This window comes from Streptomyces sp. AA4 (assembly GCF_000158875.1).
Taxonomy (GTDB): Bacteria; Actinomycetota; Actinomycetes; order Mycobacteriales; family Pseudonocardiaceae; genus Amycolatopsis.
This window is the reverse complement of record NZ_GG657746.1, coordinates 1,758,073-1,813,212: the sequence shown is the minus strand read 5'-3', so window position 1 is coordinate 1,813,212 and position 55,140 is coordinate 1,758,073. Positions and strand designations below refer to the sequence as shown.

The window sequence follows — 55,140 nt, the reverse complement described above, 5'->3', positions numbered from 1 at the left end:
CTTGCGCTTCGTCCCTGGCGAAAGAGGTTTACAACCCGAAGGCCGTCATCCCTCACGCGGCGTCGCTGCATCAGGCTTGCGCCCAATAGAAACAATATTCCCCACTGCTGCACCCCGTAGGAAAAATGGGCCGTGTCTCAGTCCCAGTGTGGCCGGTCACCCTCTCAGGCCGGCTACCCGTCGTCGCCTTGGTAGGCCATTACCCCACCAACAAGCTGATAGGCCGCGGGTTCATCCCATACCGCCGGAACTTTCCACCACCACAGATGCCTGTAGTGGTCGTATCCGGTATTAGACCCAGTTTCCCAGGCTTATCCCAGAGTACAGGGCAGATTACCCACGTGTTACTCACCCGTTCGCCACTCATCCCCGGCCGAAACCGGTTCAGCGTTCGACTTGCATGTGTTAAGCACGCCGCCAGCGTTCGTCCTGAGCCAGGATCAAACTCTCCAACAATGTCTTCAAGTTCGATCGAGACTACTCTCAATCAATCATTCTCAAAGGAAACCCCGACGAGGGGGTTTCATATAAGCTCTACTGGCTTAGTTCACTAGCACACTGTTGAGTTCTCAAGCAACACACCCCGAACCAGCCCCGGAATCAACCAGGCCAAGCTCGATGCGTTATTTCAAGCTTTTGTTTTTCCGGAGTCCAACTCTACACCCTCTGAAGCTCAAGGCTTCGTCGGGGGCTGGTTCAGCTCCGGAGGTTTTGGGACCACCCACTCTACCACTACTGTGGGAGCTTGGTTCGTGGCCCCGGCGGCCGCCCGGTCTCCCTGGCGACGAAGAGAACATTACACGCCCCGAAACAGCCCTCGAACAGGGGGGTCCCTTTTTTCGCGCCAAGCCCCTGACCTGCGTCGATCCGGCGGCTCGGCACGAACGGCGGTCAGCCCGGCTCCCGCTCCCCGTGCGTCGCGATCACCGTGACCCCCACGAGGATCGCCGCGAGGACGGCCGTCACGTGGATCGGCGCCGGGCCGAACGACGCGGCGAGCACGAGCACCGCGGCCGCCGGGAAGCCGATCGCGATCGGGCGGCATTCGTTCGTCGGGCCGATGTGCAGCAGCCACACGCTCAGCAGGAAGAGCGCGACCGGGATCGTCACGGCCAGCGCGGTCACAACGCCGCTGACGTGCACCTGCCCGGCGTCGAAGCCGACCGCCAGCTCCAGCCCGGCGCCGACGGCCGCCGCGGAAGCGAAAATCAGGTAGTGCCCGTATCCCCAGCTCAGCGCGGTCCGCAGCGAGTTGCCGCGTTCGAGCCGGACGTGCCCGGGCTGGTCGAAGTACAGCCACCACATCGAGAACACCAGGACCAGGCCCGCGGCGGCGAGCGACACCAGCTCCCCGGTGTGCTCGCCCTCCGCGATCCCCTCCTTCACCGCGTTGGTGGCGCTGAGCACGGTCTCGCCGAGCACGATCAGCGTGAAAAGCCCGTACCGCTCGGCGATGTGGTGCGGGTGCCACGCGGTGCCCGACTGCCGCTCCGCCAGCACCGGCACCGCGAGTTCCAGGACGACCAGCACGAAGAACCCGATCAGCCCCGAGGCGCCGGGCAGCGCGAGCCGGACGATCCACAGGATCTGGCAGACCGTGATGCCGGCCGCGTAGAAGTACGCGGTCGTGCGAGTTTCCGGTGCTTGCCGTGCCGCGCGGAGCCACTGCGTGACCGCGGCCAGGCGCATCAGGACGTATCCGACGACCACGATCGCGAAGTCGCCCTCGAAGGCTTTGTCCACTCCGGCCGCGACGGTCAGGCCGCCGGCGATCTGGACGAGGGTGGCCAGCCGGTAGGGCACGTCGTCGGTGTCGAACGCCGACGCGAACCAGCTGAAGTTCAGCCAGCCCCACCAGATCGCGAAGAACACCATCGCGAAGCTGAGCACCCCGTGCCCGACGTGGCCTTCGGACAGCGCGTGGTGCAGCTGGGCGGCGGCCTGGCCGACGGCGACCACGAAACACAGGTCGAACAGCAGCTCCAGCGGCGTCGAGACGCGATGTCCTTCGCCGCTGTCGCGTGGTCGCATCGGCCGGTACCACACCCGGATCCGGTTGCCCGGCAACGACTCGTGAGCCATGTGCGCTCCCCTTTCCGCGGAACGCGGCCATCCCAACATGATCGACGGCATCGCGCGAGCGCGACATCCCGAGCGCCCGGAACCGGGTGAACCGGACGTCTCAGCGCAGCCGGACCGCCAGTTCGAAGACCGGATCGTCGAGGTCGGCCTGCCCGGGATCGCACAGGAAGATCTGCCGGGGCTGCCACTCCGCGTGCAGGTCGCGATCGGTGAGCCAGCGGTGCAGCGATTCGGCGCCGAGCGCGGTCAGCATGTTCGCCTTCGGCACGGTGACGTAAGCCTCGCGTCCGGCGTCGTCGGCGACACGCGTCATCTCCGGGAACGCGATTTCGCCGCTTTCGGGGTCGATCGGACAGCAGAATTCGACCAGGCCGTCGCTGTCGTTGCTGATTTCGCCGTGGTAGCGCAGGAACGGCCGGCCGGCGGCGCCTTCCGGGCGCGGGACTGCCGGTCCGCCGAAGAACGCGAACAGCGGGGCGGCGAACTCGCCGATCCGGTCGGCGGTCAGGTGCTCGGAGACGGCGAGCAGCGTGCGGGCGGGCATTTCGCGAACGGACACGTCGTACATCGGGGTTTCCTTCCCGGCCAGCTGGTCGAGGAAGAACCCGGCGAGTTCCCGCTTCGCACGCCACTCCCGCTCCTGCTCGTCCCAGTACGCGCGGACCTCGGCCGCCGCGGCTTCCGGCGGCAGGTCGAGGACGGTCCGGATCCGCGGCAGCGGCATTTCGATCCGGCGCAGCTGGACGACGCGGCGCGCCCGGTCGAGCTGGTCCGGCGAGTACCAGCGCTAGCCGGTGTCCGGGTCGACGCGGGCGGGCGGCAGCAGGTTCATCTCGTCGTACAGCCGCAGCGCTTTGGGCGAAAGGCGGGCCAGGCGCGCGAACGCGCCGATGGTCAGCAGGTCCGTCATGGGTTCTCCCTCGTTCGGAACAACTCCGAGCGTGGGGCCGGTCCCGAGGGGAAGGTCAAGCGGCGCGGACCAGACGGGCGCGTCGGCCGGGAAGGAGAAGGGCGGGCGGGCCCGGTTCCCCCTCGCCCGGGCCCGCCCCGTTGCCTTCGCGCGCACTCGGCCGGCCACTCCGGGCAGTGTCCCGGCGATTCGCCGTACGGTCCCCCGCGGACGCCGACGAATTTCGTACCGGGAAGCGACTCCGGGTGTCCATTCCCCGGAACTTCGGACTCCCAGGCCGCTCGGCCGATCGACCCATCCCCGGTCGATCGAACGAATTGCCACTGTAGGTAGCCAAAGTGTCGTTCTGAAGGCTCCATAAGGTCTACTCGGTTGCTCTGAGTAGCACTAGGGCCGAAGGTCACCTGTCACTCGGATGGAGTATCACCTGGTGGCGGTAAGTAGCTCACCGAATAGGGAGGATCAGCGTTGCGTGGTCACGTTCGGTGAATATTCGCGGCCGACTGCGCGGCTTCCTGGTCCTCCGACAGGATGGCACGCCGTCGGCGGGCGCGAAGTTCGAGGGTCGCGAAAGCCAGCGCGACCAGCGTGAGCCCTGCCGCGCAGCACATCGCGGCGGTGAGCGCGGTCTGGTGCCCGGACGTCGCGACCACCGATTCGAAGACCGAAGCCAGCACGGCCGTGCCGATCGCGGTGCCGATCCGCTGGCCGGTCTGCAGCGCTCCCCCGGCGACGCCGGCCAGCCGGTTCGGCACGCATTCGAGCGTGAGCGTCGTGTTCGGCGAGATCACCATCCCGCCGCCGATTCCTCCGATCAGCAACGGACCGGCCACCGCGAATCCCGCGGCCGACGGCGGCGCCCATTGCACGACCAACCCCACCGACAGCAGCGAGACCGCGACGATGCTCAGGCCCATGACGGTCAGCTTGCGGCCGAATCGGGCCACCAGACGTCCGGCGACAGCCGCCGTCACCGCCGAACTCAGCGCGAACGGCGTGACCGCCAGCCCCGACTGCAGCGGCGTGTATCCGAGGCCCTGCTGGAAGAACAGCGCGAACACCAGCCAGATCCCGGCGAACCCGCAGAAGTACAGCGCCCCGACCGCCGCGCCGCTCGCGTAGCCCGGCGTGCCGGTGAAGAGCCGGATGTCCAGCAGCGGCGGCCGGTTCCTTCGCGTGACCCGCCGTTCCCACCACACGAAGGCCGCGCCGAAGACGATCGCGACCCCGAACAGCCACCAGTACCGGCCGAGCCCGCCCCGTTCCGATTGCACGAGCGGCAGCAGCACGCCGAGCACCGCGACGGCGAGCAGCACGATCCCGGCGAAGTCGATTTCCGTGCGCAGCCGGAGTTTCCGCCCGTCCGCGCGGGGCAGCAGCTTCAGCGCGAGGCCGAACGCGATCGCGCCGATCGGCACGTTCACGTAGAACACCCACCGCCAGCCGTCCGGGTCGCCGAACAGCGCGAGGATCACGCCGCCGAGCACCGGCCCGACCGCGGTGGAGACGCCGACGACCGCGCCGAACATGCCGAACGCCCGGCCGCGTTCGGCACCGCGGAACAGGTCCTGGATCAGGCCGCTGTTCTGCGGCGTCAGCATGCCCGCGGCACAGCCCTGGGCGAGCCGGGCGGCGACAAGCGTCGCCGGGTCGGGGGCCGCGCCGGCGAGCGCGCTCGTCGCCACGAACGCGGCCAGCGCGATCAGGAACATCCGCCGGCGGCCCAGCGCGTCGCCGAGCCTGCCGCCGGTGACCAGGACCAGGCCGAACGCGAGCGCGTAGCCCGAGACCACCCACTGGATGGTGCCCGCGCCGGTCTTCAGGTCGCGCTGGATCGAGGGCAGAGCCGTGTTGACGATGCTGACGTCCAGCAGCGTCATGAACCCGGCGGTGAGGGTGACCGCGAGCGCCCGCCACCGGCGGGGATCCGGCTCCGCCCCGGTCATCAGGTGTTGGCGGTGATCCCAGGGATGCCCTTGAGCTCACCGATGAGCATCGAACTGACCTTCACCGGGTAATCGTAAAGCGCGAAGACCGTCTGGTTCTTGCCGACGAGCTTGAGGTGCACCGGCGTATCGCCCTTGTGCGCCAGCAGCGTCGACTTCAGCTCGCTGACCACGGCCTGGTCGATCTTCTCGGCGGCGGCCAGCAGCACCAGCGGCGGTTCCTCGTCGCCGTTGCCGATCTCGGAGAGGTCCAGCGGCACGAGCCCGCCGCCGAACACCGACATCTTGTCCTCGCGCCAGTTGACCCGGCCCTTCACCAGCACCGCGTTGTCCTCGACCAGGTCCGCGGCGAACATCGAGTACGCCTTGGCGAAGAACAGCACCTCGATCGCGGCGTCCATGTCCTCGACCGTGCAGATCGCCCACGGCTCGCCCTTTTTGTTGACCCGGCGTTCGAGCGAGGTGAGCAGGCCGGAAATGACGACCTCGCCCTCCTTCGGCGGGTCGGCGAGCAGCGCGGCGATCGGCTTCGGCGCGTGTTTGCGCAGGATGCGCTCAGCCCCGTCGAGCGGATGCGCCGACACGTACAGGCCCAGCATCTCGCGTTCGTAGGCGAGGAGCTGCTTGCGCGGGTACTCCTCCTCGCCGAACTTGAGGTGCGCGAGCGGCGAGGAGGACGGTGCCGCCTCGGCCGCGTCGTCGCCGCCGCCGAACGACCCGAAGAGGTCGAACTGGCCCATCGCTTCCTGGCGCTTGAGCGGCACGACGGCTTCCACCGCGTCCTCGTGCACCTGGATCATCGACAGCCGGGTGTGGCCCATGGAGTCGAACGCGCCCGCCTTGATCAGCGATTCGATCACCCGCTTGTTGCAGGCCACCAGCTCCGATTTGTCCAGGAAATCGGTGAACGAGGAGTACTTGCCCTTCTCCTCGCGCGTCTTGATGATCGACTCCACCACGTTCGCGCCCACGTTGCGCACCGCGCCCAGACCGAAGCGGATGTCGTTCCCGACGGCCGCGAACCGCAGCGCCGACTCGTTCACGTCCGGCGGCAGCACCTTGATCCCCAGCCGGCGGCACTCCGACAGATAGATCGCCGACTTGTCCTTGTTGTCGCCGACCGACGTGAGCAGCGCGGCCATGTACTCCGCGGTGTAGTTCGCCTTGAGGTAGGCGGTCCAGTACGCGATCAGGCCGTACGCGGCGGCGTGCGACTTGTTGAACGCGTACCCGGCGAACGGGAGAATCGTGTCCCACAGCGCCTTGACCGCTTCGGGCGAGAAACCGCCCTCGACCAGCGGGCTGGACTTCATGCCCTCTTCGAAGCCCTCGTACTCCTTCTCAAGGACTTCCTTCTTCTTCTTGCCCATCGCGCGGCGGAGCGTGTCCGCTCGGCCCATCGTGTAGCCCGCGACCTTCTGGGCGATCTGCATGATCTGCTCTTGGTAGACGATCAGGCCGTAGGTCTCGGACAGGATCTCCCGCAGCGGTTCCTCCAGCTGCGGGTGGATCGGCTTGATCTGCTGCCGGTTGTTCTTGCGGTCGGCGTAGTCGTTGTGCGCGTTCATGCCCATCGGGCCGGGCCGGTACAGCGCGAGCACCGCGATGATGTCCTCGAACCCGGTCGGCAGCATGCGCCGCAGCAGGTCGCGCATCGCGCCGCCGTCGAGCTGGAACACGCCGAGCGTGTCGCCCCGGCCGAGGAGCTTGTACGCCTCGGGGTCGTCGAAGCCGAGCCGGTCGAGGTCGATCTCCTCGCCGCGGTTGGCCTTGATGTTCTCCAGCGCGTCGCCGATGACGGTCAGGTTCCGCAGGCCGAGGAAGTCCATCTTCAGCAGGCCGATGGCCTCGCACGACGGATAGTCCCAGCCGGTGATGATCGAACCGTCGTCGCGCTGCCACACCGGGATCGCGTCGGTGAGCGGCTCGCTCGACATGATCACCGCGCAGGCGTGCACGCCGGCGTTGCGGATCAGGCCTTCGAGGCCGCGGGCGGTCTCGAAGATCGTCTTGCACTCCTCGTCGGTCTCGACCAGCGTGCGCACCTCGGCCGCTTCGGCGTAGCGCTCGTGCTTCGAGTCGACGATGCCCGACAGCGGGATGTCCTTGGCCATGATCGGCGGCGGCAGCGCCTTCGAGATCTTGTCCGCGATCGAGTAGCCCGGCTGGCCGAAGTGCACGCGGGCGGAGTCCTTGATCGCCGCCTTGGTCTTGATCGTGCCGAAGGTGATCACCTGCGCGACCCGGTCCGCGCCGTACTTGTCGGTGGCGTACCGGATCATCTCGCCGCGGCGGCGGTCGTCGAAGTCGATGTCGATATCGGGCATCGACATGCGCTCCGGGTTCAGGAACCGCTCGAACAGCAGCTTCTGCGGGATCGGGTCGAGGTTCGTGATGCCGAGCGCGTACGCGACGAGCGCGCCCGCCGCGGAACCTCGGCCGGGGCCGACCAGGATGCCGACCTCCCGCGCGTGCTGGATCAGGTCGGCGACGATGAGGAAGTAGGCCGGGAAGCCCTTCCCCTCGATGACGTTGAGTTCGTAGTCGCAGCGTTCCTCGTAGCCGTCCGGGATGCCGTCGGGGAACCGCCATTTGAGGCCCTCGGCGACCTGGTGCCGCAGCCAGGTGGCTTCGGTGTGGCCCTCGGGGACGTCGAAGACCGGCATCCGGTCCTTGTGCGCGTACACGTCCTCATACGACTCGACCCGCTCGGCGATCAGCAGCGTGTTGTCCGCCGCGCCCGGGACCTCCTTGTCCCAGTACTCCCGCATCTCCTGCGCCGACTTCAGGAAATAACCGTCCCCGTCGAACTTGAACCGGGTCGGGTCGTTCAGCGTCTTCCCCGCCTGCACGCACAGCAGCGCCGAGTGCGTGTCCGCCTGGTCCTTCGTCACGTAATGCGAATCGTTGGTGGCCAGCGGCGGCAGGTCCAGCAGCTTCCCGATCTCCAGCAGACCCTCCCGCACCGACCGCTCGATCGGCAGCCCGTGGTCCATCAGCTCCAGATAGAAATTCCCCGCGCCGAAAATGTCCTTGTAATCCGAGGCCGCCTGGATCGCCGCCTCCCGCTGCCCCAGCCGCAGGCGCGTCTGCACCTCGCCCGACGGACACCCCGTCGTCGCGATGATCCCCTCCGCGTTCTCCGCGATCAGCTCCCGGTCCATCCGCGGCTTCCGGTAATAGCCCTGGATCGACGCCAGCGACGACAGCTTGAACAGATTCCGCAACCCCGTCGCGTTCCCCGCGACCATCGTCATGTGCGTGTACGCACCGCCGCCCGAAACGTCCCCGCCCTCGCCGAACTCGTCCGACCCCCGCTGCGACGCCTGCCCCCAGAACACCGGCTTCTTGTGAAACCGGCTTTCCGGCGCGACGTACGCCTCGATCCCGATGATCGGCTTGATCCCGTGCTTCTTCGACGTCTGGAAAAACTCGTCCCCGCCGTACATGTTCCCGTGATCAGTCATCCCCACCGCGGGCATCCCCAACCGGGCCGCCTCCGCGAACAACGGGCCGATCTTCGCCGCACCGTCCAGCATGGAGTACTCGGTGTGGACGTGCAGGTGGACGAAAGAATCGTTCGACACCAGCGAAAACCTCCCCTAGGCAGACGGCTTCCCGGCTCCGGTCGACGCGGCGGGCCCGGGCAGTCCACCCTAGTCCGCCGCGGTCCGGCCGTTCCGTCTGGATCCTCTCTCTTCCGAAGGCCGAGCGCGCCCGCGACGCGCCGGGACGCGTTCGGCGTGGTGATCGCCGGTGCGCCCCTCAAGTACCCGGACACGGTCGCACCCGGCACCGACAAAACCGGGGCCGCCGGAAGCGGGGTCCGCGCGAAGTCACCCAGGAGCGTGAACCAGCCCACAACTGCCGAGCAAGGGGCCATGGCATCGCTTGACAGCGGCCGGGCCGGAACCGACGATCCGTCGCGTGAACCTGTCTGACAGCCGGGCAGCCGGACCGCTTCCCCGGCGCGTCAGCGCGATGGAAGCCGTCCTCGGCCACCTGCGGCAGGCGATCGAGCACGGCGAGTACGCGATCGGCGACCAGCTGCCGTCGGAGGCCGCGCTGAGCAGGGAGTTCGAGGTCAGCCGCTCGGTCGTGCGCGAGGCGCTGCGCGGGCTGCAGGCGCTCGGGCTGACCGTCTCGCGCACCGGCCGGGGCACGTTCGTCACCGCGAGCGGCCCGCCGGAGAACCCTACGTTCGGGGACTACTCGGCCCGCGACCTGGTCGAGGTGCGCCGGCACGTCGAGGTCCCGGTGGCCGCGTTCGCCGCGCGCCGCCGCGACGCGGACCAGCTCGCCCTGCTGCGCGATCTGGTCGACCGGATGGACGCCGAGACCGGGGACGCCGCGTGGGTGGCGCTCGACTCACAGTTTCACGTCACGATCGCACGGGCATCAGGCAATCCGGTGTTCGCGAAGGTGATCGAAGAGATCCGCGACGCGCTGGCCCGCCAGTCCGCCTTCCTGAACCAGCTCGGCGGACGGCGGACGCAGTCCAACGTCGAGCACCGGCGCATCGTCACGGCGATCGCCGAAGGCGAAGAAGACGCGGCGGCGGCCGCGATGACCGAGCATCTCGACCACGTCGAGAAGACCCTGACCACGATCGTACGGCCGGCGCGCGCCGGCGAAGCAGAAACAGGTACCACCGCGTGACTGAAGAAACCCTGCCCGCGCCTGCCGAGGCGGGCCCCGCCGACGCGGGCGACGCCGGATACCGCAAGGCACTGAAATCCCGGCACATCAACATGATCGCCATCGGCGGCGCGATCGGCACCGGACTGTTCCTCGGTGCCGGCGGACGGCTCGCGCAGGCAGGCCCGGCGCTCGCGATCGTGTACGCGGTGTGCGGGCTTTTCGCGTTCTTCGTGGTGCGCTCGCTCGGCGAACTGATCCTGCACCGCCCGTCGTCCGGCGCGTTCGTCTCCTACGCGCGCGAGTTCATGGGCGAGAAGGGCGCGTACGTCGCGGGCTGGATGCACTTCCTCAACTGGTCGACGACCGGTATCGCGGACATCACCGCGATCGCGCTGTACGCGCACTTCTGGTCGTTCTTCACGCCGATCCCGCAGTGGGTGCTGGCGCTGATCGCATTGGCGGTCGTGCTTTCGCTGAACCTCGTGTCGGTGAAGCTGTTCGGCGAGATGGAATTCTGGTTCTCGATCGTCAAGGTCGCCGCGCTGGTGCTGTTCCTGCTCGTCGGCATCTTCCTGCTGGTGACGCAGCATCCGATCGACGGCCACGTGCCCGGCCCGCAGCTGATCGCCGACCACGGCGGCGTGTTCCCGGCGGGCATCGTGCCGATGATCCTGATCGTGCAGGGCGTCGTGTTCGCCTACGCCTCGTGCGAGCTGGTCGGCGTCGCGGCGGGCGAAACCGAGAACCCGAAGAAGATCGTGCCCAAGGCGATCAACTCGATCATGTGGCGGATCGCGCTGTTCTACGTCGGTTCGGTCGTGCTGCTGGCGATGCTGCTGCCGTGGAACGCGTATTCCGCGGACCAAAGCCCGTTCGTCACGGTGCTGGCGAAACTGGGCGTGCCCTACGCGGACAGCATCATGAACCTGGTCGTGCTGACCGCCGCGCTGTCGAGCCTCAACTCGGGGCTGTACTCGACCGGGCGGATCCTGCGCTCGATGTCGCTGGCCGGGTCCGCGCCGAAGTTCACCGGCGTGATGAACCGCAACCAGGTGCCCTACGGCGGGATCCTGCTGACGTCGTCGGTGTGCGTGGTCGGCGTCGGGCTGAACTACGTGGTGCCGAAGGACGCGTTCGAGATCGTGCTGAACTTCGCCGCCGTCGGCATCCTCGGCACCTGGGCGATCATCGTGCTCAGCCACCTGCTCTTCGTGCGCAAGGCCAAGCGCGGCGAGGTGACCCGGCCCCATTTCCGCTTGCCGTTCTCGCCCTACACCGAAATCGCGACGCTCGCGTTCCTCGCCGCGGTCGTCGTGCTGATGGGCTTCGACAAGACCGGCCGGATCACCCTGCTGGCCCTGCCGGTGATCATCGTCGCACTGGTGGCCGGCTGGTTCGTCGTGCGCAAGCGGATCGACATGAGCGCGTTCGACAAGGCGGAAGCGTCGTGATCCCCCCGCAAGAACGCGAACCTCGGCACGTCCCGCTGGTCCACCTCCTGCGCGACGGAATGGTCGAAGGCGTCCACCACGGTTCGGTCGTCGTGCTCGCGGCCGACGGTTCGACCCTGTTCGAGGCAGGCGACCCCGATGTCGCGATGTACCCGCGCTCGACCGCGAAACCGTTGCAAGCCACCGCGATGGCCCGGTTAGGACTGCGCCTGGACCCGTCCGGTTTCGCCATCGCCGCCGCCAGCCACTCCGGCGAACCACGGCATCTCGAAGCAGCAGCCGCCGTCCTGGAAAGCCGCGGCTTCACCGAAGCCGACCTGGGCAACCCCGCCGACCTCCCGTACGACCCGGTCGAACGGGACGCCTGGATCGCCGAGGGACGAAAGCCGTCGAAGCTCGCCCACAACTGCTCCGGCAAGCACGCCGCGATGCTGGCCGTCTGCCGCGAACAGCAGTGGGACACCGACGGCTACCTAGATCCAGCACACCCGCTGCAGCGCGCGATCCGGGAAACCGTCGAGGATCTGACCGAACAACCGGTCCCGCGAGTAGCCACGGACGGCTGCGGCGCCCCCTTGTTCGCACTCTCCCTGCGGGGCTTGGCGAGGGCTGCTTCACGGATCGCGACCGCACCGGACGATTCGCCGGAATCGTTGGTAGCCAACGGAATCCGGCAGCACCCGGACCTGGTGGCCGGAACCCGACGCGACGTCACTCGGCTCATGCAAGCCGTGCCGGGACTGATCGCGAAGGACGGCTTCGAGGCAGTCCAGCTCGCCGCATTGCCGAACGGAACCGCAGTAGCGCTGAAGATCGCGGACGGCGGCGACCGGGCTCGGCCAGCGGTACTCGCGGCGGCGTTGGCACGAGCAGGCGTCGACAGGAACCTGCTGACCCAGTTCAGCAACCCCGCACTCCGAGTGACAGAACCACTAGCCGCCTGACCGCACCGACACACGCAACCAGCGAGGCACCCACCCCTCCCCCAACCCCGATACGAAGCCTCCCTGCGGGCGGCGGGTCCTTGTCAAGGGATCTTGCCCGCCTTGACAAGTAACCGCCGCCCGTCAGCACAATCAAACTTCGGGGTGCCCCACGCAACCCAAGGACGGCAATGTCGCCGCCAGGCGACGAGCCGCCCACCCAGCGTAAATTCGACCAGGTGCTGAACCGAATCGTCGACCGACTTCTCGGTCTCCCCGCCGCCGAAGCCCCCGCTCCCGCCGTCGCCAAGGGCCTGCGCGTCCCGATGCACGACGGCACCCACCTCCTGGCCGACCGCTACACCCCGCCCGGCCTGACCACCGGCCCGGTAGTCCTGATCCGCACCCCCTACGGGCGCACCGGCCCCCTCGCCAAGCTGTTCGGCGAAACGTTCGCAAGGCACGGCCTCCAAACCGTCCTCCAAAGCACCCGGGGCACCTTCGGCTCCGAAGGCGAATTCCGCCCGTTCCACACCGAACGCGAGGACGGCATCGCCACCGCCGAATGGCTCCGCGCCCAACCCTGGTGCGACGGCCGGATCGCGATGGCGGGCGCGAGCTACCTGGGCCACACCCAGTGGGCGGTCGGCCCGTACCTGGACCCGCCGCTGGAAGCCATGTGCCTCGCCATCACCGCGTCGGAATTCGTCAGCACGTTCTATCCGGGCGGGGTGCTCGCGGCGGACAACATGGTGTCCTGGTCGGCCCTGATCGGGAAGCAGGAGGAGCGGTTCGCCGCGCTGCCGAACCCGCTGCAGACGCGGCGCACGCGCAAGGCGATGGCGTATCTGCCGATCGCGGGCGCGGACGTGGCGGCGATCGGCAAGCCGGTGCGCTTCCTGAAGGACGTCACCGAGCACGCGGAGCCGGACGACGACTTCTGGCGGATGTCCGACCACAGCGCCGAGGTCGCGAAGCTCGAGGTGCCGGTCAGCATGGTCACCGGCTGGTACGACCTGTTCATCCGCGCGCAGCTGCGGGACTTCCGCACGCTGCAGGACGCCGGGCGGTCGCCGCGGATCACCGTCGGCCCGTGGTCGCACGGCGAACCGGCCAGCTTCCCCACGCTGATCCAGGACCAGCTCGGCTTCCTGCGCGCGCATCTCGCCGGCGACCGCACGCAGCTGCAGCGCTCCCCGGTGCGGATTTTCCTGCAGAAGGCGTCGACCTGGCTCGATTTCGACCACTGGCCGCCCGCTTCCGAGCCCACGCACGCGCACCTGCGGCCGGTCGGCGGCCTCGGCGAAACGGTGCCCGGCGAGGCCCGGCCCACGCCGTTCGCCTACGACCCGGCGGACCCGACCCCGGCCGTCGGCGGACCGTTGCTGATGGGGAAGAGCAAGCAGCGCGACAATTCCGCGGTCGAGGCGCGCGACGACGTGCTGGTGTTCACCGGCGAACCGCTGGTGAACGACGTCGACGTGATCGGCGACGTGTCCGCCACCGTGTTCGTGCGGACCGAACTGCCGCACGCCGACGTGTACGTGCGGCTGTGCGACGTCGACCCCAACGGCATCTCGCGCAACGTCACCGACGGCATCCTCCGGCTGCGTCCGGGCGCGCCGGAACCCGATGCCGACGGAGTGGTGCGGGCCGAGGTGGAACTCGACCCGACCGCGTACCGCTTCCGCCGCGGGCACCGGTTGCGCGTGCAGGTCGCGGGCGGAGCGTTTCCCCGGTTCGCGCGCAATCACGGTACGGGAGAACGGGTTTCGTCCGCGGTGCGCGGCACGCCGAACCGCTTCGAGGTGTTCCACGACGAGACGCGGCCGTCGCGGGTCACGCTGCCGGTTTTTACTCGGTGACCGCGCGCTGATGCGTCGTCAGCCTGCCGTCGTCGTGCAGCACGTGCAGCAGGAGCGACGGCGGGCTGACGAAGTCCAGCGGCCCGCCCTCGTCCCAGCCGCGGCCCGCGCCGGGTTCCACCGGCAGCAGTGAGCCGGACACGACCCCCGGCGCGATCCGTACTGGCACGCCCGCGAACTCCGTTGCCGCGCCGGTGTGCACGTGTCCGCACAGCAGCGCCGCCACGCCCGGATGCCGTTTCAGCACGGCGGCGAGCCGGTCTTCGCCGGTCTGGCGGATCGCGTCCACCAGCGGCACCCCGACATCGAGCGGCGGGTGGTGGAACGCGACGAACGAGGGACCGTCGTGTGCGGCGAGCGTTTCGTCCAGCCAGGCGAGCGTTTCGTCGGCGAGGTAGCCCGCGCCCTTGCCCGGGATCGTCGAATCGCACGACACGAGCAGCACCTCGGCCACCTTGGTCGCGGTGTTCACCGGCGCGTCGCTGGCCGGTTCTCCCAGCAGCGCCTCGCGAAACGGCGCGCGGACGTCGTGATTGCCGGGACAGACCACCACCGGTACCGGAAGGTCCAGCAGTTCGGCCGCGCGCCGGTATTCCCCGGGGAGGCCGTGATCGGCGAGGTCGCCGGTGGCGAACACGGCGTCGACCGGTTTTTCGAGGTTTCGCAGGTACCGCGTCACCGCCGCGGCCCGTGCGTCGGCGCGCTCGCTGCCGTCGAGGTGGATGTCGGACAAATGCGCGAAAACTCGCACCGGATCAGCTCCCCTTCAAGTACGTCAACGCTTTCACCCAGTTCCGGACGAGCAGCGCGGACGCGCCGGGCAGGTCGTTCGCCCGCAGGGCCGCCGCGATCTCGCGGTGTTCGGCCACGCTCTCCGCCACCCGGTCCCGCCCGCCGAAGTATGCCGTCTCGTAGCGTTTGAGCAACGGCTTTGTCTGCTCGATCAAGCGCAGCAGATGCGGGTTGTCGCAGCGGGACGTGAGCAGCGCGTGCCAACGGTCGTCCGCCGCGGGCAGGTCGGCGGAATCCGCGATCTCGTCGGAAATCCGGTCGAGCGCGTCCGGTAGCGAAGCGAGTTCGAGCGGCGACGTCCACCGCAGCGCGAGCGCTTCCAGCTCGGCGACCAGCGGGTACAGCCGGCGCGCCTCCTGCGGATCGAACGGCGCGACCAGGAATCCGCGACCCGGCGCGGCGACGAGCAGGCCGCGGTCGGCCAGCCCGATGAGCGCCTCGCGCAGCGGGGTCCGGGAGACGCCCAGCTCGTTGGCCAGGTGGACCTCGTTGACCCGGCTGTCCGCGGGAAGCCGTCCGTCGAGTACGCGCGCGGTGATCTCTTCGAGAAGTTCCCCGCGCATGAGCCTCTTGACCATGCGGCGAGTATTGCACACAGTTAGCCTGTACTGTATTCAGTTCATATGGCCAGCTCTTTCGATGTCGACCGCGCAAGGCATGAAACCCCCGGATGCGTCGGAGTCGCGCACTTCAACAACGCCGGCTCCGCCCTCCCTCCCGCCCGGGTCACCGACACCGTGATCGACTATCTGCGCACCGAATCCCTGCTCGGCGGCTACGAAGCGGCCGAACAGGCCAGAGGCCGCCTCGACGGCGTGTACGCCTCGGTCGCGCGGCTGCTCAACGCCGCTCCGGACGACATCGCGCTCAGCGACAACGCGACCCGCTCGTGGCAGGCGATCTTCTACGCGCTGCCGTTCGGACCGGGCGACCGGATCCTCACCGCGAGCGCCGAATACGCCAGCAACGCCATCGCCTACCTCCAGATCGCGCGCCGGACCGGAGCGACCGTGGAGGTCGTGGACGCCGACGAAACCGGCCAGCTCGACGTCGCCGACCTGCGCCGCCGGATCGGCTCCGACGTCAAGCTCATCGCGGTGACCCACGTCCCGACGCAGGGCGGTTTGGTGAACCCCGCCGAGGAAATCGGCGCCGTCGCGCGCGAGGCAGGCATCCCGTTCCTGCTCGACGCGTGCCAGTCGGCCGGGCAGCTCGACCTCGACGTCGAACGCATCGGCTGCGACGCCCTGACCTCCACCGGCCGCAAGTACCTGCGCGGCCCGCGCGGCACCGGCTTCCTGTACGTGCACCCGCGCCTGCGCGACCGCCTCGAACCGGCGATGCTCGACCTGCACTCGGCCACGTGGACCTCCCCGACCGAGTACGTCGTCGACCCGACCGCGAAGCGCTTCGAGGTATGGGAACGCGACTACGCCGCAGTACTCGGCCTCGGCGCGGCAGTGGACTACGCGCTGGAATGGGGCCTGCCCGCGATCGAGGAACGAGTCACCGCCCTGGCCGCGACCCTGCGCTCCCGCCTGGCCGAACTGAGCCGCGTCACCGTGCACGACGCGGGCGCGCGCAAGTGCGGCCTCGTGACCTTCAGCGTCGATGGAGTGCCCGCGGACGAGATCAAGGACCGCCTGAACGCGGCGAAGATCAACACGAGCGTCGCGCACGCGTCGTCGGCGCAGTACGACTTCACCGCCCGCCGCCTGCCGGACCTGGTCCGCGCGTCGGTGCACTACTACAACACCGAGGAGGAGATCGACCGGCTGACCGCGGAGGTCGCCGCGCTCGCGCGCTGAGCAGAGATCACCCGTTTGACGCAGTATCCAGCGCCGCCGAAGCCGCCTCTTGTCTCGCGTACACCCGCGGAGTGCGCCACGGCCGGGCTTGTCGAGGGGGCAGGCCCGACGGGGCAGGGGGAGGAAAGAGAAGGCCTCCTGGGCCGGGATTGATGGGGGAACCCGGCCCAGGGGCCTTCTCTCGCGCCTAGGTTTCGCCACGGCCCCTGGGCGGGCAGCAGTCCAAAGTAGACAGTGCCGACGAGCGCGATGCCGACCGCGAACGCCGGGTTGAGCGTGCCGCGGGCCGAACCGGCGTGGTCGGCAGGAGGGACGACCCGGTCCGGACGGCCGAGAATCCCAGCGCCGGCTGCTTGAACAGGCTGGGTTCGCCGAGCACCGTCTTGCCTGCCCGGCACCGCGCCGTCGGAAGCGATCCGCCGTTACGCCGATCGGTCGCCCTGCTGAGCCGGATGCTCGGGCTCGACGACGTCCCTCCGCCGTCCTCCTGAGAGCAGGGTTCCGGGCGAAAAGAAAACCCTGTCCGGTGGACAGAATCCACCGGACAGGGCGAAACCCGAAAGGCTGGTGGGCGCAGCAGGGATCGAACCTGCGACCGCTCGGGTGTAAACCGAGTGCTCTCCCGCTGAGCTATGCGCCCGCACGCCGGAGCAGGGAAATCCCCGCCCCGGCGGACGAAACCTGGTCAGGCGGCGGTCAGTTCCTCGACCGCCTTCTTCCACCCCGCCTGGTCGCGCGCCTCGCCCGGCGCGTTGACCTCGGCGAAGCGAACCACGCCTTCGGTGTCGATCAGGAAGGTGCCGCGGACGGCGAGCCCGGCCTGGTCGTTGAAGACGCCGTACTTCTGCGCCACCTCGCCGTGCGGCCAGAAGTCCGACAGCAGCGGGAACTGGTAGCCCTCCTGCTCGGCCCACGCCTTGAGCGAGAACGGCGTGTCGACCGAAACGCCCAGCACCTGGACGCCCTTGCCGTCGTAGTCGCCGAACTCGTCGCGCAGCTGGCACAGTTCGCCGGTGCAGATCCCGCTGAAAGCAAACGGGTAGAACACCAGCAGGACCGGCTTGTCGCCCTTGAACTGCGACAGCGTGACCGGCTGCTTGTTGTAGTCGTTGAGCGTGAAGTCAGGGGCCTGCGAACCGACCTCGACGGCCATACCGGCGATTCCTCTCCAGAGCGAACACGAGCGTGCCCGCCCACCCTATCGCGGCCTCAGCGCTGCTTGGCCTTCGAGGACTTCGGCGACACCAGCCGGGTGCCCAGCCAGCCCGGGCCCACGCTGATGTTCGCCGTCTGGGCGAGCCCGACCTGGGGCACCGCCTCGGCGATGTCGCTGGGCTCGACGTGCCCGGGCTGCCCGGTCTTCGGGGTCAGCACCCAGATCACGCCGTTCTCGTCCAGCGGACCGCGCGCGTCGACCAGCGCGTCCCCGAGGTCTCCGTCGTTGTCGCGCCACCACAGCAGCACAACGTCGATGACCTCCTGCGCGTCTTCGTCGAGGAGCTCACCGCCGATGGTTTCCTCGATCGCCGCGCGGACGTCGTCGTCGACGTCCTCGTCCCAGCCGATCTCCTGGACCACCATGTCCGGCTTGATGCCAAGGCTCTCGGCGACGCCGGCGTTGCCTGCGTCTCCCGCGGCGACCACTGCTTCCACTCCTCCAACTACGACGGAGCGCGGCGGTAGGTCCGCCGCACTCGGATACACGGTTGTCGAACAGCGAACACTGACGCGGCGCTGCGCGCAACCGTCCACACCGGATCTTTGGCAAGTCGTGTCTGCAGCGTAGGGGCTTGCCGCCGGATCGCCCGACTCCGGGTGGCACTCAGTACCCCACCACTGCGCGCCTCTCCCCGGGAGCCTCCTTTAGGGTGGAGGAGAGAAAACGCGCGCGCGATACACCGTGCGCGGGGAGTGGCGACACTCGGGCGGCCGATGTTACCGGGCAGTACAGGTGACGGGAACCCCAACCGGGACGACCATGGACGTCGGCGAGCACTCCCGCCCACCAGCTACAACGGCTACAACCAGCTACAAGGAGACCCCTTGGCCCCGCAGAACGACGGCGCCTCCGGCAAGGAGACCCCGGCTCGCGTACGCGTCATCCGTGACGGACTCGCGGCGCACCTTCCCGACATCGACCCGGAAGAGACCAGCGAATGGCTGGACTCCTTCGACGAGGCGCTGGCGCGAGGGGGCCAGCAGCGGGCCAGGTACCTGATGCTGCGCATCCTCGAGCGCGCCCGGGAGCGCAACGTCGGCGTCCCGGCGCTCACGTCCACCGACTACGTGAACACGATCCCCACCGAGAACGAACCGTGGTTCCCGGGCGACGAGGAGATCGAGCGCCGCTACCGCCGCTACATCCGCTGGAACGCGGCGATCATGGTGCACCGCGCGCAGCGGCCGGGCGTCGGCGTCGGCGGCCACATCTCGACCTACGCCTCGTCGGCGGCGCTCTACGAGGTGGGCTTCAACCACTTCTTCCGCGGCAAGGACCACTCCGGCGGCGGCGACCAGGTCTTCTTCCAGGGCCACGCCTCCCCCGGCATGTACGCGCGCGCGTTCCTCGAGGGCCGCCTCACCGAGCAGCAGCTCGACGGGTTCCGCCAGGAGTACAGCCACGCGGGCGAGGGCGGCGGCCTGCCGTCGTACCCGCACCCGCGGCTGATGCCGGAGTTCTGGGAGAACCCGACGGTGTCGATGGGCCTCGGCCCGATGAACGCGATCTACCAGGCGCGGTTCAACCGCTACCTGCACGACCGCGGGATCAAGGACACCTCCGACCAGCACGTGTGGGCGTTCCTCGGCGACGGCGAGATGGACGAGGCCGAATCGCGCGGCCTGATCCACGTGGCCGCGGGCGAGGGCCTGGACAACCTGACCTTCGTGATCAACTGCAACCTGCAGCGGCTCGACGGCCCGGTGCGCGGCAACGGCAAGATCATCCAGGAGCTCGAGGCGTACTTCCGCGGCGCGGGCTGGAACGTGATCAAGGTCATCTGGGGTCGCGAGTGGGACTCGCTGCTGCACGCGGACCGCGACGGCGCGCTGGTCAACCTGATGAACGTCACGCCGGACGGCGACTACCAGACGTACAAGGCCAACGACGGCGCCTTCGTCCGGGAGCACTTCTTCGGCCGCGACCCGCGCACGAAGGACCTGGTCAAGGACCTCACCGACCAGGAGATCTGGAACCTCAAGCGCGGCGGCCACGACTACCGCAAGGTGTACGCGGCGTACAAGGCGGCCATGGAGCACTCCGGCCAGCCGACGGTGATCCTGGCGCACACGATCAAGGGCTACGGCCTCGGCCCGGCGTTCGAGGGCCGCAACGCCACGCACCAGATGAAGAAGCTCACGCTCGACGACCTGAAGCTGTTCCGCGACACCCAGCGGATCCCGATCAGCGACGAGGAGCTCGAGCGCGACCCGAAGCTGCCGCCGTACTACCACCCGGGCCCGGACTCGCCGGAGATCGAGTACATGCGCGGCCGCCGCAAGGCGCTGGGCGGGTACCTGCCGGAGCGCCGCCCGAAGACCGCCAAGGCGCTCGTGCTGCCCGGCGACAAGGTCTACGAGGGCGTCCGCAAGGGCTCGGGCAAGCAGGAGGTCGCCACCACGATGGCGATCGTCCGGCTCATCCGCGAGCTGGCGAAGGACTCGGAGATCGGCAAGCGGATCGTCCCGATCATCCCGGACGAGGCCCGCACGTTCGGCCTCGACTCGATGTTCCCGACCGCCAAGATCTACAACCCGCACGGCCAGACCTACACCTCGGTCGACGCGAGCCTGATGCTGGCGTACAAGGAGTCCGAGAAGGGCCAGCTGCTGCACGAGGGCATCAACGAGGCGGGTTCCACCGCGTCGTTCACCGCCGTCGGCACGTCGTACGCGACGCACGGCGAGCCGATGATCCCGATCTACATCTTCTACTCGATGTTCGGGTTCCAGCGCACCGGCGACGGCCTGTACGCGGCGGCGGACCAGATGGCCCGCGGCTTCGTGCTCGGCGCCACCGCCGGCCGCACCACGCTGACCGGCGAGGGCCTGCAGCACGCGGACGGGCACTCGCTGCTGCTGGCGGCGACGAACCCGGCCGTGGTGGCCTACGACCCGGCCTACTCGTTCGAGATCGCCCACATCGTCAAGGACGGCCTGCGCCGGATGTACGGCGAGACCGGACCGGACGGCAACGGCGAGAACATCTTCTACTACATCACCATCTACAACGAGCCGTACCAGCAGCCGGCCGAGCCGGAGAGCCTGGACGTCGACGGCGTCCTGAAGGGCCTCTACCGGTACTCCGACGCGCCCGAGGGCGACGGCCCGGAGGTTCAGGTGCTGGTTTCCGGCGTCACGATGCCGGACGCGCTCAAGGCGCAGAAGATGCTGGCCGAGGAGTGGGGCGTGCGGGCCGCGGTGTGGTCGGCCACGTCGTGGGGCGAACTGCGCCGCGAAGCGGTCGAGATCGACCACGAGAACCTGCTGCACCCGGACCAGACGCCGCGGGTCCCGTACGTCACGCAGAAGCTGTCCGAGGTCTCCGGCCCGGTCGTGGCCGTGTCGGACTGGATGCGCGCGGTGCCGGACCTGATCCGCCCGTGGGTGCCCACCGACATGCTCACGCTCGGCACCGACGGGTTCGGCTTCTCCGACACCCGCCCGGCCGCGCGGCGCAAGTTCCTGGTGGACGCCGAGTCGATCACCGTCGGCGCGCTGTCCGCGCTCGCCAAGCGCGGCGAGTTCGACCAGGCGAAGGTCGCCGAGGCGGCGCGCCGCTACCGGCTCGACGACGTGGCGGCCGCCGGGCCGCAGACGTCCGACTCCGGCAACGCGTGACCGTTGCTCAATGCAGAGGCCCCTCCGGGACGGTGTCTTGGAGGGGCCTCTGCTTTAGGGTAGACATCGGATGTATCCGGATGCCTGACGAAAGGTGGTCGAGCGTGACCCAGCGTCGCCTGCCCCGGCCCAGCGAACTCAAAGAGATCCTGCGGCCGAAGCCGATCGTGCTCAACCCGACCGACCGGCGCCTGGCCGGCGCGCACACGATCGCCGACCTGCGGATGATCGCGCGCAAGCGGACCCCGCGCGCGGCGTTCGACTACACCGACGGCGCGGCCGAACTCGAGGACAGCCTGCGCCGCGCCCGGCAGGCTTACCGCCGCGTGGAATTCCAGCCCAACGTGCTGCGCGGAGTGTCCGATGTGGACACCAGCAGGGAGATCCTCGGCAAGCGCTCGGCACTGCCGTTCGCGTTCGCGCCCACCGGGTTCACGCGGATGATGCAGACCGAGGGCGAGAGCGCGGTGGCCAGGGTGGCGCAGCGCAACAACCTCCCGATGGCGCTCTCGACGATGGGCACCACGTCGATCGAGGACCTCGCCGCGGCCGCGCCGGACGCGCGCAAATGGTTCCAGCTGTACGTGTGGCGCGACCACGGCGCGGGCGAAGATCTGATGAATCGCGCGTGGGAGAGCGGATACGACACGCTCCTGCTGACCGTCGACACCCCGGTCGCGGGCCAGCGGCTGCGCGACGTCCGCAACGGTCTCACCATCCCGCCCGCGATCACGCTGAAGACGTTCGTGGACGGCGCGATGCACCCGGCGTGGTGGTTCAACCTGCTGACCACCGAACCGCTGAACTTCGCTTCGCTCAACCGGTTCGGCGGCACCGTCGCGGAACTGCTGGACAAGCTTTTCGACCCGACGCTGAACTTCGACGACCTCGACTGGGTGCGCCAGACCTGGCCGGGCAAGCTCGTGGTCAAGGGCGTGCAGAACGTCGACGACGCCCGTGACGTGGTGAAACACGGCGCGGACGCGGTCCTGCTGTCCAACCACGGCGGCCGCCAGCTCGACCGCGCGCCCACGCCGATCGAACTGCTGCCCGCGGCACTCGACGCGGTCGAGGGCGAGGCCGAGGTCTGGGTCGACACCGGCATCCTGTCCGGCGGCGACATCGTGGCCGCGCTGGCCCGCGGCGCGAACGCGGTGCTGATCGGCCGCGCGTTCCTGTACGGCCTGATGGCGGGCGGCGAACGCGGCGTGCAGCGCTGCGTGGACATCCTGCGCACCGAGATGGTCCGCACGATGCAGCTGCTCGGGGTCCGGCGGGTGGACGATCTGCGCCCCACCCACGCGACGCTCCGGTGAGCGTCAGTTCGGCATAATCCGGTATCCAGTGACGGGCATCACGTCTCCTCTCTTCGGAACGTCCGAGGGAGGGGACCATGTCCGTCACGCTGAACCGCCGCGCGCTGGCGATGCTGCGCGCGATCGCCGCCGGCCGAGCCGAACTCACCCGCAGCTGCGAACCGGACCTGAGAGTCGACGGCCTGCCCTGCTGCGACCAGACGACCGCGCACGACCTCGTCCGGGAAGGCCTGGTCCGCCCGGCGTCCGCGCTGGGCGGAGCGGTCGGGCAGTGGACGCCGGCCGAGCTGACCCCGGACGGTCAGCTCGCGCTCGGCGCCTGAGCGAGCGAGGTTGCCGTCAGCGCGCCGCGGCGACGGTCTTGCCGCCGGACACCGCGGTGCGCGCCGAGCGGTTCCAGGTGACCCAGCCGTGGATCACCAACGCGGCGAAGACCAGGTAGATCGCGGCCGAGAAGTACAGGCCGGAGCTGATCTGCAGCGGCACGCCGATCGCGTCGACCACCAGCCACACGCCCCAGAACTCCACGAGACCGACGCCCTGGGCGGCGAACGCGACCAGCGTCCCGACGAAGATCGCGGCGTCCGGCCACGGCGCCCACGAGGCGTCGAGCGCCTGGAGCGTCAGGGCCATCGCGACCGTGCCCAGCGCGAACGCGCCGAGCATCACGGCCCGCTCGGTCCAGCGGCCCTTGCGCACGACCACGCCGTACACCGGGTCGGTCCGGCGGTTCCAGGCCCACCAGCCGTAGAGCGAGATGAGCAGGATCGCGACCTGGCGTCCGGCGAGACCGCCGAGATGCGCGGAGGCGTAAACGGAGAAAAGCAGCACGGTCGCGCCGACCTGGACCGGCCAGGTCCACAGCGTCCGCCGCTGCGCGAGGAACACGACCGCGAGCGCGAACAGCTGCCCGGCCAGCTCGGCGATCGAGATCCACTGCCCGAACACGGTCACGCCGTGGTGCAACAGGAAGTCCACGTCGGCACCCCTTCCGATCTACGCCTCCCAACATGCAACACGGAGCGGCCATTCCCGTGCCGATGTGAGACTGCAGACAGTCCCGCTCAGCGGACGCCCGGACCGAACATGGCGAAGGCCCGGCGCCGAAGTGGCACCGGGCCTTCATCGCTCGAGCAAGCGCGCAGGGCCGCGCTGCCTCAGCAACGCGGCCCTGGCCCCCGATCCTCAGATCGGGAAGGACCGTCAGCGAAGCGGCCGACCGGGCTCGAATCCGGTCAGCAGCACGGCCCGGCGCCGGTGAAGGCCCCGCGGAGCACCTCGTCCGCGGAGCACCGGCCTCGCCTTTCCTTCCGGTACTGCCTCAGCGCTCCACGCGGCCGAACCCGGCGGGCGGGGTCGGCGGCTCCGGCGGGCGGCCGCCGTCCGCGGGCATCTGGCGGGTCTGCTCGCCGGGCTGCGGAAGGCTGCCCGACTGCGACTGCGGGTAGGCCTGCGGCCGGGTCTGCCCGGCGTGCGCGTGCTGTCCGCTCACCTGTCCCGGCTCCCGCGGGCCGGCGCCGCTGCCGGAACCCGAGCCGAGCTGGCCCTGCAGGTTGGCCAGCCAGCCGTCCCACCGCTGCTGGGCCGGTTTGATCAGGCCGCCGCCGAAGCCGACCACGATCACGCCGCCCGCGGTCGCGAGCACCGCGATCAGCAGCGGGCCGGTCACCGAGGTCGCGATGTTGACCTGGCCCAGCGCCGCGATGATGCCGAACGCCATCACCAGCCAGTACGCGATCGTGCTCAGCAGCCGTCCGGCCGGACGGCCCGACAGGGCGCCGGCGACGACGTCCCGCACGACCTTCGCGATCGCCGCGGCCACGATGATCAGCACCACCGCGACCAGGATCCTCGGCAGGAACGCGATGATGTCGTTCAGCAGCTGGCTCACCGGGTTCGACTGCCCGAACACCCCGAACGCCAGCTGCAGCGCGATCAGCAGAATGAAGTAGTAGACGAGTTTCACGAGCACCGTGGTGGCGTCGAGATTCGCGCCCTTCACCATTCCGGTCAGCCCGGTCTTCTCGACCAGGCGCGTGAAACCGAGTTTTCCGAGAACGAGCCCGAGGGCTTTGGACACGGCTTTCGCGATCAGCCAGCCGATCAAGAGGATGATCAGAAAACCCACGAGTTTCGGGACGAACGTGGCCACCAGATTCCAGGCCTGTCCGAGTCCGTCCTTGAGTTGTTCACCCACGCTGGCTCCCTTCGCCGCGGTTCGACGTGGATTCCGGCACCGTCCTGTCGCACCGGGTCGCAGGACAGGTACCCACTGGACCTGAGTGCTGTGCACCACGATCGAGTGAGACGACTGGCGCGGGAAGATCAATCGCCGCCATACTTGTCGTACCGGTGGGGACCGGGGAGACGAGGCCGCTCGGCGCAGCGAAAACCGCAAGCGCCGAGCGGCCTCGAACATTTCCCGCTCTTTCTCGCCGCGCGGCGGCGCTTCCGAGACGAATGCGGTTCGGGTTTTCTCCGCCGTTCATCTGGCCTTCATGTTCGGCCGATTGCCGGGTCCCCGCCGGATTTGCGCGCCGACCAGGGCGCGACCGCGCGGAGATCCGGACGGGAATCCCGGAGAGGCCCGGTCCGCGCGGTGCGAATTCGCGTTGCCGGACAGCCGCCGGCCGCGAATTGCGCGGATCTTCCGCCCGCCCGCCGGATAACCGCGAGGCGGCAATAGCGCGCGGAGCGAAGGTCGTTAATTGACGCGTGGCCAACGGTCGCGACGGCGCGCTCGCGAGGGGCGGCGTGCCCGCAACTCACCCGTTGCCGCTAACCCACGTGGGTTAGCGCCTCCGCCGCCCCCGTCCCTCACTGGGCCACCGCGTCCACCGAGAGTAGACAGAAACGGCGGGCCGCGGCATCCCGCCGCGACCCGCCGTCCGAAACCCCGCCGTCAGGCAGCGCGCAGCGCGTCCCGCAGCTTCACCTTCGCGCCGGTGCGCATCACCGCGTTGCGGTAGATCCGCGCGGCCAGCCAGATCAGCGCCGGGATGAGCGCCACGACTAGGCCGACCGACAGCACCGCCTCCCACACCGGCACGCCGCCCATCGCCAGCCGCATCGGCATCATCGTCGGCGCGAACACCGGGATCACCGACAGCACCTCGGCCAGCGGGCTCCCCGGATTCGACGGCAGGATCGAAATCCCCACCACGTACCCGGCGATCACGAACATCAGCGCGGGCATCGTCGCGCCCGCCACGTCCTCCTGCCGCGACACCAGCGCGCCCAGCGCGGCGAACACGATCGAATACATGAAGAACCCGAGCAGGTACCAGACGATCAGCCAGATCACCGTGCCGACCGCCGCGTTCACCGAGATCGTCAGCACCCCGAACCCGAGCCCGGCCGCGACGCCCGCCACGCCGATCGCCAGCATCTGGATCAGCCCGACGGTGCCGATGCCGAGCACCTTCCCGGCCATCAGCTGCCACGGTTTGATCGTCGACAGCAGCAGTTCGACCACCCGCGACGTCTTCTCCTCGACGACGCCCTGCGCCACGCCCTGCCCGTTGAGCATCAGCGAGAGGTAGATCAGGATGCCCGCGATGATGCCGAGCACCAGCTGCTGCCCGTTGTAGTCGTACGGCTTCTCGAGCGGCGGCAGTTCGTCGATCGTCGCCTCGGCGGTCGCCTGGCGCACCTTCGCCGGGTCGCCGCCGAGGGATTCGATCTGCTGGTTGAGCGCCAGCTGCCCCTCGAGCACGGTGAAGGTGTTCTTCAGCTTCCCGTCCAGGTCCTTCTTCACCTGGACGTGCACGCGCTTCGCGTCCTGCACCAGCAGCGCGTCGATGGAGCCGTCCCGCAGCTTGTCCTGGCCGGTCTTCTCGTCGGGCACCTGCTGCGTCGCGACGGTCTGGCCGATCGACTTGGCCGTCGCGGTCAGCGGCTCGGCCAGCTGCGCGGCGGCGGGCACGTAGCCGACCGTCGCGTCGGCGCTCCCGCCGCCGTTGAAGAATTTGAAGATCAGCGCCAGCCCGACGACGATCAGCACCATCACCAGCGTGGTGACGCGGTAGGCCTTGGAATTGACGCGCGTGGTGATTTCCCGCCCGGCCACGAGGCCGACCGCGGACAAGGGGCTCATCTGGACGTTCGACCCGGTCATGCCGCGGCCTCCTGCTGCTCGGACACGACGGAACGGAACAACTCGGTCAGGGAAGGCAGTTTGCGCGCGAATTCGCGCACCGGGCCGGTCGCCAGCGCGGCGCGCAGCACCGCCTGGTCGTCCGCGCCGTCGGCCAGTTCGAGTTCGGTCACCGCTCCCTCGCGGCCGATCACGGTCACCCCGGGCAGCCCGGCCGCCCAGTTCTCCGGCGCCTCCGGCGCGTCGACGAGCAGCCGGGTCGTCCCGCCCGCGCGCAGTTCCGCCACCGTGCCGGACGCTTCCATCCGTCCACTCCGGACAATCCCGATCCGGTCGCACAGCCGTTCCACCAAATCCAGCTGGTGGCTGGAAAACACGACTGGAACGCCCTCGGCCGCCTTTTCCTTCAGCACGTCGCTCATCACGTCGACGGCCACCGGGTCCAGTCCGGAAAACGGTTCGTCCAGCACGAGAATCCGCGGTTCGTGCACCAGTGCGGCGGCCAGCTGCACGCGCTGCTGGTTGCCGAGGCTGAGCTTCTGCACCTCGTCGTCGCGGCGCGCGGCCACGCCGAGGCGTTCGGTCCAGCGCTCGCTCGAGGCCTTCGCTTCCGCGGCGGGCATTCCGTGCAGCCGGGCCAGATACGTGAGCTGTTCTCCGACCTTCATTTTCGGGTACAGCCCGCGTTCCTCCGGCATGTAGCCGATCTGCCTGCGCGTTTCGTGCGTGATCGGTTCGCCCGCGTAGCGCACCTGTCCGGCGTCGGCGCTCAGCACGCCGAGCGCGATGCGCATCGTGGTCGTTTTTCCCGCCCCGTTGCTGCCGACGAATCCGAACAGCTCCCCCGGCCGCACGTCGAACGTCATGTTCTCGAGCGCCACCACGGCGCCGTACCGTTTGGAGATCCCGTCGATCTCCAGTCCGGGCTCTGGCATGGCCCGTCCCCCTGTTCTCTTTTCCCGGGGTGATCCCCTGCCACCCCACCCGGGATCCTAGGCACTTCGGCGGGCCGCCGCCCACCACCTCGGGTCGCTGCCGCGTCCGCCTGAAGTTGCGGGTCGCGGGCGGCACGTAGGATCGGCTCCGACATGGCCGACACCACGGGACGACCCGCGCGCAAGCACCACGGGCTGTCCGCGAAAACCCTGCGCAGCCTGGAGCACGCCTCCGGGCGGCTGGCGAGCGCCAGCGTCGCGGAAATGGAACGCCGCCTGGTGTGGTTCGCGCGGCTGCCCGCCGACCAGCGCGCCAGCGTCCTGCTGATCACGCAGACCGGGGCCAGCGGATTCGTCGCGTGGCTGCGGGATTCGAAGGAAGCGCTGAAGCTCACCACCGAAGCGTTCCGCGACGCGCCGACTGAAGTGTCGCGCTGGATCAGCCTGCGCCAGGCCGTCGCGATGGTGCGGCTCGCGATCGAGGTGTTCGAGGAACAGCTCCCCGAATTCGCCGCGTCGGAAACCGAACGCGCCGCGTTGATCGAAGGAATTCTGCGCTACGGCAGGGAAATCGCTTTCGCCGCGGCCAATTCCTACGCCGCCGCGGCGGAAGCGCGCGGTGCGTGGGATGCCCGGCTGGAAGCTCTCGTGGTCGACGGAATCGTCCGCGGCGACGCCGAGGAATCCGTGTTGTCCCGAGCCGCGGCGCTCGGCTGGGACCCGGCCGCGGCGGCGACGGTCATGGTGGGAAATCCGCCCTCGGAAGACCCGCCGACGGTGGTTTTCGACGTCCGCGCCCGCGCCGCGCGCGTCGGCCGCGCGGTGTTGTTGTCGGTGCAGGGTTCGCGATTGGTGATCGTGATCGGCGGCCCCACCGAGGGCGGGCCGAAGGAACGCGAAATCCTCGCCCGGATGGCCACAGTCTTCGCCGATGGCCCGGTCGTCGCGGGCCCGACGGTGCCGACGCTCGCCGAAGCCCACCACAGCGCGGCCGAAGCCCTGTCCGGACTGCGCGCGGTAGTCGGCTGGCCCGCCGCGCCACGCCCGGTCCGCTCCGACGACCTCCTCCCCGAACGCGCGCTCTCCGGCGACCCCGGCGCGGAACGGCTGCTGGTCGACCTGGTGGCCCGGCCGCTGGAGGAGGCGGGTGCGGCGCTGCAGCGTACGGTCGAGACCTACCTGGACACCGGCGGGGTCCTGGAACGCTGCGCGCAAACGCTGTTCGTCCACCCGAACACGGTCCGGTACCGGCTGCGCAAGGCGGCCGAACTCACCGGCCGCAACCCGACCGACGCCCGAGACGCGCTGGTCCTGCGGGTCGCGCTCACCGTCGGCAGGCTGGCCCGGGCTCGCGGCCTCTGGTGAGAGCCGCTCCCGACCCGGCGCGTTGGAGGTCCGTGAAGGGCTCCTTGAGGGAACTAGATTCCCTCAAGGAGCCCTTCACGGACGTCTGCGCGAGCAGGCAGCGCGCGTGACAGACTTCACGGCAAGCGCTGGTTGAATCCCACAAGGCAGATGGGTTAAGGACCGGGTTCTCCGGCGGGTCTTTGGAGGTTTCCTCCAATAACGCCGCACGGACTTGGTGACCGCCCGCAGCCGAAGCACGACCGGTCCCGTGGTCTCATAGACAGCGTGACAGTCGCAGTCCTCTCCCCCGGCCAGGGCTCCCAAGCCCCCGGCATGCTCGCTCCGTGGCTCGAACTCGACGGCGCCCGCGCGCGCGTCGAAGAGTGGTCCGCCCGTTCCGGGCTCGACCTGATCCGGCTCGGCACCGAGGCCGGGGCCGAGGAGATCCAGGACACCGCTGTCGCGCAGCCGCTGATCGTCGCGCTGTCCCTGCTGTCCTTCGAGCACCTCCCGGTCCCCGACGACGCGCCGGTCGCCGGGCATTCCGTCGGCGAGCTGGCCGCGGCCGCGATCGCCGGCGTGCTCACCCCGGCAGACGCCGTCGCGCTCGCCGCGGCGCGCGGCGCGGAGATGGCCAAGGCGTGCGCGCTCGAACCGACGTCGATGGCCGCGGTGATGCTCGGCGATCCCGAGGAAGTCGCCGCGTGGCTGGAAGGCCAGGGCCTCGCCGCGGCGAACCGCAACGGGGCCGGGCAGATCGTCGCGTCCGGGTCCGCCGCCGCGATCGAGCGGATCATCGCCGAGCCGATGGAGGGCACGAAGATCCGTGCGCTCAAGGTCGCCGGCGCCTTCCACACGCCCTACATGGCCCCCGCGGAAGACGCCCTGCGCGAGCACGCCGCCGGTCTCTCCCCGGCCGACCCGACGCGCCCGCTGCTGTCCAACGCCGACGGCCAGGTCGTCACGAGCGGCGCGGAATACCTGCGCAGGCTCGTCGCCCAGGTGACCCGCCCGGTCCGCTGGGACCTCACCATGGACGGGCTCGTCTCGCTCGGCGTGGACCGCACCGTCGAACTGGCGCCCGCGGGCACCCTGACCGGACTGGTCAAGCGGCAGCTCAAGGGCGTCGTCACCACTACCACCGCGCTGAAGACGCCCGCCGAACTGGCGGCGCTGCGCGAGGAGGACGCCCAGTGACCGCCCGCCCCGTCATGAACCTGGCCCCGGGAGCCCCCGCCGCCCGCATCCTGGGCTTCGGCAGCCACCAGCCGGACCGGATCGTCACCAACGACGACCTGTCGCAGCTCATGGACACCAGCGACCAGTGGATCCGCGACCGCGTCGGCATCATCGAGCGGCGGTTCGGCGAGAAGGAGGACGTGCTCGTCGACTACGCCGTCGCCGCCGGGACCAACGCGCTCGCCGACGCGGGCGTCGACGCGTCCGAAGTGGACACCGTCATCGTGCCCAACTGCACCATGCCGTCCCCGATCCCCAACGCGGCCGCGCAGGTGGCCGCGCGGATCGGCGTCCCGAACCCCGGCGCGTTCGACCTCAACGCCGCGTGCGCCGGGTTCTGCTACGGCCTCGGCGTCGCCTCCGACCTGGTGCGCGCGGGCTCGGCGAAGAAGGTCCTCGTGATCGGCGCGGAGAAGCTCACCGACGTCGTGGACCCGACAGACCGCGCGAACGCGATCATCTTCGCCGACGGCGCGGGGGCCGCGCTGGTCGGCGCGTCCGACGAACCGGGCATCGGCCCAGTGGCGTGGGGCAGCGCGGGCGAGCTCGTCGACCTGATCTACATGCGCGACCACCGGTGGATCTACCAGGAGGGCCAGTCGGTCTTCCGCTGGGCGACCACGCAGATCGCGCCGATCGCGCTGCAGGCGCTGGAAGCCGCCGGGCTGCAGCCGTCCGATGTGGACGTGCTGGCCCCGCACCAGGCGAACCTCCGGATCGTCGAATCGATCGCCAAGAAGCTGCGCGCCAAGGGGGCGCGCGAGGACATGGTGGTGGCCGACGACATCAAGTACTCGGGCAACACCTCGTCCGCCTCGATCCCGATGGCGCTGGACCACATGCGCAAGGCGGGAACGGCGAAAAGCGGCGACGTGGTGCTGGCGGTCGGCTTCGGAGCCGGGCTTTCCTATGCCGCGCAGGCGTTCGTCCTGCCCTGAGCGATACTTCCCCCGCGGGCGCCGTGCCCGCGAGCGGACCCGCAGAAGAACCGAGAAGGGAACAACACCGATGGCTGACAACACTGAGATCCTCGCCGGCCTCGCCGAGATCGTCGAAGAGGTCGCCGGCGTGGCTCAGGACGACGTCACCGAGGAGAAGTCGTTCGTGGACGACCTGGACATCGACTCGCTGTCGATGGTCGAGATCGCCGTGCAGGCCGAGGACAAGTTCGGCGTCAAGATCCCGGACGACGAGCTGGCCAACCTGAAGACCGTCGGCGACGCGGTGAACTACGTGTCCGCCAACTCGAAGTAAGTCCTCTTCGTACCCGGGCCCCGGTCCGGAGCCGACCTTGGGGAGACTCCCATGAGCAACATCGACGTCGTGATCACCGGCATGGGCGCGACCACGCCGCTGGGCGGGGACGTCGCGTCCACCTGGGACGGTCTGCTGGCCGGCCGCAGCGGGATCCGCACGATCGAGGCGGACTGGGCGGAGGAGCTGGACCTGCCGGTGCGGATCGCGGCGCAGCTCGCCGTCGAGCCGACCGACATCCTGCCCCGCGTGCAGGCCCGCCGGCTCGACCGGTGCGAGCAGGTGGCGCTCATCGCCGCCCGCCAGGCCTGGGCCGACGCGGGGTTCGCCGAGCAGACCGACGAGCACACGGACGTCGAACCGGAACGCCTCGGCGTTTCGATCGGCACCGGGGTCGGCGGGCCGGTGACCCTGCTGACCCAGAACGATCTGTTGCACCAGCAGGGTCTTCGCAAGGTGTCGCCGCTGACCGTGCCGATGCTGATGCCGAACGGCCCGGCCGCGCACGTGGGCATCGACCTGAAGGCCCGGGCCGGGGTGCACTCGCCCGCGTCGGCGTGCGCGTCCGGGGCCGAGGGCATCGCCAACGGCTTCGAGATGATCCGGTCCGGACGGGCCGACGTGGTGGTCGCGGGCGGTTCCGAGGCCTGCATCCACCCGATCACCGTCGCCGGTTTCGCCCAGGCGCGCACGGTGTCGACGCGCAACGACGACCCGGCGGCCGCGTCGCGTCCCTTCGACGTGAGCCGCGACGGCTTCGTGCTCGGCGAGGGCTCCGGCGTCGTCGTGCTCGAGCGGGCGGACCGCGCGAAGGCCCGCGGCGCGCGGATCTACGCGAAGCTGGCCGGCTACGGCCTGACCTCCGACGCCTACCACATCACGGGCAACCACCCGGAGGGCATCGGGCAGATCGCGGCGATGCGCGCGGCGATGACGATGGCCGGACTGTCCCCTTCGGACATCGGCCACGTGAACGCGCACGCGACGTCCACTGTGGTCGGCGACATCGGCGAGGCGGCCGCGATCCGCGCGGCGATCGGCGAGCACCCGGTGGTCACCGCGCCTAAGGGCGCGCTCGGCCACCTCGTCGGCGGGGCCGGAGCGGTCGAGGGCATCGCGACGATTCTCGCGCTGTACGAGGGCGTCGTGCCCGCGACGCTGAACCTCACCGAACTGGACCCGAAGGTGCAGCTCGACGTCGTGGCCGGGGAGAACCGCAAGGTCGAACTCGCCGCGGCGCTGTCCAACTCGTTCGGCTTCGGCGGGCACAACACGGCGCTGCTGTTCACGCCGGCCAACTGAGGACCCTTTTCACGCTGAAGGCCCCGCGGGAGCTTCCCGCGGGGCCTTCGGCGTTTCAGGACTTCAGCATTTGTCGTGCTCGGTGGCCGTCCCGTCGACGGTGTCGATCCGGTACGAACCGTGCTCGTACTTCATCGGCAGCACCAGCCGCCAGTGGATGCACTTCTCCTGGAAGTCGACCGGGGCCTCGTTGAGCGACTGCGTGCTGGTGAACGCGACCAGCGCCCGCAGCGTGCCCTGCGCGCCCGGTTCGATGCGGTACAGCAGGACGTCGACGTCCTTCGTGGACTGGAAGTTGCGGTGCCAGTCCGCTTCCGGCGTCTTGCTGCGGCGCGCGTCGCTGACCGTCTCGGTCCAGGCCTCGTAGTCCTTCTGGTTCAGCGCGGTGAAATACGCCTTCAGCACGCCGCGGACGGCGTCGTCCTGCGGGTGGTTCTGCGCGTCCGGAGTGGCCCCGACCTCGACCGCGCCGGATTTGTCGGCCGAACCGCCGCGGGTCGTGGCCGACGGGGCCATCGCCTCGTTGCCGGACGCGCGCGGGGAATCGGGGCGGCGGTACAGCTCGCGGGCGAGCAGGCCCCCGGCGACAGTGAGGGACAGCACCACCACGAGCACGGGGATCAACCACCGCTGACGGGACGGCGGGGCCGGGTGAACACTCACCCGGGTGAGGGTACCGCCCCCGCTCACCCGACCTGGTGCAGCCAGGTGACCGGGGCGCCGTCGCCCGCGTGCCGGTACGGCTCGAGCGCCTCGTCCCAGGCCGCGGCGAGGAGTTCGTCGAGTTTGTGCGCGAGGGTTTCGCCGCCGCGGGTCATGCTGACGAGCGCGCGCAGCTGGTCCTCGCCCACGACGATGTCGCCGTTGGCGCTGGTGCGGCCGTGCCAGAGCCCGAGACCGGGCGCGAAGCAGAACCGCTCGCCGTCGACGCCCGCGCTGGGCTCCTCGGTGATTTCGAAGCGCACCATCGGCCACGCCTTGAGCGCGGCGGCGAGTTTGCCCGCGGTTCCCGCGGGCGCGCTCCAGCTGCATTCGGCCCGGAGCTGTCCCGGACTGGCCGGCTGGGCCGTCCACTTCAGCTCGACGCGGGCGCCAAGGGTGCCCGAAATCGCCCACTCGACGTGCGGACATACCGCAGACGGCGACGAGTGGACGTACACCACGCCTCGGGTGCTGCCACGGGTGCTCACTGCTGACCTCCGCTTGTTCGACGAGGGACGTCTTCCCCTACGACCTCTCGAACCTTGCGCAGGTTGCGTAGCCTCCACGGCAGTTCCCGACCTGTGTAGCACATTCTGCACCCCAACCGTGCTGTTTGGCCACACGAACACCACAAGTCGCGGCGGACGACCCATTGTGGTGAGCCACGCCGACGCGAGGGCGCGGAGCACGGTTCCGGCGGCCCGGCACGCTAGCGTGGTGCACCGGAAACGCTGCGGATTCGACAGGAGAGTTTCGGTGCGACTGGTCCGTCTCGGGCAGCAGCCCTCGCGCGTCGCGGAGGACGTGCGGGCCGCGCTCGCCTCCCTCGGCCGGGGGAGCACGGTGATCGGCGGCGTCGCGCTCGTCGGCGCCCGCCCGACCGGGGACCGTCCGGTCGAGGCGGTGGTCGTGCTGCCCGCGGGCGTGCTCGTCGTGATCGGCGTGGACCTGCCCGACCCGGCGCTGCGCCTCGAAGCCCCGCTGAGCGGCCCGTGGAAGGCCGACGGCTGGCCCCTCGTGCACGGCGACGACGTCAACCCGGCCACCGAAGCGCTCGATCTTTCCCAGGAATGCGAACGTCGCATCGCGGAACTCGGCGGCGGCCCGGTCGGCACGATCGTGGCGGTCGGCCCGTACGTGGAGACGGTCGACCAGCCGCCCGGCGACCTCGCGGGCCCGGTCCGCGTCCTGCACCCGACGCCGACAACCATGCTGGCGGCGACGGTCTCCCTGGCCACGGCGCGGCATCCCCGGTCGGTGGACCAGGCGCGGGCGCTGATCGCGGCGCTGGCGCCGGACGCGCCGGAGCTTTCGGACGAGGTTTTGCGCGGCGAGGGGTTCGTGCGGTTCGCGGACGACGTTCCCGTTCCGCCGGGGCCTCGGTCTCCTGGCGCTGGGGCGGCTGCGGCTGGGCCTGGTGGCGCGACGAGCGATGGCACCGCCGCCGCGAACCCCGGTTCCGCGGTCGCCGGGGCACAAAACGGCTCCCAACCCGGGCCTGCCGCTCCAGCTCTTGCCGCTCCCGGAACCAACGGCTGGTCGAGCACAGCTCCGGGAAAGGCCGGGATCTCCGCATCCGCGGGGCTCGGTGCTGCGGCGGCCTCCGTCCCCGCCGCGGCCGCCGGTTCCGCCGCCCAGCAGGCCAGCGACAGTTCCGATTCGGCCCAGCCCACCGACGGCTCCGGCCCGGCTGGTGCCGCCAGCACAGGATCCACCGCCGCCACCGCCAGCCCGACGGGACGGTCGGCCGCGGATGTCGTCCCCAGCAACCCCGCAGCACCGCAGACTCCCACGGAACAATCGACCGCGGATGCCGGTCCCGGCAACACCGCAGTCGCGCCGACTCCGGCGGGTGCCGGAGACACCCCCGGGCTTCCCGTCTTCCCCGGTGCGGGCAGCACCACGGCACCGAAGGCTGCTGCTCCCCCCAGCACCCCTTCCGCCGCGCCGAAACCCGCCGCTCCCCCGGCCCCGCGGCCGAAGATCATCGCGGTGCGGCCGCCTCGAACGGAGACGCCGCCAACCGAGCCGGAGTCGCTGTCCGAAGCGCCGACCGAGTCCGCTGATCCGCCCGAGGCGCCGACCGAGAAGATGCCGTCTCCGGCGAAGCCGCAGGCCGCCGGACGTCCACGCGAGACGGTTCCGCCGGTCGTGCCCGTGACGGTTCCCGGGCCGAGCAGTCCGCCGCTCGGTGCGCCCTCGCCGGCACCCCTCGCCGCGACGGGCACGGGAGCCAGGACAGCCAGCACCGGAACCGGAACACCCACTGGCGCGGCAGTCAGCACAGGGACAACAACGACCGGCGCAGGCGGGATGGGAGCAGGGGCCACCGGAGCGGCGGCCACCGCCGCGACTGGCCCGACGACCCCGGCCGACCCGGGGCAACCAGGCTCCCGGACGGTCAAGTGGGTGCCGATCGCGGCGATCGTGCTGCTGGTCGTCCTGGTGGTGTCGGCGATCGTCGTGGCGACCAGCGGCGGTGAGGACACCGCTGCCGCCCCGCCCGCCAGCAGTGCGCCGCCGAGCAGCGTTCCGAGTCCGGCGCCCAGCAGCGTCCCGTCGAGCGCGCCACCGGCCCCGACTCTCACCTTCGAACCCCGGGCGAGCAGCGCCGACCAGAAGTGCGCGTCGCACGCTTTCGGGGACGTCCAAGCGAGCCTGCAGCAAACCAGCTGCTCCGCGGTTCGCCGCGCGAGCTATACCGCGCTCGTGGACGGGCGGCCGGCCGCGGTCACCGTCGCGGTGGTCGAGTTCCCCGACGCCGGACAGGCCGATCGCCTCAAGCAGATCGCCGACAACCCAGGTGGCGGCGGAATCCTGGACGTCGCCACGGAAACCGGCAAGTGGCCGTCCGGCCCGCCGCAGTTCGACGGTGCCGCCTACGCCAGCAAGATCGACGGGAAGGGCGTGCGGATCGTGCAGGCGGTCTGGCAGCCCGGACCGTCCACTGCGGACGATCCCGGGCTGGTGCGCGCGGCGAAGGGCGCGCTCGACTTGCCGCTGCCTTCCTGAGCCCCGGGTTGCCGCCGCGGCGCCCGGCAGCTCACTGCCACCCGTTCTCCAACAGGTCGAACGCCACGTCGACCATCGCTGGCGGATCGTCCGAGCGATCCGCCAGCACGGCCGTCTCCAGCGCGAAATGGGCCAGCACGGCACACCGCGGATCACCCTCCGGCGCGCCGGTCTCCTCGGCGATCACCCGGCTCAGCGAATGCTCGTGCCCCATCCACATCTTGTGCCAGTACTCGGCGAGCGCGGGCGTCTCGCGCACCAAGCGCAGCAACGGTTCGGCCTCCGCGCGGATGCCGGACGTCGCCCGGACGTGCACATGCGCGCGGAGCGCCGCCAGCACCGACATGCCCTCCGGCCGGTCGCGGACCGCCGAGACCAGCGCCTCGTCCACCTCCGGCTCCCGGTCGAAAACGAGGGCTTCCTTCGTCGGGAAGTGCTTCATCAGCGTGGTGGTGGACACGTCGGCGGCGTCGGCGATCTCGCGCACGGTCACCTGGTCGTAGCCCCGCTCCAGGAACATCCGCAGGGCAGCGTCGGCCAGCGCCTGGCGGGTCGCCGCCTTCTTGCGTTCACGCCGGCCGGGAACGGGGGCACTGGTCATGCCCCGACGCTACCGGAAAGCAAGCTCAGAGCCCGTAAGCCTCCAGCAGCCGCAGCCACACCTCGCTGATCGTCGGGAACGCCGGGACCGCGTGCCACAACCGGTCCAGCGGCACTTCGCCGACGACCGCGATCGTCGCGGAATGCAGCAGTTCCGCCACGTCCTGGCCGACGAACGTGACCCCCAGCACGACCCCGCGTTCGGTGTCGACGACCATCCGCGCTTTGCCCTGGTATCCGTCGGCGTGCAGGGAGGAACCGGCGACCGCGATGTCGATGTCCACCACCCGGTCCGCGGATCCGTCGCGCGCCTCGGTCAGGCCGACCGACGTCACCTCCGGGTCGGTGAACACGACCTGCGGCACCGCGTGATGGTCGGCGGTCGCGCTGTAGCGGCTCCACGGTTCGGTCGAGATCTCCTCGCCGCGGGCGCGGGCGGCGACCGAGTCCCCGACGACGCGAGCGGCGTATTTTCCCTGGTGGGTCAGCAAAGCCCGGCCGGTGACGTCGCCCGCGGCGTACAGCCAGCCACCCTCCACAGCGGACACTCGGCCGCTTTCGTCGACCTCGAGCGCGCGGTCGGTCGGCAGGCCGAGCACGTCCAAGCCGATCGAACTGGTCGCGGGCGCGCGACCGGTGGCGACCAGCAGTTCGTCGACCACGATCTCGTCGCCGCCGGACAGTTTCAGCCGCGTGCCACCGTCCACACTGGACACTTCGGTCAAGCTCGAGTTCACGTGCACCCGAACGCCCGCCTCGCGCAATCCGTCCAGCACCAGATCACCGGCGAATTCCGGCAGGCGAGGCAGCGGCCGTTCGCCGGTGATCACGAGGTCGACCTGTGCGCCCAGCCGGGCCCACGCCTGCGCCATTTCGACGCCGACCACGCCGCCGCCGAGGACGCCGAGCCGTCCGGGCACCTGCGTCGCCGACGTCGCTTCCCGCGAACCCCACGGCTTGATGGTGTCCAGACCCGGAATCCGCGGCGTGCGCGGGACGCTGCCGGTGCACACGATCACCGCGTGCCGGGCGGCGAGAACGCGGCCGTCGTCGAGCGTGACCTCGCGCTCGCCGGTGATCCGGCCGTAGCCGCGCACGGGTTCGAGCCCCGCGCCGCGGGCCCATTCGACCTGGCCGGAGTCGTCGCCCTTGCCGGTGAACCAGTCGCGGCGCGCGAGGACCTTCTCGGCGTCGAGCGCGTCGCCGATCGGCACGCCGGGCATCCGCTTGGCCGCGGCGAGCAGGTTTCCCGGGCGCAGCAACGCCTTGCTCGGGATGCACGCCCAGTACGAGCACTCGCCGCCGAACCGTTCGTGTTCGACCAGGGCCACCTTCAGCCCGCCCTTGGCGGCCCGTTCGGCGGCCACTTCCCCGACCGGACCCGCCCCGATGACCACGACGTCGAAAGTCTCTGCTGCCATGCGCACAGCGCACACCACCGCGCAGGTTCGCGCAAGCCTGCCGCTATTCTCGTACGAGAGCTGCAAGAAACCGGCGGCACCGCGAAATCCGGGTCGTCGCCGTGCCGGTTGCACGCACGACCACGATCGAGCACGGGAGGCTCCCATGGCGAGGAACACTGCTGTCCGCACACTGGACGACCTGACCGGAGGACGCGCGGCCGAGACCGTCGCGTTCGCGCTGGACGGCGTCGAGTACGACATCGACCTCGGCGCCCGCAACGCGGCGGCGCTCCGGCGGCTGCTGGAACGCTACGCCAAGGCGGGCCGCCGGACCGGCGGGCGGAAGCTGCGGCCGCGGCTCCTCGCCGGGGCGAAGAAGGCCGAGGCCAAGCCCGCGGCGGAGAAGCCCGTCGCGGCGGGCAAGGGCGCGAAAGCCGTTGCTGGCAAGAAGACCGCTGCCGCCGGCACCGCGAAGAAGACTGCCCGAACGGGTGGCGCGACCGGGACCGCGCGCAAGGCTCCGGCCAAGTCCGCGGCAGCCAAGACCACCGCGAAAGCGAGGTCGACGAGCGCCGCGGCGGCCAAGCCCGCGCCCAAGGCGACGAAGGCCGCCGCGGTCAAGGCCCCCGCCGCCGCGAAGGCGAAGACGGCGACCGTCAAGGCCCCTGCCGCCGCGAAGGCGAAGACCGCGACCGTCAAGACCGCGGCGCCCGCGAAGGCAACCGCTCCGGCTCCGGCCAAGCCGCGTCGCCGTGCGGCCAGCGCGGTGCCGCCGGTGCTGTTCTCCGCCTCGGAGAGCTGATCCGTTCCGTGAAGGCTCCTCGCGGGAATCCGCTTCCCGTAGGGAGCCTTCACGGCTTTCCGCCTCGGATGTGCTTGCCGGACAAGGCGATTACGAACGTTGGCGTCCCTCGGCGTGCCAGTCGGGATATTCGTAGCGGCTCCACAGCAACGCTCGCTGCCGCTCCAACTCTCCTGCCGTCGGTTCGCGCGGCGGAAGCGGACCGAGGAGTCCCGCCGCGGCCGCGCGGACGGTGTCTTCCACTTCCGCCAACGGCAACCGCACGCCGTGGTCGAGCAAAGACGCCACCTTGCTCCGGTGCGAGTCCAGCGGCTTCGGGTCCGGCGGCGGACCGGTGAGATACGCGCCGACGCGAGCGGCATCGGTGTCGACCAGCAGCGTCGAATGCGCCAGCAGCACGTCTTTGGTCCGGAACACCGCGAAGCCGCACAGTTTCGCGTCGCCGACGAAGATCCCGCGGTCGCCGATCCGGGCGGGGAGACCGAGTTTCTCTACTGCGGCGGACATCACCAGGCCGAGCATTTCCAGCGGACGCGGCGAGGGGCCGGGCAGCACGAGCGTCACGTTGAGATTGCCCGGGTCGTGGAACACCGTGCCGCCGCCGCTGGCTCGCCGCAGCACCGGAACGCCGTCGCGAGCGCATTCGTCCACGCGGACTTCGCGCGCGATCCGCTGTCCCCGGCCGACCACGACGCACACCGGGTTGCGCCACAGCCACACCACCGGCTCGGTCGGACCCTCGCGCAGCAGTGCTTCGTCGAACGCCAGGTTTTCGGCTGGGTCGGCGAACTCGGCTCGGACTTCCGACCCGCTCGGCATAACGTTCCTCCACGATCTGCTGGACTTCGGGATCGTAGAGCAGGCTCAGGACGCGGCCGGTCCGAGCAGGTCCCAGCGGTTGCCCGCGATGTCCCGGAACACGACGACCTGGCCGTACGGCTCGGTCCGCGGTTCGCCGAGGAACTCGACCCCCGCGTCGCGCATCCGCTGATAACTCGCCGCGAAATCGTCCACCCGCAGGAAAAACCCGACGCGACCGGCGTGCTGGTCGCCGACCGCACGCGCTTGCCGCTCGCCGTCGGCCCGCGCGAGGAGGAGGCCGGTTTCGCCGCCGGGCGGACGGACGACCACCCACCGTTTGGGGCGGCCGTCGTTGGTGAGCGACGGCGAGTCCTCGACCAGGTCGAAACCCAGCGCGCGGGTGAAGAAGTCGATCGCCTCGTCGTAGTCGTCGACGATGATCGCGGTCAGGTGCAGATAGGCCATGTCGCTAAGGCTGCCAGTGCGGCACCCCGAGCAGAATCATCCGGAGCCGTTTTTCCGCCGCGACCAACGTGCGCTCGTCGGCGGCGGTGTCGCCGGGACGGATGTCGAGCAGTTCGGCGACCGTGCCGAGCATCGCGGTGACGATGAGGTCGGCCAGCACGTGCAGGTCCTCGGTGGGCCAGGTGCGCAGCGGGTCGAAGCGCGCCAGGTCCAGCGCCAGGTCGCTGGAGAACATCCGCATCTCGACCGCGATCGCCCGGGACACCGCGCCGGGCCCGGAGTAGCGCTCGCGCGTGACGAACCGGAAGTGGTCCTCGTGCTCGCGGACGTGCCGGTGCAGCGTGTGCACCGAAGCCCGGATCATCCCGCCGTAGCCGCTCTGCTCGGTGCGCGCGCCGCGAAGCAGGCCGCGCAGCGTGCGCGTGGTCTCCTCGACCAGCGCGACGCCCAGTTCCTCCATCGAGGAGAAATGCCGGTAGAACGCCGTCGGCACGATGCCCGCGCCCTTCGCGACCTCGCGCAGCGAAAGGCTGGCGAAACTCCGGTCGGCGAGCAGGTCGAGCGCCGCGTCGAGCAGCGCCTGACGGGTGCGCTGTTTGCGCTCCTGCCGGCTCACCGGGCCGGCCGGCTCCTCGGCTGCGGACACGTCGAGCAGCGTACTGGCGATCGCCGCATGGCCCACGTCACATCACCTCGCTTCCGCGTTGACAGGCCCCCCGGCCTTGCCCCCACACTAGTCAGTGTACGACTGTGCACTCAACTTCTGGAGGGGTGATGACCGCACTGCTCCCGCGCCGCGTGCGCGGGCTCGTCTCGCTCGCCGAGGCGCTGCTCACCCCGCACGGCGCGGACCGGTACCTCGAACTGGTCGACCCGATGCTGGTGCGGCGCGAGATCCGCGGCCGCGTCACCGCCGTGCGGCATCAGACGCCGGACACCGTCACCTTCACGGTGCGTCCGAGCCGGGCGTGGCAGGGCTTCCGCGCCGGCCAGTACGTGCGGATGCAGGTGGAGATCGACGGCGTGCGCCGGACCCGCTGCTACTCGCCGTGCGGCGCGCAGGGCAGCGGCGACCTGGAATTCACCGTGAAAGCCGACCCGAAGGGCCTGGTCTCGCGGCATCTGCAGGACACCGCTGTCGGCGCGGTGGTCGGGCTTTCGCCGGCGGACGGCGAATTCACCCTGCCGTCGCCGCGCCCGGACCGGATCGTGCTGATGAGCGGCGGCAGCGGGATCACGCCGGTGCTCGCGATGGCCCGGACGCTCGTCGCCGAGGGACACCCCGGCGAGATCGTGTTCCTGCACTACTCGAACACCCCCGCGGACGCGCTCTACCGGGAGGAACTCGCCGAACTCGCCGCCCGGCACCCGGGTTTCCGAGTGGTCCACGCCCACACCCACGCCCGCCGCGGCGGCGACCTGCACGGCCTGTTCTCCGTCGAGCACCTGGAGAAGGCCGCGCCGTGGTTCCGCGAGGCGGAGACGTTCCTCTGCGGTCCGGCTCCGCTGATGGCCGCCGCCCGCGAACTCTTCGAAAACGAAGGGTTGAGTGAACGACTGCACACCGAAGAGTTCACCGCGGCACCGTTGACCTTCGCCGAGGAGGCCGCCGAGGGCCGGGTGCGCTTCGCCCGCAGTGGCAAGGAGTGCGACAACTCCGGCAAGCCGCTGCTCGAACAGGCCGAGGACGCGGGCCTGACGCCGGAGCACGGGTGCCGGATGGGCATCTGCTTCTCGTGCACGCAGCTCAAAACCGCCGGACGCGTCCGCAACGCCCGCACCGGCGAGGTCTCCGGCGAGGAGAACGAAGAAATCCAGCTCTGCGTCAGCGTCCCCGTCGGGGACGTCGAAATCGACGCCTGACCACCGGAGGTATGCAGCATGACCGGTTTGCAGGACCGCCTGACCCCCGAACAGGTCGAGGAATTCGGCCGGGAGCTCGACGCGCTGCGCCAGCGGATCGTCGACGACCTCGGCGAGGAGGACCTCGAGTACATCCGCAAGATCATCAAAACCCAGCGCGCGCTGGAGGTGACCGGCCGCGGCCTGCTGTTCGCCGGCTTCCTGCCGCCCGCGTGGCTGGCCGGCGTCGCGGCGCTGTCCGCGGCGAAGATTCTCGACAACATGGAGATCGGCCACAACGTGATGCACGGCCAGTACGACTGGACGCGCATCCCGGAGCTGAGCTCGCAGCGGTTCGAATGGGACACCGTCGCGCCGGCGGAGAACTGGCGGCATTCGCACAACTACATCCACCACACGTACACCAACATCGTCGACAAGGACCGCGACGTCGGCTACGGAATCCTCCGGATGGACCCGGCGCAGAAGTGGCATCCGTACTACCTGGGCAACCCGGTGTACGCGACGCTGCTCGCGCTGCTGTTCCAGTGGGGCGTGATGCTGCACGACCTGGAGGTCGAGCGGGTCGTGAAGGGCGAGCGAACGTGGGCGGAGAACGTGCCGGTGCTGCGCCGGATCGTCCGCAAGGCGTCGCGCCAGATCGGCAAGGACTATGTCCTGTTCCCGCTGCTCACCGGCCCGCTCGCGCCGCTGACGTTCCTGGGCAACGCGAGCGCCAACCTGGTCCGCAACCTGTGGGCGTTCTCGATCATCTTCTGCGGCCACTTCCCGGCGGACGTCGAAAGCTTCACCGAGGAAGAGACCGAGAACGAATCGCGCGGCCAGTGGTACCTGCGCCAGATCCTGGGCTCGGCGAACATCACCGGCGGCCCGCTGTTCCATATTTTGTCGGGGAACCTGTCGCACCAGATCGAACACCACCTGTTCCCGGACCTGCCCGCCCGCCGCTACCCGCAGATCGCGGACGAGGTGCGGGAAATCTGCGAACGCTACGGCCTGCCATACAACACGGGCCCGTTGCGCAAGCAACTGTGGTCGGTAGCGAAGAAAATCGTGCGGCTGGCCCTCCCCGGAAAACCGGCCCCGACCGCTACCGTGGACCCGGAACGGCAACTCCGAGCAGCCTGAGGAAGCCCATGGTCGGCCCATTCGAAAGTGGCAAGGACACCGTGCAGGAGCTGACGGAGTCAGCAGCCACCCACATCGGCAACATCGCCACGATAATCACCGGCGCGGTCCGCGACATAGCCCGCGAAACGGGCGACTGGTTCACGGACATGATCGAAATGCGCGAAGCAGCCCAACGCGCCAAAGAAGACGACGCCCGCCTGGACCCCAGCAACGAGACAGACTGACGCGTCGCCAGCCCGGCTAGTCCGTGAGGGGAACCCTACGGGACTCTGAGTCCCTCAGGGTTCCCCTCACGCCCGTCCCACCGCAGCAACGCCCACGCCCCCAATGCCACATTGGTTGCGTCCCACGCACCCAACGCCACATTGGGTGCATCCCACGCACCCAACGCCACATTGGGTGCATCCCACGCACCCAACGCCACATTGGGTGCATCCCACGCACCCAACGCCACATTGGGTGCATCCCACGCACCCAACGCCACATTGGGTGCATCCCACGCACCCAACGCCACATTGGGTGCATCCCACGCACCCAATGCCACATTGGGGCGCTAACCGCACGCCGCAACCCCCAAGCCCCCACGCACCCAAGCCGCGCAACAACCGCCACCGCCGCACCCAAACAACGCACCACCCAACCCGCGAAAAAACCGCAGCCGCCACACCCAACCCCCGGGGGCACCCACCCCTCCCCCAACCCCGATACAAAGCCGCCCTGCGGTTCGGGGGTGCTTGTCAAGGCATCTTTCCCGCCTTGACAAGCACCCCCGAACCGTCAGCACAATCAAAATTCGGGGTGCCCCACGCAACCAAAGACGACGGCAATGTCGCCCCCCAGGGCGACGAGGTAGGGCTATCCCCCACACCACCACCCCAGCCACCCGGCTACCCCCCACCCCGCCCCGACGGCAAACTCGACCAGGTGACCCGCCCAAGCCCCCCACCCAGCAACACCCCCCAGGTCACCCCATGACCCCCAGAACCCTCTGGCCTCCCACCCCGCGCCAAGCCCTCTCCGAAACCGCCTGGCTGGCGACCACCGGCCTCCTCCCCCTCCTCTCCCTGGTCCTCCTCCTCGTCGGAACCGCCCTGGGCCTGGCCCTCACCCCGGTCCTCTTCGGCATCGGCCTCCTCATCGCCGTCCTCCGCGGAGCGAGGCTCGCCGGAAGCATCCACCGCCGCCTGGCCGCGAAATTCCTCGCCCTCGCCCTGCCGCCCCCGCCGAGAACCGAGCTGAAACCCGGCCTCTGGAACTGGCTGACCGCCCGCCTCGGCGACCGCGCGGCCTGGCGCTCAGTCGCCTACCTCCTGCTCCGCCTCCCCTTCGGCCTGGTCGCCTTCCTCGGCGCCGGCGCACTCGGCTTCTACGGCCTGGCCTCCTTCACCTACCCGCTCACCTGGCTCCTCGCCGCCCGGCGCGACCACGGCCTGCCGGTCTTCAACATCCAGAGCCCGACCTGGATCGGCACCCTGGGCTGGTGCCTCACCGGCGTCCTGATCCTGACCGCCTGGCCCGCCGTCGTGCACCAGATCGCCAACGCGGACCGCTTCCTCCTCCGCACCCTCGCAGCCGACCCCGACCTCCGCGAACGAGTCCGCTTCCTCGAGGAAACCCGCGCCACCGCCCTCGACGAAGCAGCCGAACAACTGCGCCGCATCGAACGCGACCTCCACGACGGCGCTCAAGCCCAATTGGTCGCCATGGCCATGAAACTGGGCCTGGCCAAGGAAGAACTGGCCACTGACACCGTCAACCTGGACCAGCTCCGCACCCTGGTCGACGCCGCCCACAGCAACGCCAAACAAGCCCTCACCGAACTGCGCGACCTGGCCCGCGGCATCCACCCCGCGGCACTGGACAAAGGCCTGAGCCTCGCACTGTCCACATTGGCCAGTTCCGCCGATTTCTCCGCGACAGTCACCGTGGAGCTGAGCCGCCGCCCGCCCCCGTCACTGGAAACCATCGTGTACTTCGCCGCCGCCGAACTCATGACCAACGCGTCCAAACACGGTGCCGGACGCTGCACAGTCCTGGTCGAAGACCGCGAAGACACCCTGCGGCTCACCGTCGTCGACCACGGCCAAGGCGGCGCCGCGATCATCCCCGGCGGCGGGCTCTCCGGGATCGCCGAACGACTCCGCCCGGCCGACGGCGAACTGACCGTGTCGAGTCCGGCCGGCGGCCCGACCGTCGTCACCGCGACCCTCCCGCTGCCTCGCTAGACTCGGGAAAATGAGGGGGAAACCGTGCGGATCGTGATCGCGGAAGACTCGGCCATCCTGCGCCAGGGCCTGGCCGAACTGCTGGGCCTGCGCGGCCACGAGGTCGTCGCGGCGGTGAAGAACGCCGACGACCTCCGCGCCGCCGTCCGCGAGCACCGGCCCGACGTGTCCATTGTGGACATCCGGATGCCGCCGACCCACACCGACGAAGGCCTCCGCGCGGCGATAGACCTGCGCGCCGAACGACCCGGCTGCGCGATTCTGGTCTTCTCGCAATACGTCGAAACCAACTACGCCAAGCAGCTCCTCGCCGGGGAAGCAGGCGCGGTCGGTTACCTGCTGAAGGACCGCGTCGCCGAGGTGTCGGACTTCCTTACCGCGCTGGAACGCGTCGCCGCCGGGGAGACGGTGCTGGATCCGGAAGTCGTCCGCCAGCTGTTCGCGACCACCGGCCACGCCGGCCCGCTCGCCGAGCTGACGCCGCGCGAACGCGAGATCCTCGGGCTGATGGCGCAGGGCCGGTCGAACTCGGCGATCGCGGCGGAGGCGTTCCTGTCCGCGGGCTCGGTCGAGAAGTACGTGACGAGCATTTTCGGCAAGCTCGGCCTGCCGCCGTCGGACGGGCACAACCGGCGCGTCCTCGCCGTGCTCCGCTATCTCGATTCCTGACGCCTACCCTGACGGCATGTACTCCACCGAGATCGAGGTGCACACCGGCGACGCCGCGGTCGTGCACAACCTGACCCGGGAGGCCGAGAAGTTCCTGCGCGACGCCGACGCCACCGACGGCCTGCTGCACGTGTGGGTGCCCCACGCGACGGCCGGGCTCGCGGTGCTGGAAACCGGCGCGGGCAGCGACGACGACCTCCTCGCCGCGCTCGACGACCTGCTCCCCCGCGACCACCGCTGGCGCCACCAGCACGGCACCGGCGGGCATGGCCGCGACCACGTGCTCCCGGCGTTCCTCCCGCCGTACGCGACGGTGCCGGTGCTCGGCGGCGTGCTGCTGCTCGGTACCTGGCAGTCGGTGTGCCTGGTGGACACGAACGTCGACAACCCCGTCCGCCGGGTCCGCTTCAGCTACCTCACCGGCTGATCCCGCCGTAGCATCGCGGACGTGACCGCCATTCGCTCGCACCGGCTGGTGCTCTGGGACATCGACCACACGCTCGTCGACTACACCGGGCTGGGCATCGGCTGGTACGGGGCCGCGCTCGCCGCGGCGACCGGCGCGGAGTTCCGCACGCATCCGGACTTCGGCGGCCGGACCGAACGCGCGATCACCGCCGACGTGCTCGCCCTGCACGGGATCGAACCGGACGAGGAAACCATCCAGCGGATGTGGCGGGAGCTGATCGCGGCCGTCGAACGCGCCCGGGAAACGCTGCCCGCGGAAGGCCGGGCGCTCGACGGCGCGGCGGCCGTGCTCGCCGACTTCGCCGGCCGCGAGGGCGTCGTGCAAAGCCTCATCACCGGAAACCTGCCGGAGATCTCGCTGCACAAGCTCGCCGCGCTCGGACTCGACGAACATCTCGATCTGGAGATCGGCGGCTACGGCTCGCTTTCGCCGCATCGCGCGGATCTCGTTCCGTACGCCGTCAAAGCCGCGGAAACGAAGCATGGCACGAAATTTCCTGCCGAATCCGTAGTGATTCTCGGGGATACGCCACACGACATCGAGGCGGCGCTCGCGTACGGCGCGGTCGCGATCGGCGTTGCTACCGGCCGGTTTTCCGCCGAACAATTGACGGACGCGGGCGCGCACCTGGTTTTGCCCGACCTCGCCGATCTTTCCGCGGTCCGCGCCGCGGTGCTCGGACTGCCCTGAGCGAGCGACCGGGATCACTCGTTCGGGCAGTTCTGGCGTCAACCCCTGTTCCGGGTCGGATACGCCGCATATTGGCCGAATGCCAGCGCATCTTCCCTGGTCAGAGCGCTGACCGGGGCCGAGGGTCAGTCTTGGGGCCAGGGTCGGGTCCCCCTGGGGTAGCAGTCCCTTAGGGGGAGAAGTAGGTCCGACGGCCGATGACCGCTTAAGATCGCCGCGCCAAACTTTCCCCATGACGATCGCACAGGGGGGAACCGGCCTCACGGCCGGAGAGGCACGCGGGCGGCTGGCGGTGGTGTGGAACCGGCTTCCGTTCACGACGACTGTCGTGCTCGCCATTTTGATCGTGGGGGTCGCGACCGGTTCGCTCTGGCACGCCGCCGAGCACCAGCACGCTTTCCACTATTACGCCTACGGCCTTCCTTCGCTCGAGCACGGCCGCTGGTGGACGCTGTTCACCGGCCCCTTCTACGCCCTGCGCCCGTGGTTCTACCTGCCGATGGCGGGCAGTTTCGCGCTGATGGCCGGATTCGCCGAATGGCACCTCGGCACCCGGCGCGCGATGGCGGTGACCATCGGCGGGCAATTGGTGTCGACGGTCGTCGCGGTGCAATTCCTCGAACTTTCCCGCAATTCCGGGTGGGCCTGGGCCGACCGGATCGCCGGCACGCTCGACGTCGGCTTCTCCGGCGGCGCGCTCGCCGCGATCGCCATCACCAGCGCGACCCTGCGCACGCCGTGGCGGCTGCGCCTGCGGGCCGGGCTCTGCGTGTACGCCGGGGTCGCGATCGTCTACGTCGGCACGCTCGCCGATCTCGTGCACTTCTTCGCGCTCGTTCTCGCGCTGCCGCTGGGCCGGCGGCTCGCCGGGCCGGCCGCGCGCAACGCGAACAAGCCGTCGCTGCGCGAATGGCGGCTGCTCGCTTCGGCCGGGCTGGTGCTGCTGGTCGTCGCCGAAGTGGTGATGTGGCTGGTCCCCGGCGACGGCCCGTTCGGCTCGTCCGACTCGATCTCGTTGTCCGGCAACGAACTTCTCCCGCTGTGCATCGTGGCGGTGCCGATCCTCAACGGGCTGCGCCGCGGTTCGCGGTTCGCCTGGCGGTGCGCGATCGCGCTGTGCGTGCTCGCCGCGTCGCAGATGGCGGTGCTGGCCGGACTGGTCGCGATCACGCAGCTCATCCGCGAGGACTACGACCTCAGCAGCCCGCCGCTGTTCATCGTGGACAATCTCTTGTGGACAGTCGAACTCGTGCTGCTGATCTCCGCGCGGCGCGCGTTCCGCGTGCCCTCGCGGCGCAGGCGGCGCAAGCTGTTCCGCGGCGGGCCGGACCCGGCCTTCGCCCGGCTTCTGCTGGGCCGCAACGGCGGCAGCACCATCTCGTGGATGACGACCTGGCCGCAGAACACCTACTTCGTCGCCTCGGACGGTGCGTCGTACCTGGCGTATCAGCGGCACGCGGGCGTCGCGGTCGCACTCGGCGACCCGGTCGCGCCGGACGGGACGAGCGACCGCACGCTGCGGGAATTCGCCGCGATGTGCGAGAACACCGGGCTCGTGCCGTGCGTGTTCTCCGCGACCGCGGGAACCGTCGCGCAGACCAAGGAACTGGGCTGGCAGCACGTGCAGGTCGCCGAGGACACGTTGGTGGACTTGGAAAACCTCGAATTCCGCGGCAAGGCGTGGCAGGACGTGCGGACCGCGCTGAACCGCGCGAAGAAGGACGGGATCGAGTTCCGGCTGGTGCGGCTGGCCGAACAGCCGTGGTCGATCCGGGAACAGGTGCGCGCGCTGTCCGAGGAGTGGATCTGCGACAAGGGCCTGCCGGAAATGGGCTTCACGCTCGGCGGCGTGGACCAGGCGATGGACCCGGCGACGCGGGTCGGGCTCGCGGTCGACGCGGACGGCACGGTGCACGGCGTGACGTCGTGGCTGCCGGTGCACACCGGGGCCGGCGAGGTCGGCGGCTGGACGCTCGACGTGATGCGCCGTCGCGCGGGCGGATTCCGGCCGGTGATGGAGTTCCTGATCGCCTCGACCTGCCTGGCGTTCCGCGAGGAAGGCGCGAAGTTCGTGTCGCTCTCGGGCGCGCCGCTGGTCCGCAGCAACGACAGCACTCCGCGGCAGATGGTCGACCGGATGCTGGACGCACTGGGTTCGATGATGGAGCCGTACTACGGATTCCGTTCCCTGCACGCGTTCAAGGCGAAGTTCCAGCCGCGGCACGAGCCGCTGTACCTCGCTTACCGCGACGAAGCCGATCTGCCGCGGATCGGGATCGCGCTCAGCCGCGCGTACCTGCCGAACGCCGGCCTGATGGACTTCGCGAAGCTGGCGCTGCGACGTCAGCGCGTGGTCGGCGGCGGCGTGGTCGTGGACCGGTCCGCGGCCGGGACGGCGCGGTAACTGTGCAGAATCCGGACGAGGTCGTCCCGGGACGCGGATCCCGGGCGGCCTTGTTCGGAGTACGCGACCAGCACGGCTGACTTCTCGCCCGCGCCGAGCGCGAGCGCCCCAACCAGCACGCTCTTCGGCTGGCACGGGGCGTTGCTCGGGGTCACCTCGGCGATTACCAGCGTGCCCGCCCGGCTGTCGTTCTTGACTTCGGTCTTCTCCGGCGCACCAGGCGTCACCTTCGCGGGCGGAGCGCCTTCGCCGGTGTACGCGCTGATGCCCAGATCCGTGACGGCCTTGCGAGCGGCTTCGGCGGCGTCGCCGGTCTTCTCGGTGGTGAAGCCGGCGCCGCCGATCTGGCCGACCGGGTCTTCCTTGCAGGTGTGCTGACCGAGGAACGCGCTGGTGGAGAGGTTGATACCGGGCGATCCGGCGGCCGCGTCCCAGCCGTGCAGCGTGGTCGGCGCGGGCTCCCAGGACGGCGGCACGTCGTACGCGTAACTGCCGTCTTTGCCTGCCACGGACTGCCATCCCGGGACCACCGGCGGCACGACGACGCGGGGTTCCGGCTGGTAGGTGTACGGGGCGCGCGGGGTGTCGTCCGTGCTGGCGGAACGGTGGCTCTTGGCGGAGAAGACGTTGTAGCCGAACACCCCGATCAGGATGACGATCGGGACCGCCTTGACCAGGCGGAGGTTGACCTTGCGGGGCGTTCCCCGCGGCGGCTGGGCCGGGGTGCGGGACTGCCGCGGCGGGTCCGGTTCAGACGGTTGCTGGGCTGGTTCGGCCGGTCCCGGCGCCGGGTCGGTTTTCCCGTACCCGGCGCTCGGGAACTTCGGCGCGTCGGACGGCTGGTACCCGCCGAAGCCGCTCAGCGCGGCGTTGTCCTGGTACCCGCCGTCGTCGCGGCGTTTGCGGCCGAACCAGCCCACCGGCTTCAGCCGCGGACGAGCTTCGCGAGGTGGTCGACCACCGAATCGACGGCGATTTCCTCGCGTTCGCCGGTGCGCCGGTCCTTGACCTCGACCAGCCCGTTCGCGAGGCCGCGGCCGACGACGAGGATCGTCGGGACGCCGACCAGCTCCGCGTCGGCGAACTTCACGCCCGGGGTGGCCTTGCGGTCGTCGAGGATGATTTCGAGACCGGCGGCGTCGAGTTCGGCGGCGAGCTTCTCCGCGCCCTCGCGCACCGTCTCGTCCTTGCCCGCGATGACCACGTGCACGTCGAACGGCGACACCTCGCGCGGCCACACGAGACCCTGCTCGTCGTGGTTCTGCTCGGCGAGCACGGCGACCAGGCGGGAGACGCCGACGCCGTAGGAGCCCATGGTGATCCGGACCGGCTTGGAGTCCGGGCCGAGCGCGTCGACCTCGAAGGCGTCGGTGTACTTGCGGCCGAGCTGGAAGATGTGCCCGATCTCGATGCCGCGCGCGGCGACGAGCGTGCCGTGCCCGTCCGGCGACGCGTCGCCCTCGCGGACCTCGGCGGCCTCGATGGTGCCGTCCGGGGTGAAATCGCGGCCGACGACCAGGTCGAGCACGTGGTGGTCGCGCTGGTCGGCTCCGGTCAGCCAGGCCGTGCCCTCGACCACGCGCGGGTCGACGAGGTAGCGGACCCCGTTCTCCTGCAGTGCCTTCGGGCCGATGTAGCCCTTGACGAGGAACGGGTTCTTCGCGAAGTCGGCTTCCTCGAGCAGCTCCACCTCGGCGGGTTCGAGCGCGGCTTCGAGGCGCTTGAAGTCCACCTCGCGGTCGCCCGGGACGCCGATGCCGAGCAGTTCCCATTCCTTCGCGCCCGGCTGGCGCGTCTTGACCAGGACGTTCTTCAGCGTGTCCGCCGCGGTGAACTCGCGGCCGAGGCCGGCGGCGTTGAAGAACGCGACGAGGGTCTCGATGGTCGGCGTGTTCGGGGTGTGGTGGACCTGCGCCTCGGGCAGCCCCTCGATCGGACGCGCGGCGGGCGCGGGCGTGACCACGGCCTCGACGTTCGCCGCGTAACCCGATTCGGTGCTGCGGACGAACGTGTCCTCGCCGTTCTCCGCGACGGCCAGGAATTCCTCGGACGCGGAGCCGCCCATCGCGCCGGACGTGGCGGCGACGATGACGTACTCGATGCCGAGGCGGTCGAACAGCTTGATGTAGGCGTCGCGGTGGGCCTGGTAGGAGCGCTCGAGGCCCTCGTCGTCGAGGTCGAAGGAGTAGGAGTCCTTCATGACGAACTCGCGGCCGCGCAGGATGCCCGCGCGGGGGCGCGCCTCGTCGCGGTACTTGGTCTGGATTTGGTACAGCGTGACCGGGAAGTCCTTGTAGGAGCTGTACTCGCCCTTCACGGTGAGCGCGAACAGCTCCTCGTGGGTCGGGCCGAGGAGGTAGTCGGCTCCCTTGCGGTCCTTGAGGCGGAAGAGGTTGTCGCCGTACTCGGTCCAGCGGTTGGTGGCCTCGTAGGGTTCGCGGGGCAGCAGCGCGGGGAACTGGATCTCCTGCGCGCCGATCGCGTTCATCTCCTCGCGCACGACCTCCTCGACGCGGCGCAGCACGCGCAGGCCGAGCGGCAGCCACGAGTAACCACCCGGGGCGACCCGGCGAACGTAGCCGGCGCGCACCAGCAGCCGGTGGCTGGGCACTTCGGCGTCCGCCGGATCCTCGCGCAGCGTGCGGAGGAACAACGACGACATCCTGGTGATCACTGGGAACTCCCTGCGCTGAGCGGGCCTTAGACGTTTCGCACAGAGTAGTCAACCCCCCGGCCTCGACGCATGCGGGTTATCGGCGGGCGCAGTTTTTGTCGGTGGTCGCGGTTAGCGTGCGGGCATGGGTTTGGAGATGGGCATGATCACCGTCGACTGCGCCGAGCCGCGGCGGCTGGCGGAATTCTGGACGGCGGCGCTGGGCGTTCCGGTGGCCGCGGACTACGGCGAGTTCGTGATGCTGGAGAGCCCCGGGCCGGGCGTGCCGCGGCTGGGGTTGCAGCGGGTGCCGGAGCCCCGGAGCGGGAAGAACCGCGTCCACGTGGACTTCGGAGCGGACGACCGGGCGGCGGAGGTCCGGCGGCTCGTGGAGCTGGGCGCGGCGGAGCTGGGGAACCATTCGGTCCCCGGGCTGGAGTGGACGGTGCTGGAGGATCCGGAGGGGAACGTGTTCTGCGTGTCCGCGAAGGGGGCGCATTGAGGATGGAGTGAGCGGTGGCCGACGCAAGCAGCGGCGCACGCAACTGAATGGCGAACGCGGCGGCCGGTGCGCTCCGGCGACGGGGAACTGTCGTCGGGGCAGCGCCTGCTCGCCGCCCCGACCCCCGGCGGTCAGTTGAGCGGAAGCACGTACCCGTAGCTCCGGTCAGCAGTCCGATACCCGCACCGCTCGTACACCGCGAGCGCTCGGTGGGTGTTGTCCACATCCACGGACAACGACGACGTCTCGAAGCCGGCCGCGCGACCGGCTTCGAGGGTGTGCGCCAGCAGCGCCGACGCCAGGCCGCGCCCGCGGGCCTCCGCCAAGGTGCCGACGTAGTTGACGTGCAGCTCCCGCACTCCAGTCGCCAGCGCATCGGCCTCGTAGAACGACGACATCACGAACGCCACCACCCGGTCGCGCTCCGGGGAAAGGAGGAGGAACGACAGGTCAGGCTGGAAGTCCTTGTTGTTGCGGAACCGGTGCTCCCACTGGTCGGCGGAGAGCCACGTGCTGCCCCAGTGGCCGGCGAAGGCCGCGTTGCGCGCGTCGAGCACGAGGGCGTCGTAGCGCTTCTCGCAGGCGGCCAGCGGAAGGTCGCCCGGGAGCGGCGGAGCGGGCGGCAGCGAGGTCAGGTCCGCGCGCATCTCCACGAAGGTCCGTTCCTGCTTGAACCCGCCGCGTTCGAGGAGCGAGCGGTACCACTGCTCGTTCTCGTGCGCGCCAGCGTGGAGTTCGAGCTTCGCGTCCGGGAAATGCCGGGCGTGGACGCTGCGTGCCGTGCGCACGAGCCACTCGGTCAGCGCCGAAGCGACCTCGTCGGTCCGATACTCCGGATCAGTCAGCGCCGCCACGTGCGGCTGATGCACCGGGTCGGCGGCGTCGCGCGGGATGACCAGGGCGTAGCTCGCCAGCCGGGACCCGTCCCACGCACCGATGCTCGCGCCGGGCAGGTCGACCGACGGGCCGGACAACTCCTGGCGCACGTCCCCCTCGTCCCAATGATCGCCCGTGCGGTCGGCTTCCTCCGCGGCAGTGCAGAGCCGGGTGACGGCCTCGACGTCAGCGAGCGAGAGCGGGCGCCAGGTGAGTTCCATGCAGGCCAGGGTAGGGAGCGACACACGGCCGCCGCACCTGGATTACCGGGCGGTTACGCTCCGGGGGTGCTGGTGCTCCTCCCCCCTTCAGAAACCAAGGCCGACGGCGGCAAAGGCGCGCCCCTGGACCTGGACGCCCTGTCGTTCCCAGAGCTGAACCCAGTACGCGCCAAACTGGCCGACGCCCTGGTGGAACTGGCGGCGGACGTCCCCGCGAGCCTCGCCGCACTGGGCATCTCCGCCCGCCAAGCCGACGAGGTCGCCCGCAACGCCCAGCTCTGGACCTCCCCGACGATGCCCGCGCTGCGCCGCTACACCGGCGTCCTCTACGACGCGCTGGACGTCAAGAGCTTCACCCGCGCCGGACTGGCCAAAGCACAGCAACGCCTGGCCGTCACGTCGTCCCTGTTCGGCGTCGTAGCGGCAACCGACCCCATCCCCGCGTACCGCCTCTCGGGCGGCAACACGGTACCCGCACTGGGCACGGTACGAGGCCTGTGGAAACCGGTCCTGGAACCAGTACTGCGCGACGCGGAAGGCCTGCTAGTAGACCTCCGCTCGGGCACGTACGCCGCCTTCGCAAAACTGCGCTCCGACGCGGTGACCGTCCGCGTAGTAACCGAAGACGCCAACGGCAACCGCACCACAGTGAGCCACTTCAACAAGGCCTACAAAGGCCGCCTGGCCGCAGTGCTGGCCACCTCGAGAGCCGAACCGTCCACTGTGGACCAGCTAGTACGCGTAATCACCAAAGCAGGCCTGACAGTAGAACGCACAGGCGACCACGCCCTAGAACTACTGACGGACTAAACACCACCCAACAGCCACCACTGCACCCAACCCCCGGGGGCACCCACCCCTCCCCCAACCCCGATACAAAGCCGCCCTGCGGTTCGGGGGTGCTTG

The 55,140-nt window shown here is 69.9% G+C and carries 48 protein-coding genes, 1 tRNA gene and 1 other annotated feature (1 of these 50 only partly in view); of the genes, 25 read left to right on the top strand and 24 right to left on the bottom strand.

Annotated elements, in window-relative coordinates; translation table 11 throughout:
- Nucleotides 1-456 (bottom strand) — a sequence feature (mutual gap in cmsearch alignment for this rRNA model is longer than 100); it reaches 1,033 nt to the left of the window's first position.
- Nucleotides 457-891: 435 nt separating this feature from the next.
- The 5 genes from SSMG_RS08505 to dnaE all read right to left on the bottom strand — a co-directional run bounded on the left by SSMG_RS08505 (nt 892) and on the right by dnaE (nt 8,525).
- A complete protein-coding gene (locus SSMG_RS08505; protein ID WP_037713010.1) occupies nt 892-2,082 on the bottom strand; it encodes a low temperature requirement protein A in 1,191 nt (396 codons plus the stop codon).
- Between the two features lie 100 nt (nt 2,083-2,182).
- Nucleotides 2,183-2,806, bottom strand: a complete 624-nt coding sequence (locus SSMG_RS47575) for a hypothetical protein (protein WP_009074731.1) — start codon at nt 2,804-2,806, stop codon at nt 2,183-2,185.
- A 63-nt stretch (nt 2,807-2,869) separates the two neighbouring features.
- Nucleotides 2,870-2,992: a MerR family DNA-binding transcriptional regulator gene (locus SSMG_RS47570; protein ID WP_234392809.1), complete on the bottom strand. Its 123-nt coding sequence runs from the start codon at nt 2,990-2,992 to the stop codon at nt 2,870-2,872.
- Between the two features lie 476 nt (nt 2,993-3,468).
- The gene (locus SSMG_RS08495; protein ID WP_009074729.1) at nt 3,469-4,938 is read right to left on the bottom strand and encodes an MFS transporter; all 1,470 of its coding nucleotides are present in this window, start codon (nt 4,936-4,938) and stop codon (nt 3,469-3,471) included.
- Complete coding sequence (dnaE, locus tag SSMG_RS08490; protein WP_009074725.1) at nt 4,938-8,525, bottom strand: DNA polymerase III subunit alpha; 3,588 nt, start codon at nt 8,523-8,525, stop codon at nt 4,938-4,940. The genes SSMG_RS08495 and dnaE overlap by 1 nt, the downstream gene beginning before the upstream one ends.
- Nucleotides 8,526-8,865: 340 nt before the next feature.
- Here dnaE and SSMG_RS08485 point away from each other — a divergent pair, with 340 nt between their 5' ends.
- The 4 genes from SSMG_RS08485 to SSMG_RS08470 all read left to right on the top strand — a co-directional run bounded on the left by SSMG_RS08485 (nt 8,866) and on the right by SSMG_RS08470 (nt 13,818).
- Nucleotides 8,866-9,597: a FadR/GntR family transcriptional regulator gene (locus SSMG_RS08485; RefSeq protein ID WP_009074723.1), complete on the top strand. Its 732-nt coding sequence runs from the start codon at nt 8,866-8,868 to the stop codon at nt 9,595-9,597.
- A gap of 92 nt (nt 9,598-9,689) precedes the next feature.
- On the top strand, nt 9,690-11,030 hold the full coding sequence (locus SSMG_RS08480) for an amino acid permease (RefSeq protein ID WP_199786190.1): 1,341 nt from the start codon (nt 9,690-9,692) through the stop codon (nt 11,028-11,030).
- Complete coding sequence (locus SSMG_RS08475; RefSeq protein WP_009074720.1) at nt 11,027-11,974, top strand: asparaginase; 948 nt, start codon at nt 11,027-11,029, stop codon at nt 11,972-11,974. Before SSMG_RS08480 ends, SSMG_RS08475 begins: the two co-directional genes overlap by 4 nt.
- 218 nt (nt 11,975-12,192) lie before the next feature.
- On the top strand, nt 12,193-13,818 hold the full coding sequence (locus tag SSMG_RS08470; protein ID WP_037716793.1) for a CocE/NonD family hydrolase: 1,626 nt from the start codon (nt 12,193-12,195) through the stop codon (nt 13,816-13,818).
- Here the strand turns inward: SSMG_RS08470 and SSMG_RS08465 are convergent.
- Together SSMG_RS08465 and SSMG_RS08460 are read right to left on the bottom strand one after the other, a co-directional pair.
- Nucleotides 13,808-14,569, bottom strand: coding sequence for a metallophosphoesterase (locus SSMG_RS08465; protein ID WP_009074716.1), 762 nt, complete (start codon nt 14,567-14,569; stop codon nt 13,808-13,810). The genes SSMG_RS08470 and SSMG_RS08465 overlap by 11 nt on opposite strands.
- Before the next feature lie 4 nt (nt 14,570-14,573).
- Nucleotides 14,574-15,188, bottom strand: coding sequence for a GntR family transcriptional regulator (locus tag SSMG_RS08460; RefSeq protein ID WP_037713007.1), 615 nt, complete (start codon nt 15,186-15,188; stop codon nt 14,574-14,576).
- A gap of 45 nt (nt 15,189-15,233) precedes the next feature.
- On the opposite strand from SSMG_RS08460, the gene SSMG_RS08455 reads away from it, so the two are divergent.
- A complete protein-coding gene (locus SSMG_RS08455; RefSeq protein WP_009074714.1) occupies nt 15,234-16,418 on the top strand; it encodes an aminotransferase class V-fold PLP-dependent enzyme in 1,185 nt (394 codons plus the stop codon).
- Between the two features lie 565 nt (nt 16,419-16,983).
- Here SSMG_RS08455 and SSMG_RS08450 read toward each other — a convergent pair.
- From SSMG_RS08450 to SSMG_RS08440, 3 genes are all read right to left on the bottom strand, one after another.
- Nucleotides 16,984-17,058 (bottom strand) — tRNA-Val (locus SSMG_RS08450).
- A 45-nt stretch (nt 17,059-17,103) separates the two neighbouring features.
- Nucleotides 17,104-17,571: a peroxiredoxin gene (locus SSMG_RS08445; protein WP_009074712.1), complete on the bottom strand. Its 468-nt coding sequence runs from the start codon at nt 17,569-17,571 to the stop codon at nt 17,104-17,106.
- 56 nt (nt 17,572-17,627) lie between these two features.
- A complete protein-coding gene (locus SSMG_RS08440) occupies nt 17,628-18,062 on the bottom strand; it encodes a DUF3052 domain-containing protein (RefSeq protein WP_009074710.1) in 435 nt (144 codons plus the stop codon).
- Nucleotides 18,063-18,461: 399 nt separating this feature from the next.
- Between SSMG_RS08440 and aceE the strand changes: the two genes are divergently transcribed.
- The 3 genes from aceE (at nt 18,462) to SSMG_RS08425 (ending at nt 22,896) form a co-directional block, all read left to right on the top strand.
- Nucleotides 18,462-21,257: a pyruvate dehydrogenase (acetyl-transferring), homodimeric type gene (gene aceE / locus SSMG_RS08435; RefSeq protein ID WP_009074709.1), complete on the top strand. Its 2,796-nt coding sequence runs from the start codon at nt 18,462-18,464 to the stop codon at nt 21,255-21,257.
- 104 nt (nt 21,258-21,361) lie between these two features.
- Complete coding sequence (locus SSMG_RS08430) at nt 21,362-22,573, top strand: alpha-hydroxy acid oxidase (protein WP_037713005.1); 1,212 nt, start codon at nt 21,362-21,364, stop codon at nt 22,571-22,573.
- A gap of 77 nt (nt 22,574-22,650) precedes the next feature.
- Nucleotides 22,651-22,896, top strand: coding sequence for a hypothetical protein (locus tag SSMG_RS08425; RefSeq protein ID WP_009074705.1), 246 nt, complete (start codon nt 22,651-22,653; stop codon nt 22,894-22,896).
- Between the two features lie 16 nt (nt 22,897-22,912).
- On the opposite strand, the gene SSMG_RS08420 is transcribed toward SSMG_RS08425, so the two are convergent.
- The 4 genes from SSMG_RS08420 to SSMG_RS08405 form a co-directional block, all read right to left on the bottom strand.
- A complete protein-coding gene (locus SSMG_RS08420; protein WP_009074703.1) occupies nt 22,913-23,551 on the bottom strand; it encodes a nicotinamide mononucleotide transporter family protein in 639 nt (212 codons plus the stop codon).
- A gap of 343 nt (nt 23,552-23,894) precedes the next feature.
- The gene (locus tag SSMG_RS08415; RefSeq protein WP_199785844.1) at nt 23,895-24,770 is read right to left on the bottom strand and encodes a hypothetical protein; all 876 of its coding nucleotides are present in this window, start codon (nt 24,768-24,770) and stop codon (nt 23,895-23,897) included.
- Nucleotides 24,771-25,475: 705 nt separating this feature from the next.
- A complete protein-coding gene (locus tag SSMG_RS08410; RefSeq protein WP_009074699.1) occupies nt 25,476-26,690 on the bottom strand; it encodes an ABC transporter permease in 1,215 nt (404 codons plus the stop codon).
- Entirely contained in the window at nt 26,687-27,604 is a 918-nt protein-coding gene (locus tag SSMG_RS08405; RefSeq protein ID WP_009074697.1) for an ABC transporter ATP-binding protein, read from the bottom strand. Before SSMG_RS08405 ends, SSMG_RS08410 begins: the two co-directional genes overlap by 4 nt.
- Nucleotides 27,605-27,757: 153 nt before the next feature.
- Between SSMG_RS08405 and SSMG_RS08400 the strand changes: the two genes are divergently transcribed.
- The 5 genes from SSMG_RS08400 (at nt 27,758) to SSMG_RS08380 (ending at nt 32,746) form a co-directional block, all read left to right on the top strand.
- Entirely contained in the window at nt 27,758-28,969 is a 1,212-nt protein-coding gene (locus tag SSMG_RS08400) for a CdaR family transcriptional regulator (RefSeq protein ID WP_009074695.1), read from the top strand.
- A 267-nt stretch (nt 28,970-29,236) separates the two neighbouring features.
- Nucleotides 29,237-30,148 (top strand): ACP S-malonyltransferase, encoded by a 912-nt coding sequence (locus SSMG_RS08395; protein ID WP_009074693.1) that lies wholly within the window; start codon nt 29,237-29,239, stop codon nt 30,146-30,148.
- Nucleotides 30,145-31,128 (top strand): beta-ketoacyl-ACP synthase III, encoded by a 984-nt coding sequence (locus tag SSMG_RS08390; RefSeq protein WP_009074691.1) that lies wholly within the window; start codon nt 30,145-30,147, stop codon nt 31,126-31,128. The genes SSMG_RS08395 and SSMG_RS08390 overlap by 4 nt, the downstream gene beginning before the upstream one ends.
- A gap of 70 nt (nt 31,129-31,198) precedes the next feature.
- On the top strand, nt 31,199-31,444 hold the full coding sequence (locus SSMG_RS08385) for an acyl carrier protein (RefSeq protein WP_009074690.1): 246 nt from the start codon (nt 31,199-31,201) through the stop codon (nt 31,442-31,444).
- 51 nt (nt 31,445-31,495) lie between these two features.
- On the top strand, nt 31,496-32,746 hold the full coding sequence (locus SSMG_RS08380) for a beta-ketoacyl synthase (protein WP_009074688.1): 1,251 nt from the start codon (nt 31,496-31,498) through the stop codon (nt 32,744-32,746).
- Between the two features lie 63 nt (nt 32,747-32,809).
- Here the strand turns inward: SSMG_RS08380 and SSMG_RS08375 are convergent, their stop codons facing one another.
- On the bottom strand, nt 32,810-33,409 hold the full coding sequence (locus SSMG_RS08375) for a hypothetical protein (protein ID WP_037712999.1): 600 nt from the start codon (nt 33,407-33,409) through the stop codon (nt 32,810-32,812).
- A gap of 23 nt (nt 33,410-33,432) precedes the next feature.
- Nucleotides 33,433-33,936 (bottom strand): DUF3145 domain-containing protein, encoded by a 504-nt coding sequence (locus SSMG_RS08370; protein WP_009074684.1) that lies wholly within the window; start codon nt 33,934-33,936, stop codon nt 33,433-33,435.
- Nucleotides 33,937-34,204: 268 nt separating this feature from the next.
- Here SSMG_RS08370 and SSMG_RS08365 point away from each other — a divergent pair, with 268 nt between their 5' ends.
- Nucleotides 34,205-36,460 carry a hypothetical protein gene (locus tag SSMG_RS08365; RefSeq protein WP_009074681.1) on the top strand — a complete coding sequence of 752 codons (2,256 nt, stop codon included), beginning with the start codon at nt 34,205-34,207 and terminating at the stop codon, nt 36,458-36,460.
- Nucleotides 36,461-36,491: 31 nt separating this feature from the next.
- On the opposite strand, the gene SSMG_RS08360 is transcribed toward SSMG_RS08365, so the two are convergent.
- Together SSMG_RS08360 and SSMG_RS08355 are read right to left on the bottom strand one after the other, a co-directional pair.
- Nucleotides 36,492-37,061, bottom strand: a complete 570-nt coding sequence (locus SSMG_RS08360; RefSeq protein WP_009074679.1) for a TetR/AcrR family transcriptional regulator — start codon at nt 37,059-37,061, stop codon at nt 36,492-36,494.
- Between the two features lie 25 nt (nt 37,062-37,086).
- Nucleotides 37,087-38,481: an NAD(P)/FAD-dependent oxidoreductase gene (locus SSMG_RS08355; RefSeq protein ID WP_037712993.1), complete on the bottom strand. Its 1,395-nt coding sequence runs from the start codon at nt 38,479-38,481 to the stop codon at nt 37,087-37,089.
- Nucleotides 38,482-38,626: 145 nt separating this feature from the next.
- On the opposite strand from SSMG_RS08355, the gene SSMG_RS46725 reads away from it, so the two are divergent.
- Entirely contained in the window at nt 38,627-39,265 is a 639-nt protein-coding gene (locus tag SSMG_RS46725; RefSeq protein WP_037712992.1) for a histone-like nucleoid-structuring protein Lsr2, read from the top strand.
- 90 nt (nt 39,266-39,355) lie between these two features.
- Here SSMG_RS46725 and SSMG_RS08345 read toward each other — a convergent pair whose 3' ends face one another.
- The 3 genes from SSMG_RS08345 to SSMG_RS08335 are packed head-to-tail and all read right to left on the bottom strand — an operon-like array spanning nt 39,356 to nt 41,177.
- Entirely contained in the window at nt 39,356-40,084 is a 729-nt protein-coding gene (locus tag SSMG_RS08345) for a lipoate--protein ligase family protein (protein WP_009074674.1), read from the bottom strand.
- Nucleotides 40,085-40,129: 45 nt separating this feature from the next.
- Nucleotides 40,130-40,531, bottom strand: coding sequence for a VOC family protein (locus tag SSMG_RS08340; protein WP_009074672.1), 402 nt, complete (start codon nt 40,529-40,531; stop codon nt 40,130-40,132).
- Between the two features lie 4 nt (nt 40,532-40,535).
- On the bottom strand, nt 40,536-41,177 hold the full coding sequence (locus SSMG_RS08335; protein ID WP_199785843.1) for a TetR family transcriptional regulator: 642 nt from the start codon (nt 41,175-41,177) through the stop codon (nt 40,536-40,538).
- Between the two features lie 128 nt (nt 41,178-41,305).
- Here SSMG_RS08335 and SSMG_RS08330 point away from each other — a divergent pair, with 128 nt between their 5' ends.
- From SSMG_RS08330 to SSMG_RS08295, 8 genes are all read left to right on the top strand, one after another.
- Complete coding sequence (locus SSMG_RS08330) at nt 41,306-42,394, top strand: ferredoxin reductase (RefSeq protein WP_009074668.1); 1,089 nt, start codon at nt 41,306-41,308, stop codon at nt 42,392-42,394.
- An 18-nt stretch (nt 42,395-42,412) separates the two neighbouring features.
- Nucleotides 42,413-43,522, top strand: a complete 1,110-nt coding sequence (locus SSMG_RS08325) for an acyl-CoA desaturase (RefSeq protein WP_009074667.1) — start codon at nt 42,413-42,415, stop codon at nt 43,520-43,522.
- 8 nt (nt 43,523-43,530) lie between these two features.
- Complete coding sequence (locus SSMG_RS08320; protein ID WP_009074665.1) at nt 43,531-43,749, top strand: hypothetical protein; 219 nt, start codon at nt 43,531-43,533, stop codon at nt 43,747-43,749.
- 747 nt (nt 43,750-44,496) lie between these two features.
- A complete protein-coding gene (locus SSMG_RS08315) occupies nt 44,497-45,750 on the top strand; it encodes a sensor domain-containing protein (protein ID WP_009074664.1) in 1,254 nt (417 codons plus the stop codon).
- A gap of 24 nt (nt 45,751-45,774) precedes the next feature.
- Entirely contained in the window at nt 45,775-46,419 is a 645-nt protein-coding gene (locus SSMG_RS08310; RefSeq protein ID WP_009074662.1) for a response regulator transcription factor, read from the top strand.
- Nucleotides 46,420-46,435: 16 nt separating this feature from the next.
- On the top strand, nt 46,436-46,846 hold the full coding sequence (locus tag SSMG_RS08305) for a YjbQ family protein (protein WP_009074660.1): 411 nt from the start codon (nt 46,436-46,438) through the stop codon (nt 46,844-46,846).
- 21 nt (nt 46,847-46,867) lie between these two features.
- A complete protein-coding gene (locus SSMG_RS08300) occupies nt 46,868-47,578 on the top strand; it encodes a haloacid dehalogenase-like hydrolase (RefSeq protein ID WP_009074658.1) in 711 nt (236 codons plus the stop codon).
- Nucleotides 47,579-47,810: 232 nt separating this feature from the next.
- Complete coding sequence (locus SSMG_RS08295) at nt 47,811-49,982, top strand: bifunctional lysylphosphatidylglycerol flippase/synthetase MprF (protein WP_009074657.1); 2,172 nt, start codon at nt 47,811-47,813, stop codon at nt 49,980-49,982.
- Here SSMG_RS08295 and SSMG_RS08290 read toward each other — a convergent pair.
- Both SSMG_RS08290 and SSMG_RS08285 read right to left on the bottom strand, forming a co-directional pair.
- Nucleotides 49,922-50,902, bottom strand: a complete 981-nt coding sequence (locus SSMG_RS08290; protein ID WP_009074654.1) for a hypothetical protein — start codon at nt 50,900-50,902, stop codon at nt 49,922-49,924. The two genes, SSMG_RS08295 and SSMG_RS08290, sit on opposite strands and share 61 nt — an antisense overlap.
- 5 nt (nt 50,903-50,907) lie before the next feature.
- Complete coding sequence (locus SSMG_RS08285) at nt 50,908-52,644, bottom strand: proline--tRNA ligase (RefSeq protein WP_009074652.1); 1,737 nt, start codon at nt 52,642-52,644, stop codon at nt 50,908-50,910.
- Between the two features lie 136 nt (nt 52,645-52,780).
- Between SSMG_RS08285 and SSMG_RS08280 the strand changes: the two genes are divergently transcribed.
- Complete coding sequence (locus tag SSMG_RS08280; RefSeq protein ID WP_037712986.1) at nt 52,781-53,137, top strand: VOC family protein; 357 nt, start codon at nt 52,781-52,783, stop codon at nt 53,135-53,137.
- 131 nt (nt 53,138-53,268) lie between these two features.
- Here the strand turns inward: SSMG_RS08280 and SSMG_RS08275 are convergent, their stop codons facing one another.
- On the bottom strand, nt 53,269-54,234 hold the full coding sequence (locus tag SSMG_RS08275) for a GNAT family N-acetyltransferase (protein ID WP_037712984.1): 966 nt from the start codon (nt 54,232-54,234) through the stop codon (nt 53,269-53,271).
- A gap of 66 nt (nt 54,235-54,300) precedes the next feature.
- On the opposite strand from SSMG_RS08275, the gene yaaA reads away from it, so the two are divergent.
- Complete coding sequence (gene yaaA / locus SSMG_RS08270) at nt 54,301-55,044, top strand: peroxide stress protein YaaA (RefSeq protein WP_009074646.1); 744 nt, start codon at nt 54,301-54,303, stop codon at nt 55,042-55,044.
- Nucleotides 55,045-55,140 lie beyond the last annotated feature (96 nt).

Excerpts from the sequence above, each read along its gene's own strand:
- SSMG_RS08425 (WP_009074705.1), top strand. The coding sequence starts at position 22,651 with ATGTCCGTCACGCTGAACCGCCGCGCGCTGGCGATGCTGCGCGCGATC.
- SSMG_RS08305 (WP_009074660.1), top strand. The coding sequence starts at position 46,436 with ATGTACTCCACCGAGATCGAGGTGCACACCGGCGACGCCGCGGTCGTG.
- SSMG_RS08405 (WP_009074697.1), bottom strand. The coding sequence starts at position 27,604 with ATGCCAGAGCCCGGACTGGAGATCGACGGGATCTCCAAACGGTACGGC.
- SSMG_RS08460 (WP_037713007.1), bottom strand. The coding sequence starts at position 15,188 with ATGGTCAAGAGGCTCATGCGCGGGGAACTTCTCGAAGAGATCACCGCG.
- SSMG_RS47575 (WP_009074731.1), bottom strand. The coding sequence starts at position 2,806 with ATGCCGCTGCCGCGGATCCGGACCGTCCTCGACCTGCCGCCGGAAGCC.
- SSMG_RS08320 (WP_009074665.1), top strand. The coding sequence starts at position 43,531 with ATGGTCGGCCCATTCGAAAGTGGCAAGGACACCGTGCAGGAGCTGACG.
- SSMG_RS08345 (WP_009074674.1), bottom strand. The coding sequence starts at position 40,084 with ATGCCGAGCGGGTCGGAAGTCCGAGCCGAGTTCGCCGACCCAGCCGAA.
- SSMG_RS46725 (WP_037712992.1), top strand. The coding sequence starts at position 38,627 with ATGGCGAGGAACACTGCTGTCCGCACACTGGACGACCTGACCGGAGGA.
- SSMG_RS08360 (WP_009074679.1), bottom strand. The coding sequence starts at position 37,061 with ATGACCAGTGCCCCCGTTCCCGGCCGGCGTGAACGCAAGAAGGCGGCG.
- SSMG_RS08275 (WP_037712984.1), bottom strand. The coding sequence starts at position 54,234 with ATGGAACTCACCTGGCGCCCGCTCTCGCTCGCTGACGTCGAGGCCGTC.
- SSMG_RS08505 (WP_037713010.1), bottom strand. The coding sequence starts at position 2,082 with ATGGCTCACGAGTCGTTGCCGGGCAACCGGATCCGGGTGTGGTACCGG.
- SSMG_RS08400 (WP_009074695.1), top strand. The coding sequence starts at position 27,758 with ATGGCCGACACCACGGGACGACCCGCGCGCAAGCACCACGGGCTGTCC.
- SSMG_RS08455 (WP_009074714.1), top strand. The coding sequence starts at position 15,234 with ATGGCCAGCTCTTTCGATGTCGACCGCGCAAGGCATGAAACCCCCGGA.
- SSMG_RS08385 (WP_009074690.1), top strand. The coding sequence starts at position 31,199 with ATGGCTGACAACACTGAGATCCTCGCCGGCCTCGCCGAGATCGTCGAA.
- SSMG_RS08410 (WP_009074699.1), bottom strand. The coding sequence starts at position 26,690 with ATGACCGGGTCGAACGTCCAGATGAGCCCCTTGTCCGCGGTCGGCCTC.
- SSMG_RS08330 (WP_009074668.1), top strand. The coding sequence starts at position 41,306 with ATGACCGCACTGCTCCCGCGCCGCGTGCGCGGGCTCGTCTCGCTCGCC.
- SSMG_RS08355 (WP_037712993.1), bottom strand. The coding sequence starts at position 38,481 with ATGGCAGCAGAGACTTTCGACGTCGTGGTCATCGGGGCGGGTCCGGTC.
- SSMG_RS08315 (WP_009074664.1), top strand. The coding sequence starts at position 44,497 with ATGACCCCCAGAACCCTCTGGCCTCCCACCCCGCGCCAAGCCCTCTCC.
- SSMG_RS08380 (WP_009074688.1), top strand. The coding sequence starts at position 31,496 with ATGAGCAACATCGACGTCGTGATCACCGGCATGGGCGCGACCACGCCG.
- SSMG_RS08285 (WP_009074652.1), bottom strand. The coding sequence starts at position 52,644 with ATGTCGTCGTTGTTCCTCCGCACGCTGCGCGAGGATCCGGCGGACGCC.
- SSMG_RS47570 (WP_234392809.1), bottom strand. The coding sequence starts at position 2,992 with ATGACGGACCTGCTGACCATCGGCGCGTTCGCGCGCCTGGCCCGCCTT.
- SSMG_RS08340 (WP_009074672.1), bottom strand. The coding sequence starts at position 40,531 with ATGGCCTATCTGCACCTGACCGCGATCATCGTCGACGACTACGACGAG.
- SSMG_RS08445 (WP_009074712.1), bottom strand. The coding sequence starts at position 17,571 with ATGGCCGTCGAGGTCGGTTCGCAGGCCCCTGACTTCACGCTCAACGAC.
- SSMG_RS08280 (WP_037712986.1), top strand. The coding sequence starts at position 52,781 with ATGGGTTTGGAGATGGGCATGATCACCGTCGACTGCGCCGAGCCGCGG.
- SSMG_RS08495 (WP_009074729.1), bottom strand. The coding sequence starts at position 4,938 with ATGACCGGGGCGGAGCCGGATCCCCGCCGGTGGCGGGCGCTCGCGGTC.
- SSMG_RS08325 (WP_009074667.1), top strand. The coding sequence starts at position 42,413 with ATGACCGGTTTGCAGGACCGCCTGACCCCCGAACAGGTCGAGGAATTC.
- SSMG_RS08480 (WP_199786190.1), top strand. The coding sequence starts at position 9,690 with ATGATCGCCATCGGCGGCGCGATCGGCACCGGACTGTTCCTCGGTGCC.
- SSMG_RS08295 (WP_009074657.1), top strand. The coding sequence starts at position 47,811 with ATGACGATCGCACAGGGGGGAACCGGCCTCACGGCCGGAGAGGCACGC.